Below are 57,671 nucleotides of genomic sequence, written 5' to 3' on the forward strand. Positions count from 1 at the left end.
TCACTCGGATCCCAGCGATAACTAAAGGGTGGGTTAGCCACTACTGCATCGCATTTAAGTTTTTTTGCGGGATTCCTCTCACTGAGTATGTCCCAGTCGTTTAACAAGGTATCACCGTGGTGGATGTCAAACTCGGTATCTTTTACCCCATGCAATAACATATTCATGCGCGCAAGGTTAAAGGTGGTGATGTTTTTTTCTTGGCCGTAAATTTTACCGACACTGCCGCCCGCATCGACAATATGCTTACGCACATTGAGCAATAACGAGCCAGAACCGCAGGCAAAGTCTAATACCTTGTCGAGCTTTTTCTTTTTGCCTGTTTTGGGCTCTTGGCTGTCGAGGGTGACAATTTCGGACAAAATAGTCGAAATAGGCTGTGGGGTATAAAACTCACCGGCTTTTTTACCCGAACCCGCGGCAAATTCACCGATGAGATATTCATAGGCATCGCCCAAAATATCGCTATTGGTAGAAAACTCGGCAATACCTTCGGAGATTTTTTGAATGATAGTGCAGAGCTTTTTATTACGATCAGCGGGGGTTTTGCCTAACTTTTCAGAGTTTAAATTAATTTCAGAAAATAAGCCTTTAAAGCTGCTGTCAAAGCTTTGCTCTTCGATGTATTTAAAGCCCGCCTCTAAGGTTTGCAGTAATTCGTTGCTTTGCATGCGTGCCAGTTCGGCAATGCTGGTCCACAGGTGGCGCGGCTCAATCACATAATGCAGTTTGCGGCGCATCTGTTTTTCAAACTCGGCCACATCCTCACTATTGTCTGTATACCACAGGCTCAATGGCGCGGTTTTATCGTCTTTAGCCAGTGCAGGGTAATCACGGCCGAGTTCTTTTTGTGCGGCCGTTTCGTAGTTGTCTGATAAATAGCGTAAAAATAAAAACGACAACATATAGTCGCGAAAGTCATCGGCGTTCATCGCACCGCGTAGGCTGTCGGCTATATCCCACAGGGTTTTGCCTAAATCTTTGAGTTGTTCTTGGGTCATGTTAATTGATCTCTTCGAGTTGTTCGGCTTGCGCTTGCTGTACAGTTGGTGCTTGGTATATTGAAGGCTTTTGTTGTATTAAAAGCTCAGGAAACAGTGCAGGGTCAAAACGGTAGTTTTTCATAAAATTGCGTAATATGCGGCGAAAATGCCCTTTATTTTCATCGGTCATTTCCATTGGCTCAAATAGCGAATAATTGCCGTGACTTAAAATATTAATCATACGCGCATGTAAAATACCGTCTGAGTCATCTTTTTCCTGTTCAATACAGGCAGAAAAGTTTTTGAAGCCATGAAAGGTAGCCGTTTTTTCTAAAATACTGCGTAAAATATTAAAGTGATAGGTAAATAAATCACCAGATTGGGCCGCTTTATGCAGTTGTTCTAACAGCGCTACATGGTGAAAAAATGGTGTGCTATTGGTGTAGCGCAGCTTATAGAGTTGCGCTTCCTTATCGTAACTTAAAAAATAAGGTTGAAGCTTTTTCTTCTCATTGAGCTCATTCCACATCACATTAAAAAATAAAGTGTGGTGGGTTGAAATTACCGCTTTAATGGAGTTGTTCTTCAGCAACTGTGCAAGGTGGCTTGCTACTGCAATGGCGTTATTATCATCTAGAGATGAAATAGGGTCATCAATATATAGATATTCAACCCAGCTATACGTGACTTGTTTATCTGCTGCTAGTTGTGCAATAGCGAGGAAAAAACACCAAATAAAAATATTTTCTTCACCACGTGATACTTTGATATGCTCGATGTTTTCAGCTTTATCATCAATTAATACTTCGCGGATAAAATTGACATGGCCTTTTTCATAATCAATCAAAAAATTAAAATCACCGTAGCGCTGCACTAGTGGTCTAATTTGATTTTCTAAATCTAAGTCTTCATCTTTGAGCGCATCAAAAAAACTGGAGGTTTTATTGAGTTTCAATACTCGAGTTGCATCGTCTTCAAGGTCGTTATCCCAACTAAATAAATCTTCAGTAAAAGCATTAAAATACAAGGTATCGCGTTTTCCCTCTTTTTTTCCTTGCTCTTTAAATGCCATAGACAAGCGTGTTTTACCTGTGCCGTTATAGGCAAATAATAAGGTTTGCTTAACGGTTTTTGGATTGGTATTTTTCTGTGGTATGCCGTTTTTTAACACATGGCGTAAATGTGCTGCCACTTCATCGAGCGTCGCAAAGGTTGATTCACTCATGCGCCTACCTCAGCTTTGGCATCCATTTTGTCGCCATCAATCGATGGGAATAATTGCTGCATCAACCCTTTTTTGTGTGTTTTAAGCGATTCAATTTTTTGAATTTGTGCGGCAATGAGTGCGTCTACTGGAAAAAATAAATTAGCGATTTTTTGTTGCTCATCTAGTTTAGGCACTAGCATTGTTAGCTTTTTCAAGTCATCAAGGCCAATACGTTTTCTTGTCGAACCAGTAGCTGATCTTTCAATCGAAGAGCGAAACTTTATGTCATTAATTAGAGAATATATAAAGTATTTATTATGCAATTCTTCATTAACAACTAAGCGTATACCATCAGAACACATTACGTACCTATGATGGGTCTCAGGAATAAGGCAGGCTCTACCAACAGGATCACCCATTTTTGAAATGATTATATCTCCCGGATATATATTGTTAGCCAAAAGTTCATCTGCTTTTTCTTTAGAAGTGAAAATTTGATAAGTATCGTTAAATTGTGCATCACCTATATTTTGCAGCTGAATTATGCGTATACCTTTTTCAACATAATCTGATGATTTCAAGTTAGAACCAAATGGCCCACCGATAAAGCTCCATTTTACATTTTTATCAACTAAATCAATTAGTTTAAATTCAACCCATTCACTTTGGTCTCTAAATGCGGGAAATCTGAGTCTGGGGACGGTTTCACCTTCGGCAGGGAAGAGTTGCTGCATTAGGCCTGTTTTATGGGCTTTTAAGGTGTCCAGTTTTTGGTTGTGCGCGCTTAGTAGCTCGTCGAGGGACGAAAGGCAATCAGCAATTTTTTGTTGTTCTTCAACGTTTGGTGGGATCGGGATTGAAAATGAGCGTATTTGAGCGAAATTAAGTCCCTCTCTATTCCCCCCAGCCTGAAAGCTATCAATTTGCTGCTGTCCATTTGGAGATAGAATAAATTGGCAGAGATAAACTGGGTTAAGTTCTTTTAGTTTTGTTCTGATAATACAGACATGCTGATTTACGTTTCCACTGGCAACACGTTGATCCGCAATCGCAGTACGGCCTATTGATGCACCTGTAATATTCAGAAGCACGTCATTTTCTTTAATTACTGTGCCTAAAAAAGATTGATGTACCTCTTCCTCAATAAAAGCAATATTTTCAAGGATCAAATCGCCCCATCCAATATTCTGACTTCGTACAAATGGTACTCCGGCTGATTTATAGTTCTTATCCCCACCCTTGGGTGTGATACCACTACCCACTTTGTTGGTTTTGCTGCCTAGCTCGTTAAAACACCAATAGCCGTCACTTTGAAACTCAGGAAATCTCAATTCTGGCACTAGACCTTTTTCAGCTGACTTATTCATTGCTTTCTCCTTGCCTTGGCGCTGGCTCAGCTATTTGCTCAATATCTAATTCGTTTTGCGCTGGCAGGTGTTGTAATAATTGATGCAGCTTGGCTTGCAGCAGCTGTTTGTCGGGCAGTTGGCATTGGTATTGTGCTACTAGTGTTGGGGACAAGTTACGCGACAGCGCATATTCGACCACTTCGTCGTCTTTGTCGCGGCACAGCAATACACCTATGCTGGGATTTTCGTGGGGCTTTTTCACATCGCGGTCGAGGGCTTCGAGGTAAAAGTCGAGCTGGCCTAGGTGCTGCGGGCTAAATTTACCGATTTTTAGCTCAAAGGCCACTAGTGCGGCGAGGCCACGGTGAAAAAACAGTAAGTCGATGTAAAAGTCTTGGTTACCGACTTGCAGGCGGTATTCCTCACCAATAAAAATAAAGTCTTTACCTAGCTCTAAAATAAAGCTTTTGAGGTTGTTGATAATGGCCTTTTGCAGATCGTTTTCGCTGTGGCTGCTGGGCAGGCCTAAAAACGCTAAGGTGTAGTTGTCTTTAAAGATGCTTGGGCTAGTTGGGTGCGATTGTCTCAGCGCTGCTGAGAGTTTTGGTGGCTCACTCAAGCTGCGCTCAAAATGGGCGGCGTTAATGTGGCGCTCAAGCTCGCGGCGGCTGAGTTTGTCGCTTTGCACTAAGGTTAAATAATATTCGCGCTCAAGGCTGCTTTTACAGCGGGAAAAGATAATGGTGTTGTGAGTCCAAGGTAACACTCTCACCAGTGGTGCGAGTTTTGTATCGTTTTGATAAATATCGTAAAACTGCTTCATGCGCCAGAGGTTTTTATCGCTAAAACCTTTTATGTCTGAGTCTTGGCTAGCAATGTAGGCGGCGAGTTGCTTTACCACGCCTTTGCCCCAAGCTTGTGAGGCGACTTTTTCGCTAATGGTTTGACCTACCGACCAATACAGCTCAATTAACGCGGTATTTACCTGAGCAAACACTTGCTGGCGGGTTTGCTGAATATGCGCGAGCAGATGGGCAAAGGTTTGCTCATTTGGCTGTTCAGTGAGTATTTTTGTGGTATTTAGCGGCTCTTTTGGCTTATTCATAGGCAGCAAGCCCTGATATTTCGCGCCCTTGGGAGAGTTTATGTAAATAGGGGATTAAGTCTTCCATTAGTGCAAGCTCTTTTTGGGTGCGCGCTTTCCAACCTAAGTCTAGCGGGGCAAGTAAGTCACTTAACTGCTCACCATCAAAAATCATGTGCTGCATTATGCCATCAACAAAGTCTTGCAAGCTTTGGGGCGTAAGGCCGTGAGTGAGTGCTAATTGGTTTAATTCGCTGGCGGCTTTAGCCGCTTTAAATTTTTGAAAGCCAATTTTAATTTGCTCAACATTTAACGCGACACCTGTGGGCAGGTTTTCGATGTAGGCGATGATATCGTCGCGGTCTTCCATTAAATTGGCCTGTGAGCTGATTAAATCCATTAGCTCTTGGCGAGTCATTTTATGCTTGCTGGCACCTTGGCCTGCTGCTTGAGTTGATTGGGCGATTAACCCCATGATGTAATCGTAATCAATTAAGGCTGAGGCAAATAAGACAAACTCAAATTCGAGCTGTTCAATGCTTGCGTCTAACTCAGGATTATTTTGGTCTTGCTTGCGTTTTAAGCCTTTGGCGGTTTCGAGGTAAGCGCCTTTAAAGCCTCGCAGGTTGTCGATAGGCATGGCGGCTTCAACGGTTTGCAGCTGTTGATCGTCGAGTTCAGTATATTGCTCTATTTGCGTTTTGAGCTTTTGTACTTCTTTAAAGTGGTTAATAAACTCGGCTTTGGCGGTGTCGCCGTTTAAGTTAGCAACGTCCGACGGCGTGCAATCTAACCCTTTACTTTGCATAAAGGTTTGCAAGTCTGTAATTGCTTGCTGGTATTTTGCAACGACGACGGGGGCTGGCTCTACGAGCCAAATCTCTTTGGCGCGATCTTTATCTGCACCCGAGAATAGTTTAATTGCTTGGTTAACTTGTTTCTCTTGACCGCGAAAGTCAAGAATGTTGCCCCAAGGTTTGCTGTCGTTGAGTACACGGTTGGTACGCGAAAATGCTTGAATTAAACCATGATATTTAAGGTTTTTATCGACATATAAGGTATTGAGGTATTTCGAGTCAAACCCCGTGAGCAGCATATCGACCACGATAACGATGTCGATTTTGTTTTTGTGTAGGTAGTCGGCATTACTGTATTTTTGGTCTTTAATGCGCTGCTGTACGTCTTGGTAGTACAAGTCAAATTCATTAATGTTGTGGTTGGTGCCAAATTGCTGGTTATAGCTTTTTATAATGGCAATCAGCGCAGCCTTTTTTTGCTCAGGCTCTTGTTGGTTGTCGAGCTGCTCTTGCGGTAAGTCTTCTTGCAGTTGTTTTATGTCTTTGACGTTTTTATCTGCGTTGTAGGCTTGAGTTTCATCGCTATTTTTTGAAGGCTGCGCGGGTGGAGAAAACACACAGGCAATATTAAGCGGAATATAGCTTTCATCTTGGGCTTGTTTTTGTGCCTGTTGTATTTTGAATTGCTCAAAATAATGTATTGCGTCATTAATTTTAGCGGTAGCGAGCACGGCGTTAAAACGGCGCTGATTGGTGGCGGCATCATGTTTGGCTAAAATTTCTTTTACCACGGCTTCTGGCGGTGGCGTGACGGTGTCCACTTTACTGTCGCCGTCTGAATTTTTGTTGTTTTTACCAAAATAATCAATGTGAAAACTCAGTACGTTTTTATCTTCAATGGCGTTAGTAATAGTGTATGGATGCAGTTCTTTTTCAAATATGTCTTTGGTGGTTTTAAATGAACCTACCGTACCGTCGATTTGAGTGTAATTAGAGTTTTCATCAAAAATGGGAGTGCCGGTAAAGCCAAATAGCTGTGATTTTGGAAAGAAGTTTTTAATCGCTTTATGGTTATCGCCAAACTGAGAACGATGACATTCGTCAAAAATAAACACGACACGTTTATCGCGCAGTGGCTCTAAACGTTCTTTAAAGGTTTGTTGGCCATCTTTGATTTTACTAAGGTTGCGCTTGCTGTTTTCATCCAGTGCTAGGCCAAGCTTTTGGATGGTGGTGACGATGACTTTGTCGGCGTAGTCTTCTGACAGCATCCGGCGCACTAAGGTTTCGGTATTGGTGTTTTCTTCTACGCAGCCGTCTTGAAATTTGTTAAATTCTTCACGGGTTTGGCGGTCGAGATCTTTACGGTCAACCACAAACAAACACTTATCAACCTCGGGGTTGTCTTTGAGTAAGGTCGAGGCTTTAAAGGAGGTTAAAGTTTTGCCTGAGCCAGTGGTATGCCAAATATAGCCGTTGCCACGATTGTCGTGAATACAATCAACAATCGCTTGCACCGCATAAATTTGGTACGGACGCATCATCAGCAATTTTTGTTCGGATTGCACTAATACCATGTAGCGGCTGATCATTTCTCCTAACGTGCATTTAGCTAAAAAATAGTCAGAGAAGTCGTGAAGATGGGCAATTTTTCTGTTGTTTTCATTGGCTAATTGATAGACCGGCAAAAAGCGTTCATCGGCATTAAAACTGAAATGCTCGTTACGGTTATTGGCAAAGTAATAGGTTTGGTTTTCATTGCTGACAATAAAGAGCTGCATAAAGCACATTAGAGTATTGCCGTAGCCGTTACCTGCATCGTTTTTATAGCTAACGATTTGCTCCATAGCGCGGCGAGTTACAATAGTGTGATTTTTCAGTTCAATTTGCACTACGGGTACACCGTTGATCAGCAAGATCACGTCGAAGCGATGGTGGCTGTCATCATGGTTAATGCGAAGCTGGTTGATCACTTCAAATTCGTTTTTACACCAGTCTTTGATATTAACTAAGGTGTAATGTAAAGGCGTACCATCTTCACGCTGAAAATAGCCCCGTTCACGCAGGGTTTTAGCGGCGCTGAATACATCACTGGTGATAATTTCTTGCAGTAGGCGCTTGAACTCGTTGTCGGTTAAGTTTACCCGGTTTAAGGCTTCGAATTTTTCACGGAAATTTTGTTCAAGTGCGGCCTTATTGCGAATATCTGCACGGTAGCTGTATTTGAGATCTTCAAGCTTGGCGATTAACTCGTTTTCAATTTGTTGTTCTTTTTTCATTTATATCATCCAGTTTGAAATCTTAAACTCACTTCACACAATAACCCAAAATTTCAATGCCTAGACAGGTATGGTTATCTGATGTTTGATAGCGTCTATTATCCACTTTAATACAGTCTTATCGCTACCAATCAATCGCTAATTACCGTGTTTAGTTCGACTTTCCAACATTTTACCCTTTTTAGGCAATGAGTTTTCACTAGGATAGTGATGCCGCTCATCCACAGAATAGTGGCTCAAAGCGAGATTTTGAATGTATGCATTGCTCATGAAAACTATTGATAATAGGTGCTTACATTGCTTTTTGGTTACTCATTGTCGATTGTTTTGATTTTTCAGTCATCACCTGTGAAGTGATATGTGACATGTTTAGTGAATTATTGATTGTGAATTTATTTTTTAAGGGATGCTCATTTATCTCAGCTTCTGTTCCTGTGATTTTTACAAAATATTTTCTGTCATATCGTTAGAGCACTTAGTCAACCAATCGCCAGTTTGGTTTCTGCGTAGCGCAGTTTTTTCACCCTTGGATTCGCGAGGAAATAGGCGAGCATCAGTGGGCCGAGGCGACCCATGAACATCATAAAGATGATGATGGCTTGGCCTAGAGTGGTTAAGTTACCGGTTAATCCGCGCGATAATCCGACAGTGCCCAGTGCGGATATGGCCTCGAAAACGATATCGATTAACGGCGCTTTCTCGCTTAATACCAGTATGAAGATGGCCAGCCAAGATACGACCAGAGAGATGATGGTCAGCGCTAAGGCTTTGCTGACGGTGTCTTTGGGGATCTCGCGCTTAAATACATAGATGGCTTCGTCGCGACGTAAATAACCATAAGTGGCCAAAATCAGTACCATAAAAGTGACGACTTTAATGCCGCTGGCGGTGCTTAATGAGCCGCCGCCGATAAACATCAGCACGAGTATAAGTAAGGTGCTGGCGTCTTCGAGTTGGTCAATCGCTAGGGTATTAAAGCCTGCGGTGCGCGGTGTAACGGCTTGAAACCATGAGGCTAACCATTTACCTAGTTCGCTTAAGGGAGCCAAGGTATTGGGGTTGTTGTACTCAATAAAGTAAAGCGCAATCACGGCGACCGCGTTGATGACAATAGTGCCGGTGATCATCATGCGGCTGTAAACGCTGAGTTTTGACCAACGTTTGTTCCTACGCAGATCTATCCACACCGAAAATCCTAAACCACCGATAATAAGCAAAGCTGTGATCGTTAGATTGATAACGGGATCGGCTACGTAAGGCATCAGGCTGTCGGCACTGAGGGCAAAACCTGCGTTATTAAAGGCACTAATTGTATAGAAAAAACCGTGGAATAAGCTGGTTTTCCAGCCAAGTTCATGGCTCCAATGCGCTGATAAAATCAGCATGCCTATGGCTTCAACCAGCAGCGAAAACACTAATACTGCTTTGGCAGTTGAGACTAATGTTGATGTATCGGTTTGATTAAAAGCCTCTTTTGCGACTGTTTGTTGTAGAAAGCCAATCTTACCGCCAAGGGCGATAAGGGTGACAATGGCAAAGGTCATCAGCCCCAGCCCGCCGCATTGGATTAGCAGTGCAATGACGATTTGACCAAAGGGCGTAAAAACGCTGCCAGTATCGACAACAACCAGCCCTGTTACTGTGACTGCTGAGGTTGCCGTGAACAGGCTTTGTAGCCAAGTAATCGGTGATTCAGTCGCTATCGGCAGTTTGAGTAAACACGTGCCGAGCATGATCAACAGGGCAAAACTGATGCTTAAAATAAACGGCGGCGCACCTAAAAGCTTTTTGCCCGCTTTAGGTTTGTGCTCAATTGCCGTGATTGAGGGATGCCATTGAACCACCTTACACCAACCTTGGTGCGAGGTATTTAAGTTCACTGCGGCTGCCACAAAGTAGCAAAGCGTCGTTGGTTTGTAACACAAAATTGCCATCAAGCTTACTAAATACTGCCAGATCTCGCTTCACCATCACGGCCGTCACTTTGCCCTTAGGATTACGCTCTACATTCGTTTGGCTATCATCGGTACTGTCATCGAGGGTCGTCCCCAGTAACTTGGATAGAACAGTTTGGTCAAGGTGCGCTTTAATATGGATTTCAACCACATAAAGACCATCACCGATCGGCAAGAAATTACTTACCATAGGATAATTGAGCGACTGGGCAACGCGTATACCCATTTCTTCTTCTGGGTGTATGATGCGATCTACGCCGAGTTTAGACACAATTGTATGGTGCGCTTTAGTGCTGGCTTTGACCCAAATGACATTTACGCCCAAATTCTTAAGTGCCAAAGTGCATAGCAAGCTAGATTGCATATCTTTGCCAATGGCGACAAGCACCACGTCACTGCTGGCAAGGTCTAACTCCCGTAGCGCCGTTTCGTCGGAGCAGTCGCAAATAACCGCTTCGGTTAGACTTTCAACGTACTTTTCGACCATCTTGGGGTCACTGTCTACGCCTGTGACTGTGTGACCTAAGTGGATCAACTCATGGCTTGCCGCGACGCCAAATCGCCCTAAGCCAATAACGGTAAAGTGTGCCATACAAACATCCTTTTAAGATTTTTTGAAAGTTTTGATGAAAAAATGTTTATGACTGACTCGTGTCAGTTAAGCGATACCCTAAGCCTGCTTCAGTCTTTATGAGTTGTTGTTCAGTGCTATCGTTGAGTTTTTTACGTAACTGACTGACTAAAATCCGCAGATAGTGGCTGTCTTGTTGATGGGTTTCACCCCAAATATCCCGTAATAATTCGGTTTGTTTAACTAACTGACTCGGGCGGGACATTAAGGTCTCAATCAGCGCAAATTCTTTTTTTGTTAAGGCGATTTCTTGTTCATTGAACCAAAGCTGGTGGGTGCTTTTTTGCAGCTTAAGTGCGCCAAACAGTAGTACATCACTCAGGGGGGATTCATCCACTAAGTCGCGAACTAATACCTTGATGCGTGCGATTAACTCTCTGATCCCAAATGGCTTACTGAGATAATCATTGGCGCCTGCTTCCAATAGGCGGATTTTCTCTTCCTCTTGATCGCGGGCGGTTAAGATAAGCACGGGCACTTTGTTACTCTGACGTAGGGTTTGCAGTAAGGTGATGCCGTCGCCGTCGGGTAAACCAAGGTCTAGTACCAATACGTGTGGCTGCTGCGCTTGATATTGCGCTAAGGCAGAGGCAATCGACGCCGCGCCGAAATATTCAAAGCCTTCCGCTTCTAAAGATATGCGCATAAAAGTGTGGATTTGCGCTTCGTCATCAACAACTAGCACCTTATAAGCCATTTATTGCTCTCTTTTTTTAATCGGTAAAGCGATGCGAATAAGGCTGCCCTTGGAGGCGAGCTCGGCGCTGATCTGGCCGCCATGGGCAGTAATAATGCCTTTAGCGACAGCCAACCCAAGGCCTGCGCCGCCATCAGTTGAAGGATGCTGGCGATAAAACAGTTCAAAAATAGCTTGCGCCTCTGCGGGGGCGATGCCTACGCCCTCATCTTGAATATCTAACTGCAACACACTGCCCTGTTGGTAAGCTGTTACTGTGACGGGTTTATCTAAGGGCGAATAGCGCAGTGCGTTATCCAGTACATTAAAAATGGCCTGTTCAATCAATGAGCTGCTGATCATCAGTGGCGGCAGTTCAGCCGTGCTGTCGATAATGATTCGCGGCTGGGCGGCGGGAAAGCGACCAATTGCTTGGTGTAAGACATTGATAATCGTGTTTTCACTGAGGCTAAATTTAAGCGCACCGTGTTGTAACTTAGTGGCTTGTAACAGGTTTTCGATATATTGATGCAGACGATGGCTTTCACTGGCGGCACTATCAATTAATTCATCCTTTTGCGACGCACTGAGCTTAGGCATGTATTCCTTCAGTGTTGTCAGCGTGCCGATTATGGTTGCCAGTGGTGTACGTAAATCATGTGAAACTGACAATAAAATGCTGTTGCGTAACTGAGCCTGTTCGAGTGCTGCTTGCTGGCGGCGGTAATGTTCAGCCAATTTGCTGGTAGTGAGGGCGACCAGTAAAAACACCGTTAGATTGAGAATGTCCTCAAGATTGAACATCTGTAGCGAATAGCGCGGCGTGGTAAACAGAAAATTAAAACTAGTTGCCTCAAACACTGCCGCAAAATAGGCAAAGTTGGCATTACACTGCAAGGCTATGGCGACCACGGCCAATTGTAAAACGAGCAACACAGCGATGGTAGAAGCCGAAAAATAGTCGATAAACACACTGCTAAAAATCGCAATCACTAACACAATGAAGGTAAATAAAGTGGGGCGGGCACGCCAGTACTGGGTCAAAGCTGCCTTTGTTAACAATGTCATGGAGTTGATAATGGTGTAATAGAAGTTAGTTTTACTCTAACAAAGCTATTTTAAGATAGCGCGTAAAAAAGTCGTAAAATTTTTAGGATGCTGACTTTATAAGTTTGTATTGCGCATCCCTAAACTCAGCCGTTAATAATACAAAAACTCTACCGTCCATTGTTGCGCGGTAAAAGTGCTTAACGAGAGTTATACCCTTGCACAATGTAGCTATCTTCAAATTGAAAACGTTGAACTTTGGGACATGGGTTCCAAAATCTAAGACCTAGTTTGAATTAAATAAGATTTCAGTACAGTATAAGAATCATATAAAAAACATCTTAAGTGTGCTCGCGATAATTAAGCCACTGAGTTAATTATGATGCTAAATATTGATGATCCCCAACAAATTGAACGTATTCCCGCGCTGTGGCGATTAGCCTTTAGACCCTTTTTTTTGGGAGGCGCCATATTAGCCGCACTCTATATTCCGCTGTGGTTATTAACTTGGTTTACTCCGCAATATAGTTTTTTTCCGCCCAATTTCTGGGCCATTATCTTGCCGTTATGGTGGCATCCACACGAGCTGCTATTTGGTTTTGCAATGGCGATTGTGTGTGGTTTTTTACTGACGGCCGTTCAAAGCTGGACTAATCAACTGGCATTAAAAGGCTGGCCACTTGCGCTGACGTTTAGCTGCTGGTTATTGGCTCGATTGTTACTGTTACTTCCAATGCAAGTACCACTGATTTTACCAGCATTGTTTGATTCGTTATTTCTTGGTATGGCAAGTCTTGCCTTGTGGCGCAGTATTTATAAAGTAAAGCAATGGCGTAATATTGGCTTTCCTATCATGTTGTTAGTCGCGTTAGTGATTAACAATGTTAGTTACTACGCTCTATTTGAGCGAGATTTTATCTTTGCCCATCAGATTTGGCAGGCAATGTTGTGGTGGTTTGCGTTACTGATCACCATAGTGGGTGGACGCGTGATCCCCTTTTTTACCGCAATGCGCATTAAGGCGACAAAAGCCGAACCATTACCTTGGGTTGAATATCCGCTGCTTGCGGTGATGGTTTTACTGGTGATCCAAGCACTTTTTGAACCACTTTCGTTGGAAATAGAGCGAAGTTTATTGCTGATCGCAGGGCTATTACAGTTAATCCGATTTGCCCGTTGGCTACCTCATAAAACACTAAATGAACCTATGTTGTGGTCCTTACATGTTGCCTATTTTATGCTTCCCGTCAGTTTATTAGCCATGAGTTGGTATCTCGATAATGAGTATGCTTATCGCAGTTTACTGCACCTATTTGCGATAGGTTGTATGGCTACTTTGTGTCTTTCAATGATTTCTAGGGTGTCACTTGGGCATACGAGCCGAAATATTTATGAGGGCCCCAAAATGATATTGGCCTTTATTTGTTTGCCTTTAGCGGCAGTATTCAGAGCATTAATGCCTATCTGGTTTCCGGCTGACACCCAAGTCTGGTTATGGTTAGCTGCTAGTTGCTGGTTTATCACATTTGCTATGTTTGTATGGCATTACATACCCATACTCACCCGCCCCCGTATTGATGGGCGACCAGGTTAAAATTGAGATTAGGATAAAGGAGATATAGTGGAAATTCATTTTAAAACAGTCACATTGTCAAAAATAAAGATTTATTTTATTGGCTCGCTGGCCATGGCGACATTTACCACTTTGGCCGCATCTGATGCGAGCAATCAACAACAATTTCCTAATCAATATCAATCTTGGCAGGCAACATCCGAGCAGGTTGAGCGCGAGGATATGCTCGCCAATTATCCCGCCAGCATCATACTTTGGGCAGGATCTTCTTTTGCAAAAGAGTATCACAGCCCACGTGGACATCAATTTGCTGTTGCCGATGTAGCACACACCTTACGCACGGGTGTGGCACCAGAACCCGGTGAAAAAGGTTTATCTGCCAGTTGCTGGACCTGTAAAACGCCTGACGCACCTCGACTAATTGAGGAACTGGGTTTTGAAGGATACTCAGCCAAAAATTTTACCGATCTCGGTAAAGAGATCCAAAGCGTTGTTTATTGCAGTGATTGTCATGAGTCTGGTTCTAAAAAATTAGCCTTACCGCGTCCTCATGCCCAAGATGCAATGGCTAAAATTCAGCTACCTTTTGACAAACAAGATACCAACATGCAGGGTGCTCAGGTATGTGGTCAGTGCCATGTGACTTATTATTTCCGTCCAGAAAAAAGTAATGTGGTTAATATTCCGTGGATTTTTGGTAGCACTGCCGATGATATTGAAAAATACTATGATACTCGTCGCTTCTTCGAATGGATCCATCCCATATCAAGAACGCCTATACTTAAAGCGCGTCATCCAGACTTTGAGCACTGGAGCCGTAGTAAACATGCTGAAGTGGGCGTAACTTGTATTACTTGCCACATGCCAACTCAGCAAGATGCCAAAGGCGTTGAGTTTACTAGCCATAAAGTGGATAAAGCCTTACCGCATTTTGATAGTAGTTGCAGCAGCTGCCATAGCAGCAAAACTAAAATTGAAGCTAAGCTTGCGGCTAATAAATTAACCATTGAAACCAAGGCCCGTGAAGTAGAAGGCTTGTTAGTTAAGGCTCATTACGAGGCCAAAGCGGCATGGGATGCTGGCGCTAAATGGGAGCAAATGAATGCGCCTATTATGGCGATACGCCACGGCCAATGGCGATGGGATTTTGCCATGTCTTCACATGGTTTATATGCCCATAATCCCACTGAAGGTAAGCAGTTGTTAGATAAAGCTTTTGAGCAAGCAAGTGATGCGCGTCAGCAACTCGCAGGGATATTAAAAAAATTGAATGTTACTCAAGTGAGTTATCCAGATATCAGTACTAAACAAAAGGCCCAGCAAGCGATAGGCATAGTTGAGGCTGACTTAGTTAAAGAAAAACAAAAGTTTATCGAAGAAAAAATCAATAAAAACTGGCATCCCGTGGCTAAGTTTGGTTATTAGGTCATTAAGGCAGATAGAAGTTTTCTAATGATTTATTATTTGAATCATTACTATAACAACCAGCTCTCACCTTAGTGTCAGCATCTCAAATGATGTCTAGGCACAGATAGTTAAGCCTTAGCAAAACCCGAAGCCACATAGCTTCGGGTTTTTTATTTCGGGTTAAATATTGACCCAGCCATGTTTGCTCGATAGTTTTTATCACTGCAACAATAACTTGTTAGCCTTAAGGCATTATTCAGGGTGTGGTGATGTTTACGGACGCGCTTTTTTGGTTAATCGCGATACCCGCTGTATTAATTACGGGTATTTCTAAATCGGGTTTTGCGGGTGGAGTCGGCGGGTTAACTGTCCCACTATTGGCATTAACGATTAGCCCAACTACAGCGGTCGCTATTATGTTGCCGTTACTAATCTATATGGATTTTTTAAGTGTACGTTCATGGTGGGGACAACATAATCCGCATCATTTACGGATATTATTACCTGCGGCAATTGCGGGTATCATTATCGGTTATTTGCTGTTTGAACGCTTGAATGAAGACTATTTGCGGGCTATTTTGGGTTGCGTGTCACTGGGATTTGGTTTGTATGGTTTGATTCTTGGGGATAAAACTCAAGCAACCCCTTCCTCCTTGGTTGGGCGGCTTTGTGGTTTAATCGCAGGATTTACCAGTTTTGTTGCCCATGCGGGCGGCCCACCACTCAATGCGTATTTACTGCCATTACGCTTAGCTAAATCTGAATTTTTAGCCACAGCGGTGGTGTTTTTTGCAGTAGTGAATGTGGTTAAACTCATTCCCTACAGCTTACTTGGGCAGATAACCCAAGAGAATATTATCGTCTCATTGTTACTCGCGCCACTCGCGTGGTTAGGCGTAAAACTGGGATTATTTATTCAGCATAAAATTTCTGATAGGTTATTTAAGCGCATCATTTTGATTTTAATGGTGCTGGTGGGGGTGCGTTTATTATGGACGGCATTCTAAATTTAAGCTTTAGGTTATCTAAGTCTGCTAAAGTGCTGTGATATTTGAGTGTAGAGTGCTGCGGTATTGGGTTATTTTAGTGTTTGAGCGACTCTTAAGCTGAATTTTCTGATAGAAACTAAATGACTTTACTGTGAAATCTGCCTGCAATGAGTTAATGCTAATGAAACAATTACTGATAGTTATCTTAGCCTTAGGACTTGGTGCTTGTGCTAGCGCGCCAGAGCCTAAGCCTGTAGTAAAGCAAGTTGAACCGGTTTCGGTTTGGAACGATAACAACATCTCTGCACTGCATTCGGAGTGGCGCGGTGTACCTTATCGTATGGGCGGCGGCACTAAAAAGGGCATAGATTGCTCGGCTTTTGTTTCTGTTGCTTATCAAAAGATGCTAGGTCTAACACTGCCACGTACGGTCGAAGAACAGCAAGCCCTTGGTAAACCGATACCACGAAGTCAGTTACGCAAAGGTGATTTAGTATTTTTCAAGACAGGTTGGAGTTCGCACCACGTCGGTATTTACGTCGGCGATGACAGTTTTCTGCATGTGTCTACTAGCCAAGGGGTGAAAATTTCAAGTTTACATAACAGTTATTGGGCGTCTAAGTATTGGAATGCACGGCGTATTTAATTCCACTATAGCCTTACGATAAGTAGAGAAGCATGCCACTAGAGCCTACGTTACCCCAGAGCGAGCCTTTACCCACTTCCGTTTTCCTTGCTATTTTTTCGGCGGTTTTTTTGCCTATGTTTCTGGCAGCGGTCGATCAAACCTTACTCGCCACAGCCACACCTGCGATTGTTGAAGATCTTGGCGGCCTGCGCCAAGCCTCGTGGATCACTATTGGTTATATGCTCGCGATGGCGGCTTCGGTGCCGATTTATGGCTGGTTAGGGGATAACTTTGGCCGCGCAAAAATCTTGATGATCGCCATCGTGGTTTTTGCCTTGGGTTCTATCGTTTCCGCAAGTGCGAGCACGATGGACCATATGATCGCCGGACGCATCTTGCAGGGTATGGGCGGTGGCGGCTTAATGAGTTTGTCTCAGTCATTGATTGGTGAGTTAGTGCCTATTCGTCAACGGGCGCGTTTTCAAGGCTATTTTGCCGCTATGTTTACTCTCGCTAGCGTTGGCGGCCCTGTTATTGGCGGCTTAGTGGTGCACGCTTATTCATGGCACTGGCTATTTTTGGCGAATATTCCACTGTCCATACTGGCAGTATGGCGGCTCAATAGTTTGCATAAACGCAGTGTTAAACCCATACGCCAAGGCCAGTTTGACTTAGTGGGCGTGGTGTTATTTCCGCTCATTATCACAGCACTATTATATTGGTTATCGGTTGCGGGACAGGAGTTTGCGTGGCTTTCAGTGACCAGTTTAGGCTTTGCCGTATTTATCGTTTTAAGCTCTTTAGGATTGATCGTGTGGGAGCGGCGACGGGCGAGCCCATTTTTGCCGTTAGATTTACTCGCCAATAAGGCGGTGTATATGCCGCTGCTGACTGCAGCACTGTTTGCGGCCTGCTTATTTGCGATGATCTTCTTTTTACCGATTTATTTGCAAGTGGGGTTACATATTAATCCCGCCCAAACCGGTTTACTGCTATTGCCTATGACGTTCGGTATTGTAATGGGGTCGACGATGACAGGCCGCTTGTTAAGCAAAGATGTGGCACCTAAATGGTTACCGACTTTTGGTATGGGATTAGCTTGTATTGGATTGTTATTAATCAGTTTTGTACCGCCAAATGCCAATGTGATTGGCGGTTTAGGTGTGTTAGTTGGCATTGGTTTAGGTACAGTAATGCCGAGCGTACAGCTAGTAGTACAGAGCGTGTCTGGCAAAGCGCGGCTCAGCCAGATAACCGCTATGGTGTCACTGTGTCGCTCGATGGGCGCCGCCATTGGTACTGCACTATTTAGTGTGCTGCTTTATAGTTTGTTACCGCTAACGGATGCTGAATTTGGTATCGATGCAATAAGAAAATTGCCAATAGAGACAGTGCATCACGCCTTCCAGTATGGATTTATGGCCGCTGCAGGGGTGGCGCTTTGTGCCGCGATCGTCGGTTTTTTATCACCAGCGACTGCATTAAAAGATCACGATAGCGAAACGGCGCATTAAATGCGAGCAAGCTGAGTTTAAGCGCCAATACGTGACGAATGTCGACTTGCTGCAGCACATTGAACCGCATATTTATGTTATTTTAGCCGCAGAGAATATAGCAGAAGCCGTTGTTATTTATACAATGGGCAAGTCATACATTGACGTTTGGGGAATGGGATTATGAGCAAAGCAAAAATCGGTATTGTGACGGTAAGTGATCGTGCTAGCGCGGGGATTTATGAAGATATCTCAGGCAAGGCGATTATCGACACGCTCAACGACTACCTCACCAGCGAGTGGGAGCCGATTTATCAAGTGATCCCCGATGAGCAGCATGTAATTGAAGCGACGCTGATCAAGATGGCCGATGAGCAAGATTGCTGCTTAATTGTCACCACTGGCGGCACTGGCCCAGCTAAACGCGATGTTACCCCTGAAGCCACTGAAGCGGTATGCGATCGTATGATGCCAGGCTTTGGCGAATTGATGCGCGCTGAGTCATTAAAATTTGTACCGACAGCAATTTTATCGCGCCAAACCGCAGGATTGCGTGGCGATTCTTTAATTGTGAACTTGCCGGGTAAACCTAAGTCGATTCGCGAGTGTTTAGATGCGGTATTCCCCGCTATCCCTTATTGTATCGACTTGATGGAAGGGCCGTATTTAGAGTGTAACGAAGCGGTGATTAAACCCTTTAGACCTAAGGCAAAGTAATGTTAGGTCAATAACAAAAAGCCACTGAATATTCAATGGCTTTTTGTTTTAATTGCTTTTTTTAGTCTCTATCGTTGATATAGCTCCTTTAAAGCCCAAAAATTACCTTTTCACTCTTGAGCGACCTTTCCATGCCCAAGGCGAGTAATACTGCAATGGCTAAGGTGCTGAGGGTCGAAACTAATAACTGCAACATGGGCAAGTCCTTACCTTTAATAAAGTCCATTAATGCCTGTTGCTGGCCCGATACGGGCAACCACTGCAGCATATCTGGCGCTATGTTGTAACTGGCGGCCATCGATAAAGCTAAGGGCACAAACAACACTATCGTTAGGTAGGATTGGGCCTCCTTAAAAGACTTTGCCATAAAAGACACAAATAGTTGTAAGCAAGCTGCCATCAACGCTACAGGGATACCCACCACTAACATCAGTGCCATAAATTCACTGGTGATGTTGACGCTAAAACCTAATTCTTGCCAAGGTACAAAGGTATAGGCAATTTTGGATACCAGCAAAATCAGCACTAATCCCAAGAGGGCAAACAGACTAACGGCGATGATTTTTGATAACACTAACTGGCGTGTCGTGAGCGGATGGCTTAGTAATAGCGCCAAAGAGTTACGCTCACGCTCGCCGGCGCTGGTATCGATAGCGAGGTTCATGCCCGAGATAAATACCGAGTAAATCATAGTGAAAATCGCGATACCTAAGATCATTCCACCCTTAGAGTCTGTCGTCGCTTGGTCGTGGATATTGACCTTAAGTGGCTGCATTACGCGGGGATCGATACCGCGGGCAATCAAGCGTAGGCTGCCCATTTCTGTACTGTAGGCTTGCAGTTGTCTTTCGAGTCTACGAATCGAGTTTTGTAGTTTCTCGTCTGAGTTATCGGCAATAATCGTTATCTCGGCGCCTTTGCCTTGGTTCATTTGCGCGGCATAGTCGGTGCTAATAATCATTTCAATGGCTTTAAGGTCTTGTGTGTCAGCTCCATTTTCCGTCGATGCTTTAGCCGTGCTGTCTTTAACGTTAGCCGCTTTAATATTGCCTTGAGTAATACCTTTATTTGATAAAAAACGCACTAAATCTGGGGCATTATCGGGATTGGTGATGGTAATTTTTAAGTCATCAGGGCTGGTAAGCTGGCCAATCAGCACCATAAATAAGCCGCACATAATCAGCGGCGTGCCGATGGCGTAGTAGAGTCCTGCCATCACCGAGCGCTTATCACGGGCTGCATCAATGAGTTCCTTGCGTACCATTGCGAGTATTTTATTCATGCTGCAATTCCTTCATCGGTACCGATAAGTTGGATAAAGGCTTCTTCGAGTGAATCTTTGCCCGTTTGGATACAAAGCTCGTTTGGGCTACCAATGGCTACCACTCGACCTTGCGCCATCACAATGACTTGGTCACACAGAGCGGCAACTTCTTGCATCACATGGCTAGAGAAAAGTACGCAATGGCCTTGATTTTTAAGGTCGATAAGAATATCGCGCAGCAGACGAGTGCTCATTACGTCGAGCCCACGGGTCGGCTCGTCGAGGATAATATTACTTGGGCGGTGGACAATGGCCTGTGCGAGTGCGGTTTTCATCCTTTGCCCTTGCGAGAAACCTTTGCAGCGGCGATCGCTAATATCTTCAAGGCGCAATTTAGCAATCACTTGGCTGGTGGCCTCTTTAGCGTCTTTAGATGATAAGCCGCTCAGCTCGGCAAAATAGCGGATATATTCCCGTGGTGTTAAGCGCTCATACAAGCCAAAAGGATCGGGAAATAACCCGAGTTGCTGCTTAGCACCGATAGGGTCGATGGCGACGTCGATACCTTCTATTTCAGCTTTGCCGGTATCAGGTTTCAGTAAACCAAAAATAGTGCGTAAACAGGTGGTTTTACCCGCACCATTGGGGCCGAGTAAACCGGTAATTTGGCCATTTTTGGCGACGAAGCTTAAGTCATTGAGCGCCTGCACGTCACCGATGCGCTTGGAAAGATGGGATACTTTGATCATGGCTTACTCCTTGGCCTCAGTGCTGGCGTTATCATCCGTTGTCGTAGTTTTTGCGCTGGTCGCATTAAGTGGCTCTACCGAGCTGGCATTTAAATAAAAGCTGCGGCGCACATCTTTTTGCAAACATTCGCCGTCAAGATCGCTAACGGAACCTGAGCGAACAAGATCGGCGATAAGCGTGTTGGCGCAGGATTGATAAGCGACGCCGTGGGTCGCGTAGGGCGCAATAAAGTGCTTGGCATTACTGAGTTTTTCCATTGCTAACTCGCCCCAACTGGGTGGTGTGGCAGGGTCTATTTCACCAGATAACAACAAGGTTGGGATATTGCTGCTGATAGGTTCGCTAAAGCTGTCAGCGACCGCGGGGACTTTCCATACTGCACAAGTGGCTTCTAAGCCTTCGAGCATAGTCTTACCCATAAAGGATTGCTGGGCCTGCTCGCGCATGGCTGGCGTAATACGGTGCATATCTTCACCACAGACCACCGATGCGTGCATGCCCATCGCCATACCGCCATTTTCTAGGGTAAGGGCGTATAGACCAAGAATGGGTTGGAAATTATGTTTCGCGGCTTGGTGAATCGCATGGGGTACTAAGGCGCGCACGTTAGCCTGATACAGCGCCATGCGAATCGAGCCATAGAATTTACCGCGCGTCATCGTCAGCATGGTTTTTTCACCGCTGACAGGATCGTAAACATTTTCCATCACAGGCGCCTTAGCGAGTGATGCGGCCACTTGGTCGAATTCAGTTTTAAGCTCTGGGAATTGCGTATGACAAGCGGCGGTTTCTTGGCAATCTTTAAACAGTAAATCAAAACCACGATCAATTGCCGCGCCGATTTCTAATACACTTTGCTGCATTGGCACTATGCCGTCTAAGGTGACTGTGGCTAAGTGTTCTGGATACAAACGCATGTAAAGTTGTGCCATACGCGTGCCGTAGGAAATGCCATACACATGCAATTTTTTATAGCCTAAATGTTGGCGCACCACTTCAAAGTCTTTAATCGCATTAAGGCTACCGTATTGGGTTACGTCGGCGTCGAGTTGCTCAAGGCATTTTTGTGCCTCAACTAAGGTATCAACATTGTCATCATCAAATGACAGTGGAGATTGCGCCCCTTCATCACAGGTCAATAGATTCGAACGGCCAGTGCCCCGTTGATCAATCAGTAAAATATCCCGCTGCTGGCGTACTTTACTGAGCATGGCATCAAAACCAGCGGCGTTGTCGATAGCCGATTGCCCCGGGCCGCCAGCAATGGCGAGTAAGGCTTCTTCATGGTTGACGTTTTTTACCGCGGGCAATACTACATAATGCACTTGGATCTGTTTGCCATCGGGTTTGTTAGGATTTTCTGGCACAGTCACAAAGCCGCAATTTAAACGGTCTGATACGCCCTCAACATAACAAGTGTCTGTCTTACTTGTTGTTTTTTTATCTTGGCTGATTACATCACTCGCCCAAGTGGCTGTACTGGCGATAGTCAGCACAAGGACACTTAATATATCGCGAGGCTTTAACCTCATTGGCGCAAGACGCTGAACGGCTTGGTGGGACTTCCTATATGTCGTGCCGCGAATCATAAGCGCTTTCCTTTTTGCTGTTCAGGAGGAACTTTTGTTTAATTATAACTATATCAATGCATTAATATAGTGTGTGAAGCTAATGTTAGCGCTTTTAAATGTCAACGTTAGTCGTGGATAATTTACCTACAAACCATTATACGAACCAAAGCGTACGATTATGGTGAGTGTCTATCTGTGCTGTTTTTGTGGCGTAATGGTTCACTGAATAGTTACTTTATATCGGATAGATTTTTGATGTTAATAGGAAGGATTGTGTTGATTTGGGGCAAGAAAAGGCATTAAAAGGCAGGCGTGATACAAACCTAACTGAATGTTTATAGCGTGATTTAGGTTGCATTTGCACAAGATTAGAGCAAAAACTCTTAGGTTTTATTTAGCCTTCAGGTAGAATGCGAAAAAAGCGGTACACTTGTAAGCTAAAAGGTGAGTCACCTATGTCTCTCGAACAATATCATGTTATTCGACTATTACAGCAGCAGAGTCAGTCTTTAAAGGAGGCGATTGCGCTGGAAGGTTTCGAAATGGCTGCGCCTTGGTATCAGGTAAGCTGGCAAGCATTCGATCACATTAGCAGTAAAATTGCACAAGTGTTGATTCAACTCGGCGTACAAGTGCAAGACCGCTGTATTATTTTGGCACAAAACTGCCCGCAGTGGACCTGTGCCGATATTGGTACACTCAAAAGCCGTGCCGTTGTGGTGCCCATTTATCCCACCAGTACCCTTGAGCAGGCGAGTTTTATCGTTAACGATGCCGCCGCAAAAGTCATCTTTGTGGATGATGCTAAGCAATATGCGATGGCCTGTGAACTACAAAAATTATGTCCCAGTATAGAGCATGTCATTGTATTCGATGCCAGTGTGGCTCTTGCGGCTAATACGGTTGAGCAACACTGGCATTTAGACACTTTACTAGCAGCTAACGATGAGCTGGAGGCTGAACAGAAGGCCGAACTAAATCAACGTCTACAAGCGACTAATCTCGACGATTTACTCACCCTAATTTATACCTCTGGCACGACGGGCGATCCAAAGGGCGTGATGCTGGATTACCGCAACATGGCTTCGACTATACGCCAACACGATCAAAAACTGGCTTTTCAGAGTGGTGATGTATCTTTGGCATTTTTACCTTTGAGTCATGTGTTTGAACGCAGTTGGAGTTTCTACGTTTTGTGCCGCGGCGGTCATAACGTCTATTTGCAAAATACCCAAAGAGTAAAAGAGGCAATTAGCGCAGTACGTCCACATACTTTGTGTGTAGTGCCGCGTTTCCTCGAAAAAGTTTACAGCGCCGTACAAGATAAAGTCACCAAATCACCAATTAGCCGTAAAAAGCTGTTTGCTTGGGCAATGCGTATCGGTCAACGGCAGTTTGAAGTTGCTCAGGGTCGCGCCAAAGGTGGATTGTGGCTATCACTACAAGGGCGTGTGGCGCATAAACTCGTATTTAGCAAGTTGCACACAGTGCTTGGCGGCCGGCTGAAGTTTATGCCCTGCGGCGGTGCGGCCTTAGATATTAATGTGGGTAATTTCTTCCACGCTATCAATATTCCAGTGCTATGTGGTTATGGCATGACAGAAACCAACGCTACAGTGACCTGCAACACTTTAGACAATCGAGTGCCAGGTTCAAATGGCCAACCTTTGCTGGAAACTGAAATCAAACTGGGTAAAGATGACGAGATCCTCGTGCGCGGCGCCGCTGTGATGCGTGGCTATTATAATCGCCCAGAAGATACCGCCGCCGCCTTTGAGGATGGTTGGTTAAAAACCGGTGATGCAGGGCGTTTAGATGCTAACGGTAACCTATTTATTACCGACCGCATTAAAGAGCTGATGAAAACCTCCAACGGTAAATACATTGCGCCACAAAGAATTGAAGGTGCTGTCGGCTGTTGTCCTTTTATCGAACAAGTGGCCATTATTGCCGATGCTCGTAACTATGTGACTGCCTTGATTGTGCCTGCGTTTGAGTCTCTGGAAACGTGGGCAAAAGACAAGGGCCTTAAGTATGAATCACCTTTAGAATTACTACGCCACAGCCACGTAGTCGCGCATTTTGAGCAACGTCTGAAGCAGTTACAGCATGAGTTAGCAGGTTTTGAGCAGATCAAAAAGTTCACTCTATTGCCCGATGCGTTTTCGATGGAAGCAGGGTTAATCACCCCAACACTTAAGTTACGGCGTAAGATGATTTACCATAAATATGCTCACGAAATTAATGCAATGTACAACAACTGATCCTTAAGTTGTTGTTACTAAAGGCCGCTATGCGGCCTTTTTGTTTTTCATTTTAAGCGCTGAGATAGGCCTGTTTTGGGTTTGTTTGGACGTTTGGGTCTGTTAGGCTATGTATAAATATGGCTGTGGCTACTTAGTTAAAGTCGCCAATATTTTTCACGATAGATAACATTGTACCAAACCCTGTTCAGCCATCAGGGGTCACCCGTCAAACTTAAATTACCCTGTAGTTGATTTATAAATAACAATAAAAAAGGAAGTGTGCATGTCAGTTACTGAATACAGCCTCGAAATATCCCCAAGATTTACCGAAACCGATGGACTCGGTCATATCAACAATACGGTCATTCCTGTGTGGTGTGAAGCGGCGCGTCAACCTATCTTTGAGATATTTAATCCTGAGTTGGATTTACAGCATTGGAATCTTATTGTTGCTGGGTTTACTGTCGCGTTTATTGCCCCGACTTATTACGGTAAAGACGTGACGGTGAAAACCTATGTGAGTCGTATCGGTAATAGTAGCTTTGAAGTGACACAAACCTGTTGGCAGGCGGGAAATAAGACGGCAGAGGTCAAGACGACTCTAGTGCATTACGACTACAGCAGCGAAAAAAGTTGTCCTATCTCAGAGGATATCCGCGCAGTACTAGCGGGCTTGCAAGGTGAAATTATTTAATGTTTCGCTAATCTTGGTTAAGCGCAATTGCAATTGCGCTTATTTAACGTTAATTTGGCGCCCGCGAACTGTGATGCAGATCACTCATCTGTAATGCATTGATGATATTCAGCCCGGATTAACATAATGAGATTTTACTTTACCCGCATGCGCTCTAAAGATATTTGCCCACCTAGACAACCACTTAAGAAAATAGTGTGGTCATGGGTTGGCGCATTTTGTGGTATCTACCTAGTTGCTAGCCTTGCTTTCTATATCAGTGTAAACCCGATGGGTACTATGTTTGTGATTGGCTCGTTCGGAGCATCGGCAGTACTGGTGTATGGCGCACCACTGGCAGAGTTTTCACAGCCACGTAATTTAATCGGTGGCAGTGTGTTGTCAGCATTAATCGGGGTTGCGGTTTATCAGCTGTTTACAGATTATATGGTGCTTGCCTGTGCTTTAGCGGTATCACTATCTATCGCGTTAATGTACCTCACACGTACTCTTCATCCACCGGGCGGCGCAACGGCATTGATTGCCGTGATTGGTGGTGAAAACGTGCATCAACTCGGTTTTCTCTACGCGCTAATGCCAGTGTTCCTCGGCTCAGTATTACTTTTATTGGTCGCGCTGGTGGTCAATAACCTCTCCACCGATCCTAAGCGCCATTACCCTGTTTATTGGATTTAGCCACGTTACTGTAAACGGGTTATTTCAAAAATTTCTGCACATACCAGCAGCTGGCTTGGATAGCCAAATCTTGGCTTTTGGCCCATTTAAGTCCGTGGCGAACTAAGCGTTCGGCAAGTCCTTTACCGCGCAATTCGTTAGGGACAAAAGTGCGGCTAAAATCGATATCCTTGCCTGATAATTGGTATTCCAACACGGCTTCATAGCCATCGACAGGAATAATAAAGCGCTGTTTATCTATTTGATGCTCAACGGCTATTTCGATATTTTCGTTATCTGACATATATGCTGCCCTCAAGGTATGGCTTAAAGTGTGATAGATAATTTATCTATGGGCGCAGATAGCTTAGCGCTTAAGCAAGTTCGTGCTGCTTGAGGATCGCCTGCAGTTCTGCGGGTAACTCGGCCTTTTTGCCAGTTTTAAAGTTGAACATCACCGCGACAGAAGTCCCTAGGGTTGTCACAACCTGTTGCTGTTTACTAAAAGCCTGATAATGCATGGTAAATCTATCGCTGTGAATATCGCTAATGCTGACACTCACTAATAGAGTATCGGGGAAGGTCACTGGGCGTTTATAGCGGGCCTGATTTTCGCTGATCACAGGGCCAATACCTGATTTATATAAGCTATCTAACGGAAAGAGGCGATTAAAAAAGTCGATACGCGCCGTCTCAAAATAGCGGAAATAAACCACATTATTCACATGTTGCAGAGCATCCATTTCGCCCCATGCCACGGGGATTTGAGTGACGATGGGATTGATTGCAAGAAACTTTTCCATTGCCTGCTGTTGTGCACCTTTTTGTGGGTGTTCTTGTATCTGTTCCATGATGAAAATCTCTAGTTAAAACGTTCGTTTAAGGCAGCCAGACTAGCAGTATAAAATAGCAACGACAAGGTTTGTCCCGTACCGCAACTACTATTAATAATGGTGAGTTTAATAAATATTAATAATGTTTTTAAATGGTTATGGTAAGTTACCTTTATTGAGAGGTGATGGTGCCAATTTGTTTGGCGATAAAAGAAACCAGGTTACCTATTATTAAGCCTATCTAAATTGCCTTGAATAGCGTCATGAAATAGTCTTGTTTATCGTATTGTGTTTTAGACTAAATGTGAGTCGTTGTTAGCCATTTACTAGAGCCGTTGGGATAACGATCGTCACTGGTCTGGTTTATTACAGTGGCCATTGATGCGCGCCTTAATCGTTAGTGGAGCAAAAAATTAATTATGAATTTGAGTGGTTATGCTGAATCTGTTCGCGAATATTTGCGGCAAGTGACTTTTCCGTCACCGAGTAAGCTCCAATTAGGATTGAGCAAGCTATGGCGTTACATCAGCCAAGGCATTGCTCGGCTATCCTTTGCACAAAAGTTATATCTTATTGCCTTGATATTAGCTTTCAGTGGCGATTTGATGGGCATGGTCGCTGTGATTGCCGTGATAGCGATGGCCGTTGAATTTTGGCCTGTGTTTGAGCGAGTCTGGCACAGCTTGGCGGGCAAAGCGGTGTTACTGCTGTTTTATGCCATTATTGCCAACTTTGCTTTAGGTTGGTCTGGCGCAATCGTGAACGAAGTGGTTGGTGTGTCGGCAAGTGACCTCAACTATACCCATAACTTAGCGATTTTACTTTATATGCCCGCGTGGTTTTTGATGGTGAGTGCGGTTGTGCTGCTGGCATTGCAGTTGATTATTCCAGCCTATTTAGTGATGATTTTTTTGCTCAAGCCTTTGGGAATTAAATCATTACACATCACCTCGCATACTTCATTTCGTAAAACGACTTTTTTGATCCGTATCGTGTTGGCAACGGTGGTGCTATACCATTTGAGCCTATTAATTGATCTTGAAACCCGCATTCAGGCGACGTTGACTGATTTTATTAGTACAGCTCAACAAGTCTCAGAACATAACCCTAGCGATCCAACATTAGAGCTGTTGCCCAATGCGACCGATGTACTCACCGCGCCGATTGCTGAGCTAGCTAAAATAAAGCCTGAGCAAGAGGATGATAAGTTAGACCGTATATCAACGCCGCAAAATACTGAAGTAATTGAAGAAAAACGCGAAGAAGAGGAGCGCAAGCAAACCTATGCGTCACTGCGAGCACAATATCAATATCTGATGCGGCAGTGGCTGGCAACCTTTGCTTTTGCGCTTGAGGCTAATAGTCGCTCACGTTGTGAGAAACCTGCAGAGTCGAATGTGGTCGAATTGAATGATTACGAGATTCTGCAAATCACGCCAGACAAAAATGCAGACTACGGTTATCGTTTTGAGGTAAAAAAGTGTATCTCGGCCGCATTTCCGCGTGAATCGGCGGGTAAATAATTCGCAAGAAAATAAAAGCGACCTTGAGGTCGCTTTTATTTATATGCGTTATGAGCTAAACCCCAGCAGGGCTGAATTAGTCAATGATCAGTTCATCGAAGCTGCTGATTTTGTAGCACTCGCCAGTACGTTGATGGCTATCGCGAACCATTTGGCAGGTCATCATGCCCGCGGCTTCAGCGGCCTTTAATTCTTCAATCACATCAGACACAAACAGCACTTGCTTGGGGCTTAAACTAATGGTGTTGAGGATATTGCAGTATGCCTGTTTGTCTGATTTATGGCCCGTTCGGGTATCAAAATGGCCGTTAAACATCTCGGTTAAATCGCCGCCGTCACTATGGCTGAATAATAGTTTTTGCGCTTCAACAGAGCCGGATGAAAAGCTGTAAATACGCAAATTTTGCGCGCTATAACGTTTTATGGCTTCAATAAAGTCGGGGAAAATATGCCCAGTAAATTCACCATGTGCGTAGCCTTGCTTCCAGATTAACCCTTGCAGGGTTTTGAGCGGTGTAGCCTTACGATCTTCATTAACCCACAGCTGTAAAATCTCAGTGACGCGGGCTAAGTCGGCATTGGGTTCTAATGCGATCTCTCGGGTGTCACAAATACAGTTTTCAACCAATACATTGTGTTGGTTCTGCGCTAAAAAGTCTGGCAAGGCTTTGACAGAATAGGGGAATAGTACATCTTGGATAAAGTTTAGGTCTGTCGTGGTGCCTGCTGTGTCTACGACTATGGCTCTGATACCCATAATGTTTTGATACTCCACAATATGTTGGCTAAAAAAGTGCTACCTCGATCCTAAGCGTTATTGGCAATATTGGCTAGTCTATTTCGCCCAAGTAGATGGGCAAATTGTGGTCGATATCACTAAGCGGTAAAATTGAAATTTGATTAATCTAATAATTTTAAAAGCTTATCTGCTGAACATCTGAGAAAGCCCGCGCTTGATACTGCATTTGATCTGTTTTTTCGCGCCCTATTTTGTGACGAACATAAGACTATGGTCTTAATAGCTAAGGGAAATTTAGGCTGCTATTGTAGTTAGCGCCTCGTTTCTACCTTATGTTGCGTAGACCGTCGTTTTTTTGGGTAATGCGAGGAAATTTTATGGGCAATAAGAGAGAGATTAAATGAAATATTTACCTGCTGTTGGTTTTGGTATTTTATTAGCTTTATTGAGTTTTATCAGCTTCTCATTAGTCGCTAGTGCGGGTTATATGTTAGACATGCTGAGCGGCGCACCTGATATTACCCAAAACAGTGTGGCGTATCTTTTGTTAGCGGCTCATGATGCGGGTTTACTGATATTGCTTGCGGGCCTAGTGCTTTATGCTTACCACAGGATATTTCCTACACTTCCCTTCGATTGGTTTGCCGCTGTGTTTATCCAAATGCCACTTGGTTTAGCCGTGCTGGTACTTGATGGTATTAACTTCAACTTACTGTCATTTAAAGGTTTTGCACTGACGTTGACCACCTTTACTGCCTCTTTTGGGGTGTTAATCATATTTTGGTTATTGCAGCGCAAAGCAAAACGCTTGCAGGTTAGTCATAGTTAATGAGCTTAAAGTTATAAAATATCACCTAGAAACAGTGCGTTTGAGTCACTGGTAACAGTGCTAGATTGTTGTTGGATTTCCATTTTTTCTTGGGTAATTTTATTCATTATTGATAGATGTACTTGTTTAGCGCTTTTATTGTGCACGAGCGATAAGTTGTTTTTCATCGCCTATTTATCGCTAACAGAAATAAACGCGCTGGAGCAAGAATAAGTCTTCTCAAACCTTCAAAACGTGAATATGAGTATCTGGCAGCACGATAAAAAAGGGTCAACCGAGATAGCGGTTGCCCCTTTTTTGTATGCACAGCGTCAATATTGATGCATGCCATTGCGGTGCGATGAGTTATGAGCGGCGTGCTAGGTGTCAGCTAATTACGCTTAGACTGCTTTAACCGAAGCTAGCCACTGATTAATTTTTTGTTCCATCAAATCTAATGGTAAAGCGCCGTTTTCAAGCAGGCGGTCGTGGAACACTTTGATATCAAACTTATCCCCCAAAGCTTGTTTAGCTTTTTCACGTAGCTCGATAATTTTTAGCTCGCCGAGTTTGTAACCCAGTGCTTGAGCAGGCCAAACCACGTAGCGTTCGATTTCAGCCGTAGCCTCGGAAAGATGAATACCTTCAGTTGTTACCATGTAATCAATTGCTTGTTCACGGCTCCAGTCTTTAGCGTGTATACCTGTATCGACCACTAAACGCACCGCGCGATGTAGTTCCGATTGTAAGCGGCCAATATCGTTGATGGGATTGTCAGCGTAAATACCCATTTCGGATGCTAAGCGTTCGGCGTACAAAGCCCAGCCTTCGCCAGCGGCATTAGAGTAAAAAATGCTACTGAGTAGTGGTAACTGGTCTGACAAACCTATGAGTGTTTGCAAATGATGGCCAGGGTTAGTTTCGTGGTAGGTTAAAGTTTGCAGCGAGTAAGAGGGTAATGCGGCCATATCGTACAAGCTTATCCAAAATGTTCCTTTACGTGAGCCATCTTGCGATGGGGCATCGTAAAGTGCACCGCTAGTTGATGCTGCACGACTATCCGGCACGGCTTCTACTGCGACTTCTTGAGCTGGTAAATGGCTAAACCACAGCGGCAGTTTGGCGTTTACCTGTGCAAGATCGGCATGAATATCGGCCAGTAACTGTTGTTTACCTTCAGCCGTATCTGGGTATAAATATTGAGGGTCGTTTAATAGCACCTGCATGCGCTCGCCTACAGTACCTTCGTTATAGCCGACCTTTTTTAGTAAACCGTCCATTTCTGTGCAAATGCGTGCCACTTCAGACAGACCAAGTTGATGAATTTGTTCGGCAGTTTTATCTGAGTTCGCCAGATGCTGAATCATGGTTTGATATAGTTTTTTGCCTTGGGGCAAGTGTCCGATACCAGCATTATGTGATGCCTTCGGGCGTATATTGTTGAGTGCGGAAATCAGTTGGCGCGTAGCAGGATAGTATTTGCTTTCGACCAATTCGGCGGCCGATTGCCCTAGTGCTTCACGGTCTGTTACCTCTGCAGTCAGTAATTTTTCGTTAAAACTGGTGACAAGTGGATGCTCAGCGGCCATGCCATTGAGTTGTTGCTGTAAGCTGGCAATCGTTTTATCGATGACAAAATCAGGTGGGATCACTCCCATTTGTGCATCTAAATTTAATTTATCGATCAACGTGCCCATCGCCGCAGGATACATGCTTAAACGGGTTAAATACGCCTTCGCTTCAGCACTATTGTTTACAGCAAACTTATCTTCCATATAACCAGGAAATTCAATATGCAGCCCTGATAAATGGCTAACTGTATAAGGTAAAAACCATACGCCGTATTCACCTAGTACAGTACCGTAAGCCACGGCCTTGGCAGGTAACAGTGCGCCTTTAATCTCTGACTTTATAGCATTAAGACTGATATTTTCTGAAGTGTTGAGTGTCGCAGTATCAATGGCATTTAGCTCATTTAATATTGCGTTAAGGCCTTTGCGCCGGTGGTTTTCACCAGATGGACTGTAGTCTGTGAGTTTAGACATGATGTTTTTACCCGCATCAATATCAGAGACGCCAAAATAGGTGGCAATTTCTGGTCTGAGGGCAAAATAGTGTTGAGTGATTACGGTTAATTGCTGTTTTAAATTTAGGCTGTGCCCAGCTGTGGTGGTGTTTTCGCCTAGCTTCGTTGCGGGCGTTTCAGTGTTGGTGGCGCTTGGTTCACCACAGGCGGTGACTAATAAACTTATCATTAAGATATTTATTATTTTTTTCATAGGGTTACTCGTGAAATTAGACTCAGCATCAAAGTGATATGAATGTCGCTGTTGAAATCGTATTTTGTGAGTAGAACATAAGATAGCTGTTCTGTCAGATATTAATCATTAACGTTATATAGATTGAATGACAGAGTCTTTATATTGCAGAAGATAGAGGGTAAGGCGTGGTAATAAACTAGGCTTGCGATTAAAGATCTATTATTTGGTAAAAAGGTTTATTTTTTATGATCTTCCCTTCTTGAATTAACTCATTAATAATACGTCGATATGAGCGCGTTGTAATACCGAGTTTTTTAGCGCCTAATGTGGAAGATAATTTAAACTGATCTTCGTTAGCTAAGTTTTTCGCTTCTAATATTTGATTGATAATGCTGGCTTTAGTGGGTTGTGTGAGGTTACTAATAAGTTCGTGCATATTTCTATTGTATCGTTTAGTAATTAAAGAAGTAATATACATAAACATATCTGAATTTTTTTCTACAATTTTTATGAAGCTAGCTTTTGATATTCGATATAAAGAACCTGATTTATTAGATCTTACACTAAATAAAGAACTATTGTTTTCTTGGAAAAACTCCATCTCGCCTAAAAAACCAGTATAGTCATCTTCCACTTTTAGAATAAATTCATTACCACTTGAGTTGATATACGATATTGTTAAACTCGCATTCTCACAAAATAATAGTTCTGACACTTGCTTAGATTGTCTAAGTAAGTAGGTATTCTTACTGTACTTAATCTCTGCAATACCCATAGCCTTAACAATAGTCGTAATGTCTTCCATAAGTATCTGTATTATATTCAATAATGTGTAATTTAACATTTAATTATACGCTTGCGGTATTGAATAGCAATCTATACTTATAGATGTAACATTTTGGCTGTTAGTTGAGCGGTTTGACGTTATTTATATTTAATAAGTGGCTAAAGATATTAGCCACTTATTAATATTCATTTTATATAGCTACATGAAGGTAGTTATATTTTAAGTGCGGTTTCTAATGCGACTTTAACCATTTCGTGCAGATCGGTTCTGCGTTCATCAGCGGTTAAATATTCATGGCGAGTAATATGGTCTGTTACTGTGCACAGTGCGAGCGCGCGGCATTGATGTTCAGCAGCAAGTGTATAAAGCGCATTCACTTCCATCTCAACACCGAGCACGCCATATTTTGCCATTACAGTGTAATCATCTTCATTAGGGCGATAAAAGAGATCCGATGAAAATACATTACCGACTTTAAACGTAACTGAGGTTGTTTTTAATACCTCATAACACGCTTGTAATAGCTCAAAGTTTGCAATAGCGGCAAGGTCATGGTCTAAAAATCGAATTCGATTTGTTTTAGAATCCGTTGAGGCGCCCATAGCCACAATTAAATCTTTTAAGTGGATATTATCTGATATCGCACCGCAACTACCGACTCTAATAAAGTTTTTCACGCCAAAAGTGGTCATGAGTTCATGAAAGTAGATAGAGGCTGAAGGTGCACCCATACCATGGCCCATAACAGAAATAGCTTTAGATTTATATTTGCCTGTAAAGCCTAGCATTCCACGAATATTCGTGACTTCTCTAACGTCTTCTAAATAGGTTTCCGCAATGAGCTTTGCTCGTAGTGGATCGCCTGACATGATAATGGTTTCTGCAAAATCACCTGGATTTGCATTGATATGTGGAGTCGACATGTTTTACCTCAAAATTTATATTAAAGACACTAGGCCGCCAGCAATCGTGCCAGACATTAAATTGGCTAAAATCGCTGCTAACAGAACTTTTGGACCAATTTGAGAGATAATTTCTCTTTTATCTGGACACATAGCAGCGATACCACCGACGACCATGGCAAGGGAGCCAATATTGGCAAATCCACACAGACTGAACACGACAATTGCCTGTGTTTTATCTGAAAGGGTGCTGGAGATTTCTAAAAAGTGGATGTAAGCAACAAACTCATTAATGGCAATCTTTTGGCCAATAATTGAACCCGCTTGTATTGCCTCTGACCAAGGTACACCCATTAAAAATGCCAGTGGTGACAGTAGGTAACCAATGATCATTTCTAGCGTAAGATTATCGATACTGAACAAGTGACCAAAACCGCCAAGGAGTCCGTTTAATAAAGCGATAAGCGCGACAAATGACACTAATAATGCGGTAACAGTGATGACTTGATTCATCCCCATTAATGAACCATCGGTAATGGCTTCGAGTAAACCTTTAGGTTGCTCAGCCGCATCGATTTCGATTTCATCTTTGACTAAATGTTGTTCCGTTTGCGGACACAGTAACTTGGCAAATAACAGACCCGCTGGTGCGGTCATAAAACAAGCGGTGAGAATGTATTTAGGATCAATACCTAAGTTGATGTAACCCACCATAGTGCCACCGGCAACACTGGCTAATCCGCCCGTCATCACGGCAAATAACTCTGAACGAGTCATATTTTTTACCAGTGGACGCACCATCGAAGGCGCTTCAATCGGGCCGACGAAGATATTGGCTGTGGCCGAGAGTGATTCTGCTTTACTGGTGCCTAATACTTTGGCAAGCGCGCCACCAATAATGTTGATGACAAACTGCATCACCTTTAAATAGTACAGAACAGAGATTAATGCAGAGATAAATATCACGACACATAGGACGTTGATTACAAAAACGAACCCCACCTTATAATTGGCTAAGTCGCCAAAAACAAAGCTTAATCCCGCATTTGAGAAAGCGATAACACTGTTGACGCCACTACTCATGGCTTCAATAATGGTGACGCCTACTGGTACAAACATTACAAATGCACCCAGTAAAATTTGCAGTGTTAATGCACCTCCAATCGTTTTAAATTTTACATGGCGTTTATTCTCAGAGAATAAGTAACCAATCAAAATCAGAACAGCAACACCGATACAGCTCATTAGTGTAGACATAGGTCAATCCATCATTTTTGTAGAAGATCATTTTTGTTGTAGATGAATCATTGAGGATTTTTTCTATAAAAAAACGGACATTTTTCCGATTTAATCATAAAAATATGCTTATTTGCTGTACATCACTTAGGGCGTACAAGCTTTGCCTTAAATGTTAAGCGATATGCCATTCTCAACCACTCGAGATAGTTGACTTGGTCAATCAAATGCAATATTGTTGATATAGTCAACTATTTAGAGGGCTTGTTATGCCGTTATTGTCACTTAGCGAAACCTTGCACACCTTAGTCCACGCTTATAAAAAACAACTACGTAGTGATATTGCCGCACAAGAGGTTGATTTACCCGTCACTCATATCCGTGCATTAAAAGGGATTTGTCGTAATCCAGAATCAACGGCTCAGTCTATTGCCCTGCGGATGCAACGGGATAAAGCACAAATCACTCGAGTGCTCAATGAGCTGCAGCACAGTGGCTTAATCACTAAAGTGGATAACCCTAAAGATGGTCGTAGCCAGTTACTGCGCCCAACGGCTGAGGGGGAAAAAATCATGAGGCAGGTCAATATCGCTGAGCGCAAAACAGTCGCGCACATGACACAGGCTCTCAGCCCCGATGAAGTTGCTACTTTTATTCAACTTGCCAATAGAATAAGTAAGAGTGTCGACGAGACATTTAGCGCGAATAGCGTAACGCAAAAAAGATTGTCTACTGAGCGTAAAAGCTCTGTGGAAAAAGTAAGTATTGCATCACAGTTAATGGCAGAACACGCAGCTGTAGAGCCTTCAATTGAGGAGAATCGCAATGAATAAGCCGCCGCCACGTGAGTTACAAGTTATCCGCCGCACTTATATTACTCCGCATATGCTACGCATCAGTTTAGGTGGCGCCGGATTAGCGGGTTTTCCAATCAATCAAGAGAGTGCTTATATTAAGTTGTTATTCCCACAGGCAGATGAGCGTCCATTGATGCGCACCTACACTATTCGTCAGCAACGCGATAATGAAATTGATGTGGATTTTGTACTACACGATACCGACGGACCCGCATCAGGTTGGGCAAAAACAGCGCAAGTGGGCGATATGATTCAAATTGGTGGTCCTGGGCTTAAAAAACTGATCAATCTTGAGGCTGATTGGTTTTTACTCGCCGGTGATATGACTGCGTTGCCGGCCATTAGTGTCAATTTGGCACTTTTACCAACAGATGCCGTCGGTTACGCCGTGATTGAAGTGCTAAATGAAGCCGACATTCAGCCTTTAATACACCCTGAAAATGTTGAGCTGCATTGGGTAATAAACCCAGAAGCTGATCCTGAAGGTCGCCCTTTGGTTGAGAAAATAGCCCAATTACCTTGGCTTGCTGGTGAGCCAGCCGTGTGGATTGCCTGCGAATTTAACAGCATGCGCGCGCTAAGAAGACATTTTAAGCAAGCGCATACATTACCTAAAAGTCATTTTTATACATCAAGCTACTGGAAAATCGGTTGTAATGAGGGTGAGCACAAGTTGGTAAAACAAGAAGATGAGCAGCACGAAAGTGCTATAAATTCTTAATAAAAATAAGGTCACTATATTTGATTTAGCGACCTTATCTTACTTGCGGTTTATCCTGTATTTGTGGCGAGTTCTTTTATGTTACTGATGTACTAACACGCCATTTTTCACTACATCTTTGCAGGGGTTTACGCCGTAGCTGTAGGCTAACTGCGCAGGAGTGGCGATATCCCACAGGCAAAAATCGGCTTGTTTGCCAACCATTAAACTGCCAACTCTATCTTCAATCCCTAGGGCTTTAGCGGCGTTCAAGGTGAGCCCTTTCAAGGCTTCTTCTGGGGTTAAGCGGAATAAGGTGCAGCCCATATTCAGCATCAGCAGGGTTGAGCAAATAGGCGATGAGCCTGGGTTAAAGTCGCTGGCGAGCACCATAGGTACACCGTATTGGCGCAGTAAATCGATAGGTGGTTTTTGCGTTTCGCGTAAAAAGTAAAATGCGCCCGGTAGTAGCACAGCGCAGGTGCCACTTTCACTTAAGGCTTTAACGCCTGCTTCATCTAAATATTCAATATGATCTACAGACTTAGCGCCAAGCCGCGCCGCCAATGCTGAGCCGCCCATATTGGTTAACTGCTCTGCATGGAGTTTAATCTCTAATCCCGCCGCTTTAGCTGCGCTGAGTACACGCTCAGTTTGTTCGAGATTAAAAGCGATGTTTTCGCAGAATACATCTACCGCATCGGCCAGATTCTCGGCGATCACGGCTGGCAGCATCTCGTTGATAATCAAGTCAACATAGCCATCGCTATTGTCTTTATATTCTGGCGGAATAGCATGGGCGCCGAGAAAAGTCGTTTTGACATCCACATGGTGATGTTCACCTAATTCTCGGGCAACGCGGAGGATTTTTAATTCAGTTTCAGTATCTAAGCCATAGCCTGACTTAATTTCAACCGTAGTTACCCCTTCTTTAGCAAGCGCGTTTAAACGCTGGCGGCCGAGCTCAAACAATTCTGCTTCATCGGCTTCACGGCAGGCTTTAACCGTAGAAATAATACCGCCACCGGCGCGGGCTATGTCCTCATAACTGGCGCCCTGTAAGCGTAATTCAAATTCATTGGCGCGATTACCGGCAAAAATTAAGTGGGTGTGGGCGTCAATCAATCCAGGGGTTATCCAGCCACCTTTACCTCGGTAAACGGGGGTTGCCAATACATCAAAGGCGGGCAATTCGCTACGTGGGCCAAGCCAAGCAATTTTGCCCTGTTTGACTGCGATTGCTGCATTGGTAATCGCGCCATAAGGTGCTGATATGGAAGGGTCCATAGTGGCTAAGTTAACGTCAATCCAAACCTGATCCCAAGACATGTGTTCCCCTCGCTGCGTTGACATTTTGCCCTGCGCAGTCGTTATCATTGAAAATTATGTGAGCTAGCTTGTATTTGCTTGTATATACAAGCTAGGATTGTAGCCGCTATTTTTATCGTTTGAAAGCGTCGTTACATTCGCTAGCGTGAGCTTATTCGCTCGCATTTATTATCTCAGTTTAAAGGAAATGTCTTGGCTATTCCTAAGTTTGCCGAAATTAAGCAATACATTATCGGTTGTATCGAGTCGGGCGAGTGGGAAGAAAATGCCCGTGTACCGTCTGAGAATCAACTCGCTGAATTGTTTACCTGTAGCCGGATGACGGCGCGGCGTGCGCTGACTGAACTAACCGATAACGGCGTACTTGAACGCTCGCAAGGGCTGGGCACCTTTGTGGCGGGGCGTAAATCGCAATCGTCCATGCTGGTAATTCGCAATATTGCCGACGAGATCAAAGACCGCGGCCATGGCTACAGCGTGCAGCAACTTTTATTACAGCAAGTGAATGCTTCAGCAGCTATCGCTATAGCGCTCGAAGTTGATTTAGATAGCCTTATTTTTCATTCAATATTAGTGCATTGCGAGCAAGACTTACCGCTGCAAGTTGAAGAACGCTATGTGAATCCCGTGTTAGTGCCGGACTATTTATTGCAAGATTTTAGCCTGCAAACACCACACGAATATTTATCACAGGTAGCGCCGCTCACCGAAGCACACCATACGATTGAGGCGGTTATTGCCAATAGCGAATTACAACAAAGGTTAGCGATTCCAGCGACAGAACCTTGTTTACAGATTTTACGCCGCACTTGGTCACGCCAAGGCGTTGTCAGTTTTGCACGATTAGTTCACCCCGGAAGCCGCTTTAAGCTTGGCGGCCATTTAACCTTTAGTAAGTAGATTTCATATCAATAACACGTTGTACCCTTATTAAAAAATACACAATAAAAACAATACAATTATAAATAGTTCTACCGCGTTAACGGATGAACACCACAGGTTGAAGAGGATATTTATGGACAAGCGACACGACCCTAGCCGCCGTATTATTGCGCCGCATGGAACAACATTAAGCTGCAAAAGCTGGCTAACTGAAGCGCCAATGCGCATGCTAATGAATAACTTACATCCCGATGTCGCCGAGCGGCCTGAGGACTTAGTTGTCTATGGTGGTATCGGCCGTGCTGCCCGCGATTGGGATTGTTACGACAAAATCATCGAGGTCTTACAACGCCTCGAAGATGACGAAACCTTGTTAGTGCAATCGGGTAAACCGGTAGGCGTGTTTCGTACTCATAGCGATGCGCCGCGGGTGTTAATCGCTAACTCAAACCTAGTGCCACATTGGGCGAACTGGGAGCATTTCAACGAGTTAGATAAGCTAGGTTTGGCAATGTACGGCCAGATGACGGCGGGTTCTTGGATTTACATTGGCACTCAAGGCATAGTTCAAGGCACATACGAGACCTTTGTGTCGGTGGCAAAACAGCATTTTGACGGCATAGCGAAAGGCAAATGGATCCTCACTGGCGGGTTAGGTGGCATGGGCGGCGCACAAACTTTAGCGGGCACTATGGCGGGCTTCTCGGTGTTAGCCTGTGAAGTCGACGAAACCCGTATCGATTTTCGCTTACGTACTCGCTATGTCGATAAAAAAGCCACCACACTTGATGAAGCATTAGCCATGATTGATGCGGCCAATGCCGCAGGCAAGCCTGTATCTGTGGGCTTGCTGGCAAACGCCGCCGATGTGTTTGCCGAGCTAGTTAAGCGCGGCGTTACGCCCGATGTTGTGACCGACCAAACCTCTGCCCACGATCCACTCAACGGTTATCTGCCGCAGGGGTGGACTATGGCGCAAGTGTCAGCCATGCGCAAAACCGACGAAGCGGGCGTCGTCAAAGCCGCTAAAGCCTCGATGGCAGTGCAAGTACAAGCGATGCTCGACTTACAAACTGCGGGCGCGGCCACGCTGGATTACGGTAACAATATTCGTCAAATGGCGTTTGAAATGGGCGTTGAAAACGCCTTTGATTTTCCTGGTTTTGTACCCGCTTATATTCGTCCGCTGTTCTGCGAAGGTATTGGCCCATTCCGTTGGGTAGCGCTATCTGGCGATCCTGAAGATATCTACAAGACCGACGCTAAAGTTAAACAGCTCATTCCTGATAACCCACACCTACACAATTGGTTAGACATGGCGCGTGAGCGTATTGCCTTTCAAGGTTTGCCAGCGCGTATTTGTTGGGTGGGCTTAAAAGATCGTGCTCGCTTGGCGTTGGCGTTTAACGAAATGGTCAAAAATGGTGAGTTGTCGGCGCCCATCGTTATTGGCCGTGATCACTTAGATTCTGGCTCTGTTGCCAGCCCTAACCGCGAAACCGAATCTATGCTCGATGGCTCAGATGCAGTGTCCGATTGGCCATTACTCAATGCGCTACTTAACACCGCCAGCGGCGCAACTTGGGTTTCATTGCATCACGGTGGCGGCGTGGGTATGGGCTTTAGCCAACATTCGGGCGTAGTGATTGTGTGTGACGGTACCGATGCGGCGGCAAAACGTGTCGGCCGCGTACTGTGGAATGACCCAGCGACAGGCGTGATGCGCCATGCCGATGCGGGTTATGAGATGGCCAAAAATTGCGCCGTTGATCAGGGCTTAGACTTACCTATGCTCACCGGAAATAATAACTAGAATAAAAACGGGAATACAAAATATGAAATCAGTGAACCACTTAGTGTTAACACCGGGCAGTTTGAGCCTAGCGCAATTACGCGAAATCAGCCGCCATAAGCTGACGCTTGAATTGGCACCAGAGGCCATTACCGACATCAATACCAGCGCGCAAATCGTGCAAAAAGTATTGGATGAAGGCCGTACTGTTTACGGTATCAATACTGGCTTTGGTTTATTAGCCAATACCAAAATTGCACCTGAAGATTTGCAACTATTACAACGCTCTATCGTGTTGTCGCACGCAGCAGGAACGGGGCAATATATGCAAGATGCTACGGTGCGCTTGATGATGGTGTTAAAAATTAACTCATTAAGCCGTGGTTTTTCAGGTATTCGCTTAGAAGTGATTAACTTTTTAATCCGTTTAGTCAACGCACAGGTCTACCCCTGCGTGCCAGAAAAAGGCTCAGTCGGCGCTTCGGGCGACCTAGCGCCACTGGCGCACATGTGTTTGCCTATGCTAGGTGAAGGCGAGATGAGCTATCAGGGCGAGTTAATTTCGGCTGCCGAAGGTTTAGCCATCGCCGGCCTTAAGCCTATCGATTTAGCCGCCAAAGAAGGGCTAGCACTGCTTAACGGCACGCAGGCATCTACCGCACTGGCGCTCGAAGGGTTATTCCATGCCGAAGACTTGTTTGCCGCAAGCAGTGTGATTGGTGCGATGAGCGTTGAAGCCGCTATGGGCAGCCGTAGCCCGTTCGATGCGCGTATTCATGCGGCGCGCGGCCAAAAAGGTCAAATTGATTCAGCTAGGGTATTTCGTCATTTGCTGGGTGAAGCGTCAGAGATCAGCATCAGTCATGCTAACTGCGAAAAGGTGCAAGATCCCTATTCACTTCGCTGCCAACCGCAAGTATTGGGTGCTTGTTTAACACAAATCCGCCACGCGGCCGATGTGTTAGGCACTGAGGCCAATGGTGTCACCGATAATCCATTAGTATTCCAAGACACGGGCGATATTATTTCGGGCGGTAACTTCCACGCCGAACCTGTTGCTATGGCGGCGGATAACTTAGCGATTGCGATTGCTGAACTAGGCTCCATTGCCGAGCGTCGTATCGCACTATTAATCGATTCGAGCCTGTCGAAACTACCACCATTTTTAGTGAAAAATGGTGGGGTGAACTCAGGCTTTATGATTGCCCAAGTGACGGCCGCGGCATTGGCGTCAGAGAATAAAACTTACGCCCATCCCGCGTCGGTAGATAGTTTACCTACCTCGGCCAACCAAGAAGATCATGTGTCTATGGCGACCTTTGCGGCGCGCCGTTTACGTGATATGAGCGAAAATACCCGCGGCGTATTGGCGATTGAATGGTTAGCGGCAGCGCAGGGGTTGGATTTTCGTGCGCCGTTAGCGCCAAGTTCAGCCGTGGCTAAGGCCAAAGCCGAATTACGTGAAGTAGTCGCTTATTACGATAAAGACAGATACTTTGCCCCCGATATCGAGGCGGCTACTGATTTACTTTATTGCGCCAGCTTTAACCTGTATTTGCCAGCAGGAACATTACCCAGTGTTTAAATGGTTCGATACGGGAAATTATTAACCTGTAGCAGCGCATAAAAATACTGAAAGTGTGGGCTCAAGCAATTAGCTTGAGCCTTTTTTTATGCTTTCTGTCCATTTTTAAGGATTTTTAACTTTGTACTTTGAGGGCTTTTAACACCGCGGACAGGTTATTTTTTTCACTTTTCTTTACATTGTCAGTTTTTGATTTTGCTTCTGTACAAAAAACAACCTTTCCAAGTGTTCACATATTCATTATTTGATGGTTACCAATCGTTTTAATAACCAAATGCATCACCAGCGGGACTATTTGTACTCTTGGTGTGTGACAATATGTCTATGTGCTTATTTTGGGTTTTAATCTTGTTTTGTTGGTTTAAATTGGTTTTAAATTCTATTTGTAGTGTGTTTCTGTCTTGTTTTTAGTCTTTAGTTTTGTGGTTAGTGATTTGCGATCTAGATCTCGTGTCATTATTTGTTATCTAATTTCTATTTTAGGATAATCTCAAATTAAGTGTGGTCTTTAACGAGGCTCACTCAGTCGGTTGCAAATTTTACCATTGCAATCACCAGACTCATAACGACAAGAGTGTGAGAGGACGCTATGAACAGACGCCAGTTTTTTAAACTGTGTGCTGCCGGAGCTGCCACTTCAGCAATTTCAGCGTTGGGATTGATGTCCGAAAAGGCCTATGCGGCCGTTCGCGAGTTCAAACTCATTAGCGCGAAAGAAACCCGCAATAACTGCTGTTATTGCTCAGTGGGTTGTGGATTGTTGATGTATAGCAAGGGTAGTAATGGCAAGAATGCCGAGCAAACTATTTTCCATATCGAAGGGGATGCAGATCATCCAGTGAACCGTGGGGCTTTATGTCCTAAGGGTGCTGGTTTGGTGGATTATGTTAATAGTCCGAACCGTCTTAAATACCCAGAATATCGTGCGCCAGGCAGTAATGTATGGACGCGTATTAGTTGGGATGATGCGTTTCAGCGTATTGCTCGCCTGCTAAAAAATGATCGTGATGCGAATTTAATTGAAAAGAACTCCGCTGGGACGACGGTTAACCGTTGGCTAAGCACCGGGATGATGACCTCGTCGGCGATGCCGAACGAAGGTGGCTATATCACCCAAAAATTTGCACGGGCATTGGGCCTAGTTGCAATCGATACTATTGCGCGTAACTGACACTCTCCAACGGTAGCAAGTCTTGCTCCGACATTTGGACGTGGTGCCATGACCAACCACTGGATCGATATTAAAAACTCTAACGTCATTATTATTATGGGCGGTAACGCTGCAGAGGCTCACCCTGTCGGATTCGGCTGGGTAACGGAAGCAATGCAACATAACAACGCCAAATTAATAGTGGTTGATCCACGCTTTACCCGTAGTGCTGCGGTAGCTGATTACTACGCACCTTTACGCTCAGGTACCGATATTGCCTTCTTATTAGGGGTGATCCGTTATCTGATTGAAACTAAACAGGTTAACTACGATTACGTAAAAGCGTATACCAACGCAGGTTACATAGTCCGTGAAGACTTCTCCTTCAATGAAGGTCTGTTCAGTGGTTTTAATGAAGAAACCGATAGCTACGATAAAGAGTCTTGGTATTACGAATTAGACGAAGAAGGTCACGCTAAAATCGATCCTAGCTTTGAAAATCCACGTTGTGTGTGGAATTTAATGAAGCAGCATGTGGATCGTTACGATTTTGAAACAGTAAGCAATATTACCGGTACGCCGATTGCGGATTATGAAGTGGTTTGCCAACAAATTGGTAGCACGCATACCCACGACCGAGCGGCGACGTTTATGTATGCCTTAGGTTGGACTCACCACACTAAAGGCTCACAAAACATTCGCTCTATGGCGATGGTGCAATTACTGCTGGGTAACATTGGTGTGCTGGGTGGTGGTGTTAACGCACTACGTGGTCACTCTAACGTGCAAGGCGCGACAGACATGGGATTACTGTGTCAAAGCTTACCTGGCTACCTTAAGTTACCAAGTGATAAAGACACCGATCTTAAGACTTATCTTAAGCATAATACGCCGATTGCATTGCGTCCCGATCAGACCAACTACTGGCAAAATTATCCTAAATTCTTTATTTCACAAATGAAGAGTTACTGGGGTGATAACGCGACAGCAGCCAATGATTTTGGTTATGACTGGGTACCTAAATGGGATAAACAGTACGACTTTACTAAACACTTAGATATGGCCTATCACGGTGAAGTAAATGGTTACATTATCCAAGGTGTTAACGCCATTAACTCTATGCCAAACCGTAATAAGGTACTCAAAGCATTGAGTAATCTTAAATATATGGTGGTACTTGATGCTCTGGCAACGGAAACCGCAACCTTCTGGCAAAACGCCGATGGTTTCAACGAGGTTAATCCTGCTGAAATCATGACTGAAGTGTTCCGTCTACCGACAACCTGTTTTGCCGAAGAAGAGGGTTCGATTGTGAACTCTGGTCGTTGGATGCAGTGGCATTGGAAAGGGGCTAACCCACCGGGTGAAGCTAAACCAGATGCGGAAATCCTCTCTGGTGTGTTGATGGAAATGCGCAAGCTGTACAAGCAAGAAGGCGGTAAATTGCCTGAACCATTAAATGCCATTAGCTGGGATTACCATAACCCATTGTCACCACATGCTGAAGAAGTGGCCCGTGAGCTTAACGGTAAAGATCTGCTGACTAACCGTCAAATTAGTAGTTTTGCAGAGCTTAAAGATGATGGCAGCACGGCAAGTGCTTGTTGGATTTATGCGGGTTCTTGGACCGAAGAAGGCAACTTAATGGCCCGACGCGATAACCATGATCCGTCAGGTAAAGGGGTAACACCGGGTTGGGCATTTGCATGGCCAGCTAACCGCCGCGTGCTGTACAACCGTGCATCATGTGACCTCAACGGTAAACCTTGGGATCCTAAACGCACAATCGTTGAATGGGTTGATGGCAAGTGGCACGGCATTGATGTGGGCGACTTCAATATGAAGTTAACGCCACAGCAATCGGCGGGTCCTTTCATCATGCAGCCGGAAGGTGTGGGTCGATTCTTTGCCCTCAAACTGTTGGCCGAAGGTCCGTTCCCTGAGCACTACGAGCCGATGGAGTCACCTATTGGGGTGAACCCTCTGCACAAAGTGACCAGTAACCCAGCGGTGCGTATGTTACCGGGCGTAAAAGAAACCTTAGGTTCACATAAAGACTTCCCCTATGTGGCGACGACTTATTGTGTGACTGAGCACTTTAACTTCTGGTCAACCCATGCTCGTTTAGCGGCGATTTCTATGCCTGAAACCTTTGTCGAAATGGACGAAGTGTTAGCGGCCGAGAAAGGGATTGCTAACGGTGATTGGGTCACTGTCAGCTCTAAGCGCGGCAGTATACAAACCAAAGCGTTAGTGACTAAACGTCTGCAACCGTTAAAGGTGAATGGCCAGTTAGTTCATACAGTCGGGTTACCCCGTCACGGCAGCCATAATGCGTTAACTCGTAAAAGTTACTCCTGTAACGTGCTTACCACAGAAGTCGGTGATGCAAATACACAGGTGCCTGAGTTCAAAGCATTTTTGGTTAACATCACTAAAGCTGAGGGGATCTGATTATGGCATCACAAGACATTATCCGCCGCTCTGGAACTTCAGGGATGACGCCAGCAGCGAAAGGTCGTAACTCGTCGGAGCAGGTCGCCAAGCTGTTTGACGCCACTAAGTGTAATGGCTGTAAAGCCTGCCAAGTCTCGTGTTCAGAGTGGAATGATCTACGGGAAGAAGTGGGTACGTTCCAGGGTAGTTACCAAAACCCCATGTCACTATCAGGCCAGTGTTGGACCCTGATGGAGTTTCATGAGGTGATGGAAAGTAACAAGCTACGCTGGCAATTTACCCACTCAGCTTGTATGCACTGTGCTGATCCGGCTTGTTTAAAAGCCTGTTCGACTTCAGGAGCGATTATTCAACATGCCAATGGCGTGGTGGACTTTGATTCAGACAAATGTATTGGTTGCGGTTATTGCGCCAGTGCGTGTCCCTTCGATGTGCCAAAAATCGACCCTAAGGACAACAAAGCTTACAAGTGCACTATGTGTTCTGACCGTTTAGCGGTCGGATTAGAACCTTCCTGTGTGAAGTCATGCACCACCGGAGCCCTGCGTTTTGGCTCCCGTGAGGACATGTTGTTCTATTCCGAGAAGCGCGTGGCTGAACTGAAAGAAAAAGGCTTTCCAAAAGCCGGACTCTACAACCCAGAAGGCGTGGGCGGCACGGCGATGATGATGATATTACATGATATCACTCAGCCTGATAGCTATAACATGCCTGTTGATCCACAGATCCCATTGTCTGTCACCTTGTGGCAAGACTGGGTGAAACCGCTCGGTGCAGCGGGCCTAATTGCAACGGCTGCCGTGGCTTGTTTACACAAGATCACTGTGGGTCGAAACATAGTGGAAGAGGATCAGCCGGGTTATCAGCCTCCAGAGGAAGAGGTGAAGGACAAAGAGGAGGATGACCAATGAGCAAGCATGATAAGCAAGAAATGATAGTGCGTCATAAGCTGTTTGATCGCATTTGTCATTGGTTCATTGTTGCCGTGGGCTTAGTGACCTTTCTCACTGGCTTCTCTATCTTTTTTCCTTCCTTTCAATGGATGGGAGCGATAGCAGGAACACCCCAATTGGCGCGCTTCATTCACCCCATTGCCGGTTTGATGATGTGTTTACCCTTAATGTTGCTGTTGGCGCGTTATTACCATCACAACAAATGGGAAAAGAACGATCTCAAATGGATGTTGGCGATTAAGGATGTGATGTTCGAGAACGAGGAGGGTATCCCGCCTATCGGCCATTACAACCCGGGTCAAAAGGTATTATTTCGTACCTTTGTGGTGACCTCAATCGTCTTAACCGTGACTGGGATCATGATGTGGCAGCCTTACTTTGCACCGTATTTTTCGGGCGTAGTAGTGGGCTGGGCCATTCTGTTACATGCGATTTGTGCCTTGATCATGATGATATTCGTGATAGTGCACTTTTGGATGGCAACGTGGGTGGAAGGTTCGGTCGCGGGCATGCTTTACGGCAAAGTTTCTAAAGCTTGGTGTCGTAAGCATCACCCTTTGATGTTAGATGAACATTCAGACGTGGAGAAAAAACACTAATGAGTCAAACAGCCGAGATACCTATGGTCCCCGGCAGCGAATCGCCGCTGGAACTGAAACATATTAAAGCGGTGGATCCCCATGCTGTGTATCACAGAAGGGCCCAACGTTTGCTGACGCTGGCCAAGGACTCGCCGCTGGCTGACTACTTTGAGCTATGCCGCCGTGTGGTGTCTATACAAGCCAGACTGGCAAAGGAGGCTGATTTCGGTCAGCTACTCTCTTGGGGGAAAGAAGGGGCCATTCCGCTTTCTCATTTGGGCTCAGAGGTGGATAGCTACTGGCAAGGACTACTACAGCAACTGTTAAGCGATCTGCTACCGCAGGTGGATGAATCCGTTGCACGGGTAGTGCGTTTGCTGATGCAGCAATCTCCTGAGCAGTTAAGTACGTGGGGACGCGCATTACGCGAAGGGCGCATGAGTGATGCTCCCGCGCGTTTTAGCCTGTTCCTGTGGGCGGCGATGGGGCTTTATTGGTCCCATTGGGCACCCATGGTGATCAAGCGTATGGATCAACGCAAGCTGAAACAACAAAGCTTGTGTCCCATTTGCGGCAGTCATCCGGTGGCGAGCGTTATTGTCGATGAGCCTCGAGCAGGCTTACGTTATCTACATTGCAGTTTGTGTGAGAGCGAATGGCATTACATTCGCGCCCATTGCACGAGTTGTGGCCAAGATAAAGAAATGACAATTTGGTCGCTCGACGATGCACAAGCGCAAGTGCGGATTGAAAGCTGCGATGAATGTCATGGCTATACCAAAATGATGTTTATCGAAAAGTCACCCTTAATGGATGTGGCGGCTGACGATCTGGCAACCTTGATACTGGATAAAGAGCTTAATGCCAAAGGGTTTGGGGCGACAACCGTCAATCCACTCCTACTGGCCCATGAAACCGAGTAGTTCAAGTGAATGTGGGAGGGGCTTGTGATAATGCAAGTCCTTCCTTTTTTAGCACACTAAAGATGACACAGATGATGACCCAAGCACCCGACACGCCACAAGCCCTGTATCGCGCTTTACCTTCAATGGACAGCCTATTGGCAAAGCCGAGCTTTGCACAATTGCAGCAGACCTACGGTAAGGCGGCGGTAAAGGCGGCGTTGGATGGGCATTTACATGCTGCGCGCACGTTAATTAGTCAGGAACACCGCTTACCAAATTGGTGTTCTGACCCCGCGCAATTGCACGGATGCTTGGTTGATCAACTGTCAAGAGACTATTGCCACAGCCTAAAACCGGTGTGGAACCTTACGGGTACGATTTTGCATACCAATCTTGGCCGTGCCCAGCAGTCGGAAGCCGCCATTAAAGCGGTCAGCTCGGTAATGCGTTACCCAACACCGCTAGAATTTGAATTAGCCGCAGGAGAACGTGGCCATCGCGATAATGCCATTAGTGGTTTGATCCATCGCCTTACTGGAGCAGAGGCCTGTTGTGTGGTTAACAATAATGCTGCCGCTGTATTGTTGATGTTATCTGCGGTAACGGCGGGGAAAGAAGTCATCGTTTCTCGCGGTGAGCTGGTGGAAATTGGCGGAGCATTTCGTATCCCCGACATCATGCGTCAAGCAGGTTGTACCTTAGTGGAAGTAGGCAGTACCAACCGCACTCATCTTAAAGATTACGAGCAAGCCATTACTGAAAATACCGCCGCCATCATGAAGGTTCATACCAGTAACTATCACATCAGTGGTTTTACCGCGGCGGTAGAAGAGGCCAAGCTGGGTGAGTTATGTCGCGAGCGCGGTATTGCATTAATCTCAGATCTGGGCAGTGGCTCACTCACCGATTTACGCCGTTTTGGTCTTAAACAAGAACCTACCCCGCAGGCCATGCTACTGGACGGGGTTGATTTAGTGAGTTTTTCGGGTGACAAATTATTAGGTGGGCCTCAGTCAGGCTTAATTGTCGGCAAACAGTCGTTGATTAATCAATTGCAAAGTCATCCTCTTAAACGCGCATTACGCTGCGACAAGCTGATTTTAGCGGCGCTAGAAGCCACCTTAATCCATTACCTCACGCCAGAAACCTTAGATACTGAATTGCCGATTATGGCGAAATTTGCCCGTAGCCAAGATACGCTCAGGCAAATAGGCCAGCGATTACAGCAGGCACTGATACCACTGTTTCAGCCTGCTTATGGCATTGAATTACAAGACTGCCAAACTCAGGTGGGTAGTGGCTCGCAACCCGATACCTTTTTGCCATCCGTCGCCTTGTGTTTTACCGCCTTAAAGGGCGGCAGTTTAAGCTTGTTAGAACAGCATTTTAAGCAAGCCGAACGACCCGTGATTGGCCGCATGAGTAACGATCAACTCAGATTAGATTTACGTGGAATCGACAATGAGGCGGAGCTGCTTGCTGAGCTAAGTACTCTAGGGGTGCAGTTATGATTATTGTCACGGCAGGCCATGTTGATCACGGTAAAAGTACACTCATTCAAGCATTAACAGGCATGGGCACCGACCGCTTACCAGAAGAAAAACGCCGCGGTATGACTATTGATTTGGGTTATGCCTTTATGCCATTGAATGATGGCTCACGCCTCGCTTTTATTGATGTCCCTGGCCATGAAAAATTTATCAACAATATGCTGGTGGGCGTCAGTCATGCTCGCCACGCATTATTGGTATTAGCCTGTGATGATGGTGTGATGCCGCAAACCCGCGAACATTTACAGATTCTGGCCCTTTTACCTCTAACTAGCTTGACCTTAGTGTTAACCAAGCGAGATTTAGTCGATAGCGAAAGAGCTGCGCAAGTTGCCGCGCAAGGTCAGGCTCTGTTGGCAGACTATGCGATGAATGCCAGTCGCATTTTTGAGGTTGCGGCCAGTCAATTTGATGAGCAGCAGACTAACGGTATCGCAGCACTGCGCGCTCATATCCTTGATATTGCAGCACAAGAGTCATTACGCAGCGAAGATGTAAGCAGTTTTAGAATGACACTCGATCGCGCCTTTAATGTTAAAGGTGCTGGCTGCGTGGTGACTGGCACCGTCATTAGCGGCAGAGTGTGCATCGGCGATAGTCTCTACAGCTCAGCACAAAAAGGCAAACTCAGGGTGCGTGGCATTCATTGCCAAGGACAAGAAGCGCAAAGCGCAGTGACGGGTACGCGCGTCGCACTTAATTTAGCCGGAGTCGATAGCCATCGCGCGCCAGAACGCGGTGATTGGCTGAGCAGCTTACTCCAAGCTGAGCCCTGTGCTCGTCCCGTGGTGCATATCCGCACGTTTGATTGTTCAGGTATCGATGGTCTAGTACATTGGCAAAATGTCAGTTGTCATCACGGCGGCGATCATACCTTAGGCCGCGTCTCGCTACTCAATGAAGTGGATGAACAAGGGTTTTGTCTGGCGGAGCTCGTGCTTGAAAAACCGTTATTGCTCTGTCAAGATGACCGTATTGTGCTGCGTCATATAGGCGGTAAACAAACCTTAGGTGCAGGACGAGTGCTGTCACTCAAGGTGCCTAATCGTAAAAAGCGCACGCCTGAACGAGTCAATGCGCTGCAGCAACTAGCCAACATGAATCAGGCTGTCTCGGCTTTGGCATTATTAGGCCAAAGCCAAGCATTGCCCGAAGCTGAACTCGCTTGGCGTTGGCAACTGACCGATGAAGGCCTTGCCACGTTACTGGCTCAAGCAGGCCTAGTGCGACTTGGCGGTTATGCTATTGCCGTAAGTTTACTCGAACAAGAAAAACAGCAATTTCTGCATTTACTGGGCGAATACCATCAACAACATCCTGATCAACTTGGGTTAGGCCGTAGTCGTCTACAGCGGATGATCCACAGTGTTTTACCGCCAGAATTAGCCAATAAAGTGCTCGACACGCTATGCCAAGAAGGCCGAATGGTGCTGCGCGGCGCTTTGTTGCAGCTTGCTGAACACAAAATAGTACTAGATGCCGATGCGCAGCAATGTTGGCAAAGGTTAGCACCTTGGTTAGCGCAACAAACTACACCGATATGGGTGACCGAAATGGGCGAATACCTCGAGCTTGACCCAGCTAAGTTGCGCTTATTGTGTTTTCAATTAGTGCAGCAGGGTTTTATTACCGCTGTCGTGAAAGACCGATATTTGCTCAGCGAGCAGCTTTGTCAGTATGCCAATTTAGTGCGTCAGCATGTAGCTGCAGAGGGCAAAATTGAAACGAGTGAATTTAAGGACATGATTGGACTTGGACGTAAGGCGAGCATTCAATTACTGGAGTTTTTTGACCGCAGTGGCTTTACCCGCAGAAAGTATCGCAGTAATAGCCGGGAAATTAGGGATGCAGAGCTGTTTTTCTCTCACGAGGATTGGCGGAAGAACATAGGAGTCGAACCTACCCAGGACTGCTGGCAGCCCTACCCGGATTTGAAATCCGGACGCCTCACCGGAGACGACGTTCTTCCAATGAAGACCTAGGGATAATAGAAAAAGCTTCGAGATGATTCAACTCGATTTTTATTTAGTTAATCACTTTGTGATGTAAGTCTTAAATTATCATCAAACTAATTGTTTTTACTTGTTTTTAACAGGTTAAGAGGGGCGCTATGGAATACCATTCACATGCTGTGGTTACTGAAAAAAAAGTGACCCTTTTAGAGCACGGACAAGCGTCAGAATTAACTGACTATTTAGCGAATGAAGTACGGGTTGCACTGGTTTATAACGGCATTTCACATACTGTTATGTTGGCCAGCCCGGAAAACCTAGAGGAGTTCGCCGTCGGTTTTACGCTGTCTGAGCGCATCGTTTCGCATATTAATGAGATTAAGGGCGTTGAATTAGAGTTCACGCCTGAAGGCATACTCATTCAAGTTGAGATTACGCAGCGCTGTTTCATGGAGCTAAAGCAACAAAGACGCAATATGGCGGGTCGTACGGGCTGCGGTTTATGTGGCGTAGCGCAACTTGAAGAAGCGGTAAAACCCGTTATGCGCGTCGACTCCGATATTCGGTTTGATATTCAACATCTGCAGAACGCACTTGAACACATTAAAAGTAATCAACATCACTTCAAGCTCACCGGAGCAACTCATGCTGCGATGGGACTAAACCTTGAAGGACAAGTTACTGCGGCTTATGAAGATATTGGCCGCCATATCGCACTTGATAAATTAATTGGTGCTTTTTCGCTGCGCCAAGCTGAACGGCCTGTCGCCGTACTGCTGACGAGCCGAGCCAGTTTTGAAATGGTTCAGAAAGCGGCAAGCGCCAATATCCAAATTCTGTTTGCTATGTCCGCCGTGACCTCACTGGCGTTGGAATTAGCAGAGAAAAGCAACATCACGCTCATCGGTTTTTGTCGCAATGGCAGGGCAACGCTTTATACCCACGGTTATCGACTGCTGGGACAAAATACTGCCCGTTTAGCCAAAGCCATTTAAGCGTGAAGCGACTGTCACACTGAAATATCAATCGTGTATTGGGTTTGAGTGCAGCAGTGGCATAACGGTTATAAGCGCATTGCGCTTATTTTTTTACAGTCTCGTTCATTAGGATAATGACATGACATGGCAACAATTTAAGCAAGCCTATTTAATACGATTTTGGGCACCAATGCCTGCGGTGATCGCTGCGGGTATCCTTTCTACTTACTATTTTGGTTTAACAGGTACCTTCTGGGCCGTAACGGGGGAGTTCACTCGTTGGGGTGGGCATTTGCTGCAGTTTTTAGGCGCAAACCCTGAATCTTGGGGGTATTTTAAAGTGATCGGTTTAGAGGGTTCTCCCTTAGATCGCGTCGATGGCATGATGATTATTGGTATGTTTGGTGGTTGTATTGCCGCTGCGCTTTGGGCTAATAACGTCAAACTGCGTATGCCGCAGAGTCGTATTCGGATTGCACAGGCGCTGATTGGCGGCATTATTGCCGGTTTTGGTGCTCGCTTGGCGATGGGATGTAACTTAGCTGCTTTTTTCACCGGTATTCCTCAGTTCTCTTTGCATGCTTGGTTTTTTGCCTTAGCAACGGCAGCGGGCTCTTATTTCGGTGCAAGATTTACTTTACTGCCGATGTTTCGTATTCCGGTTACATTAAAAAAAGTCAGTAAAGCCACCTCAATCAAGCAGGACGAAAATCAGGCTAAACGGCGTTTTCGTATCGGAATGTTGGTGTTTATTGGTATTGTCGGCTGGGGTTTATTGACTATGTTCGATGCGCCAAAATTGGGTATAGCGATGCTATTTGGTGTAGGTTTTGGGCTACTTATCGAACGAGCTCAAATCTGTTTTACCTCGGCCTTTCGCGATATGTGGATCACGGGCCGAACCCATATGGCGAAGGCGATTATTTTAGGTATGGCCGTGAGTGCTATTGGTATTTACAGCTATGTGCAATTAGGTGTGTCGCCAAAAATCATGTGGGCGGGCCCTAATGCGGTGATCGGTGGCTTACTATTTGGTTTTGGTATTGTGCTGGCGGGCGGCTGTGAAACGGGTTGGATGTACCGCGCGGTTGAGGGGCAAGTGCATTTTTGGTGGGTCGGTTTAGGTAACGTATTAGGTTCGACTTTGCTGGCTTATTACTGGGATGATATCGCTCAACCATTAGCAACTAACTGGAACAAAGTGAATCTACTCACTAGCTTAGGTAATGAGGGCGGTTTATTAGTGACTTATGCGCTGCTCGCGCTGTCTTTTGGTTCAATGTTACTGTGGGAAAAACGTTTCTTTGCCCGTAAAGCGAAGCGTGATGAACAACTGCTTGCGGAGGCCGTGTAATGACACAATATATTCCAGATTATCAACTTGATATGGTCGGCGAACCTTGTCCATATCCGGCAGTCGCGACCTTAGAGGCAATGCCTAAATTAAAAAAAGGTGAAATTTTAGAGGTCATTAGTGATTGTCCACAATCGATTAATAATATTCCTCTTGATGCCAAAAATCATGGTTATACCGTGCTAGGAATTGAGCAAAATGGCCCAACGATTCGCTACTTGATTCAGCGTTGAGGATAGGACAATGTTGACTATTATCAGTGGCTTAGGTATTGGCTTAGCGATGGGGTTTGTGATGCAAAGGGGCAGGTTTTGTATGGCGGGCGGGATCCGCGATACCTACCTGCAACGGGATTTTACCATGGTGATCGCTATTTTGATTGTCATCAGCATCCAAAGTATTGGCTTATTTTTATTTTATGATTTGGGTTGGGTTAAATTGCCTGTAGGCCATTTCCCATGGCTAGCAACGTTAGTTGGTGGCGTGATATTTGGTTTAGGAATGGCTGCTGCTGGAAGTTGCTCTACTGGGGCTTATTACCGTGCAGCCGAAGGACTCGCTGCAAGTGTTATGGCTGTTTTTGGCTTTATTGCCGGTAGTAAATTGGTGCGGATTGATGAGGTCAAAGGTTTGCTAAAACCATTGACACAACAGCAGTTTGAAGACCAAACCGTGTATGAAACACTGGGGGTTTCTCCTTGGGCAGTGGTGGCCGCACTTTCTCTGCTGACTTTTTGGCTAGCGATGAATTATCTCAAGGGACGCAGACGACCTGTGGCATTAATGTCACCAAGAAAGTCGGGGTTGACTCATTGGTTGTTCGAAAGTCGTTGGCACCCTTTCATGAGTGCCTTGTTCATTGGCATTCTGGCATTGTTAGCATGGCCTGCTAGTTTGGAAAGCGGTCGTGTGGGTGGTGTTGGGATAAGTGGTCCGAGTGCACAGCTATGGGATTTTGTGACAACGGGTAATACTAAGTTTTTTAGTTGGCCAGGTTATTTCCTTATCGGTTTGTTTACTGGGGCATTTATCGCGGCACGCGGAAGTGCAGAACAACGTTGGCGTTACCCCGGTCACAAAGTGGTGTTATGGGGTTTAGTCGGTGGCTTACTGATGGGGTTTGGCAGCGGGATTGCTGGAGGTTGTATGTTAGGCAACGCTGTCGTCGGGACGGCTGTTCTATCATGGCAGGGGTGGTTATTCATTCCAGCGATTTTATTGGGCAGCTGGTTCTTTAATTATTTTGCACTGGTTAGGCCAATCCGGCTTGCCAAAATTTAATGTCTATAAAGCTATGAAGGAGCTTTACATGGAACATTTTCTCGACACAACAGGTAAGCTTTGCCCGTTTCCATTAATTGAATTACAAAAGCTTATTATTAACATTACTTCTGGCGACAAAGTGATATTGGATTATGACTGTGCGCAAGCCACTGAAAATATTCCTCGTTGGGCTGCAGAGGCTGGCCATGACGTTGTTCATTTTGCGCAAAAGGGTGATGCAGCATGGACAATGACGATACAAAAAGGTTAAGTCATTGAAATTTATTGCGCTGTTACGGCAGCGCTTTTTTATGAGTTAGCTTTGGCATACGAGGACGTGCTACTCGAGAATGAGGCTACAGCATACCCAAATGATATTATTTTTCTCGTCAGCTGGAGGTAACCGATACCGCTTTATCACTTTGCTCATTGCCAAGTACTTCATCCGCTACCAAACAGAGTATGTCATCGATGTACAAATAAAATGTATTCTCTGCACATCCGTCAGCACTAAATATCCAACTCGATTTGTTATACAGGGTTAATGTAATAGTAGCTCAACCCTATACTGGCTATTGTCATTATCGCGTAATGTAAAAAATGAATCATTCTGTGATTAATACCAGTCACATTAACTATCTAATCAGTTCAGAGCCTCACAGGTATTTCAATCCGAGGCGTATTGATGCAGAAATGGTTATTCCCTTTTAAGTCAATGCAACACAGGAGTGGGATGCCTGTGAGGCTCCGAAAGGGCGGCTGATTTAACTGTATAGTAACGCGCTTTAGACTGCGTTTAAGGCTTTCGACAGAGCACCACTAAGCCTTCAAGCCTTTGCCTTGTCTAAAGCGCGTTGAACTCCCGCTGAATGAACAGTAGTTAATACGAGTGGTATAAGTACAATCCGTATTATACAAAACAAGTTGATGGAACTACTAAGCACCCAAAATGGGCGGTAAACTGCAGCCCAATCTTTGTCGAGTAGGGGGTCAGAATGAAACAAGCACTGGTGCATATTGCGTTAGTCGTAAAAGATTACGATGAGGCAATTGATTTTTATGTGAATAAGTTAAAATTTGAATTAGTGGAGGATAGCTATCAAGCCGAGCAAGATAAGCGCTGGGTTGTGGTTGCACCGCCGGGTTCTAAGGGCGCAGCTATTTTGTTAGCACAGGCTTCTAAGCCAGAGCAGTTCGATTTTATTGGTAATCAGGCCGGTGGTCGGGTGTTCTTATTTTTAAATACCGATGATTTTTGGCGTGATTATCACCGTATGGTCGCCGATGGTGTCGAGTTTGCGCGCGAGCCGCAAGAACAAGACTACGGCACAGTCGCGGTGTTTAAAGATCTCTACGGCAATTTATGGGATTTACTGCAATTGAATGATGAGCATCCTATGGCGCACAGGTTAGCGTATCGGGAATGATGGTTAGAAACTCACTCCCAATCCTAAGGTGTAGCTAGAGTCTCTCGTATTACCTTCGACGGTTTTAGTGTCGTTAAAGTCATATTTAAATGATAAATAAATCCGCTGAGTGAGCAGATACTTAAGCCCTACGGTCGAGTTTGAGATGTAATCAATCGCTGGCATATCTGGGAAGGCAATTTGCAGATCGGCGTAGGACTCTAAAATGCCATCAAACCAATATTGTTTATAGTTAAGCGATGCTGCCCAAGCGTTAAGTTCTAGCTTAAAAGACTCTTGTCTAAGCCAAAAATGGTTGTAGGTCACGACGAAATCGAGTTTGTCGCGGCCCGCCCCCAAAAACGATAGCCTGGACCGAGTGCGGCATAGTAGCTATGGGTATCTGTGCCGAGTTTGTCTTCTTGATAAAAATCTTCCTGCCGTAACAGCCAATGCTCATTGAGTAGATAGTCTAGGGAGTAGTATCCTTCGAGGGTATTGCGCTTAGTTAAATCATCTTCGGTTTCGTAGCGTACTTCAGTCTTGATATTATGCCGCCATTGCAAGGTTTCGGCTGTGATATCACCTTTGATATGCAGTTTCTGGTTATTTTTCTTGTTTTTAGTTACATCGAGTGAGGTTTCTACGCTGCCGCTATAATCCCAATCTGAGTCCGCATAATGCTGGGAAAATCTAAGCTCATCCACTGGGGTTTGTTGGTGATTAATCAATACCATGCCATGTTGTTCAGAAGCCTGAATACTTATGTCCTGTATTGAGCGGCCGACACTCCAAGGTTTAGGCGTTGAGACTTCAAAACTGAGAATAGCACTGCGTTCAATGGCAATCTTAGGTGCATAGCTGGTTTTGATGATTAGATCTTGCTCGTTGAATT

At 45.0% G+C, this 57,671-nt stretch carries 49 protein-coding genes, 1 tRNA gene and 1 pseudogene (2 of these 51 running past the window's edge); 28 read left to right on the forward strand and 23 right to left on the reverse strand.

Going from position 1 to position 57,671, the window contains the following annotated elements; genetic code table 11:
- The 9 genes from C9I43_RS16435 to C9I43_RS16475 form a co-directional block, all read right to left on the reverse strand.
- Positions 1-1,001, reverse strand: partial view of a type I restriction-modification system subunit M gene (locus C9I43_RS16435; RefSeq protein WP_107884558.1) — the 5' portion only. Its footprint begins 649 nt before the window's first position; only the first 1,001 of its 1,650 coding nucleotides appear in the window; it begins with the start codon at positions 999-1,001; the stop codon falls past the left edge of the window.
- A gap of 1 nt (position 1,002) precedes the next feature.
- Positions 1,003-2,208: an AAA family ATPase gene (locus C9I43_RS16440; RefSeq protein WP_107884560.1), complete on the reverse strand. Its 1,206-nt coding sequence runs from the start codon at positions 2,206-2,208 to the stop codon at positions 1,003-1,005.
- Positions 2,205-3,557 (reverse strand): restriction endonuclease subunit S, encoded by a 1,353-nt coding sequence (locus tag C9I43_RS16445; RefSeq protein ID WP_107884562.1) that lies wholly within the window; start codon positions 3,555-3,557, stop codon positions 2,205-2,207. Before C9I43_RS16445 ends, C9I43_RS16440 begins: the two co-directional genes overlap by 4 nt.
- A complete protein-coding gene (locus C9I43_RS16450) occupies positions 3,550-4,644 on the reverse strand; it encodes a PDDEXK nuclease domain-containing protein (protein ID WP_107884564.1) in 1,095 nt (364 codons plus the stop codon). Before C9I43_RS16450 ends, C9I43_RS16445 begins: the two co-directional genes overlap by 8 nt.
- Positions 4,637-7,699: a type I restriction endonuclease subunit R gene (locus C9I43_RS16455; RefSeq protein WP_107884566.1), complete on the reverse strand. Its 3,063-nt coding sequence runs from the start codon at positions 7,697-7,699 to the stop codon at positions 4,637-4,639. Before C9I43_RS16455 ends, C9I43_RS16450 begins: the two co-directional genes overlap by 8 nt.
- 479 nt (positions 7,700-8,178) lie before the next feature.
- Positions 8,179-9,543: a TrkH family potassium uptake protein gene (locus C9I43_RS16460; RefSeq protein WP_107884568.1), complete on the reverse strand. Its 1,365-nt coding sequence runs from the start codon at positions 9,541-9,543 to the stop codon at positions 8,179-8,181.
- A gap of 1 nt (position 9,544) precedes the next feature.
- Positions 9,545-10,246 carry a potassium channel family protein gene (locus tag C9I43_RS16465; protein ID WP_076497470.1) on the reverse strand — a complete coding sequence of 234 codons (702 nt, stop codon included), beginning with the start codon at positions 10,244-10,246 and terminating at the stop codon, positions 9,545-9,547.
- Positions 10,247-10,292: 46 nt separating this feature from the next.
- The gene (locus C9I43_RS16470; protein WP_107884570.1) at positions 10,293-10,982 is read right to left on the reverse strand and encodes a response regulator transcription factor; all 690 of its coding nucleotides are present in this window, start codon (positions 10,980-10,982) and stop codon (positions 10,293-10,295) included.
- Entirely contained in the window at positions 10,983-12,029 is a 1,047-nt protein-coding gene (locus tag C9I43_RS16475) for a sensor histidine kinase (protein WP_107884572.1), read from the reverse strand. It abuts the gene before it with no gap.
- Positions 12,030-12,390: 361 nt separating this feature from the next.
- Here C9I43_RS16475 and C9I43_RS16480 point away from each other — a divergent pair, with 361 nt between their 5' ends.
- From C9I43_RS16480 to mog, 6 genes are all read left to right on the forward strand, one after another.
- Complete coding sequence (locus C9I43_RS16480) at positions 12,391-13,602, forward strand: NnrS family protein (protein WP_107885185.1); 1,212 nt, start codon at positions 12,391-12,393, stop codon at positions 13,600-13,602.
- 93 nt (positions 13,603-13,695) lie between these two features.
- Complete coding sequence (locus C9I43_RS16485) at positions 13,696-15,006, forward strand: ammonia-forming cytochrome c nitrite reductase subunit c552 (protein ID WP_107885183.1); 1,311 nt, start codon at positions 13,696-13,698, stop codon at positions 15,004-15,006.
- A 251-nt stretch (positions 15,007-15,257) separates the two neighbouring features.
- Complete coding sequence (locus C9I43_RS16490; RefSeq protein WP_107884574.1) at positions 15,258-15,995, forward strand: sulfite exporter TauE/SafE family protein; 738 nt, start codon at positions 15,258-15,260, stop codon at positions 15,993-15,995.
- 163 nt (positions 15,996-16,158) lie between these two features.
- A complete protein-coding gene (locus C9I43_RS16495) occupies positions 16,159-16,623 on the forward strand; it encodes an NlpC/P60 family protein (protein WP_107884576.1) in 465 nt (154 codons plus the stop codon).
- Between the two features lie 32 nt (positions 16,624-16,655).
- Positions 16,656-18,119: an MFS transporter gene (locus C9I43_RS16500; RefSeq protein ID WP_107884578.1), complete on the forward strand. Its 1,464-nt coding sequence runs from the start codon at positions 16,656-16,658 to the stop codon at positions 18,117-18,119.
- Between the two features lie 162 nt (positions 18,120-18,281).
- The gene (gene mog, locus C9I43_RS16505) at positions 18,282-18,815 is read left to right on the forward strand and encodes a molybdopterin adenylyltransferase (protein WP_076497459.1); all 534 of its coding nucleotides are present in this window, start codon (positions 18,282-18,284) and stop codon (positions 18,813-18,815) included.
- 88 nt (positions 18,816-18,903) lie between these two features.
- Here the strand turns inward: mog and C9I43_RS16510 are convergent, their stop codons facing one another.
- Genes C9I43_RS16510 through C9I43_RS16520 form a run of 3 tightly spaced genes read right to left on the reverse strand, consistent with a single transcriptional unit; the run spans position 18,904 to position 22,418 of the window.
- Positions 18,904-20,097, reverse strand: a complete 1,194-nt coding sequence (locus C9I43_RS16510; RefSeq protein WP_107884579.1) for an ABC transporter permease — start codon at positions 20,095-20,097, stop codon at positions 18,904-18,906.
- Positions 20,094-20,828 carry an ABC transporter ATP-binding protein gene (locus C9I43_RS16515; protein WP_107884581.1) on the reverse strand — a complete coding sequence of 245 codons (735 nt, stop codon included), beginning with the start codon at positions 20,826-20,828 and terminating at the stop codon, positions 20,094-20,096. Before C9I43_RS16515 ends, C9I43_RS16510 begins: the two co-directional genes overlap by 4 nt.
- 3 nt (positions 20,829-20,831) lie before the next feature.
- Positions 20,832-22,418 (reverse strand): alpha/beta hydrolase, encoded by a 1,587-nt coding sequence (locus tag C9I43_RS16520; protein ID WP_107884583.1) that lies wholly within the window; start codon positions 22,416-22,418, stop codon positions 20,832-20,834.
- A gap of 437 nt (positions 22,419-22,855) precedes the next feature.
- Here C9I43_RS16520 and C9I43_RS16525 point away from each other — a divergent pair, with 437 nt between their 5' ends.
- The 3 genes from C9I43_RS16525 to C9I43_RS16535 all read left to right on the forward strand — a co-directional run bounded on the left by C9I43_RS16525 (position 22,856) and on the right by C9I43_RS16535 (position 26,015).
- Positions 22,856-24,664, forward strand: a complete 1,809-nt coding sequence (locus tag C9I43_RS16525; RefSeq protein WP_107884585.1) for an AMP-dependent synthetase/ligase — start codon at positions 22,856-22,858, stop codon at positions 24,662-24,664.
- Positions 24,665-24,929: 265 nt separating this feature from the next.
- A complete protein-coding gene (locus tag C9I43_RS16530) occupies positions 24,930-25,340 on the forward strand; it encodes an acyl-CoA thioesterase (RefSeq protein ID WP_107884587.1) in 411 nt (136 codons plus the stop codon).
- Positions 25,341-25,466: 126 nt separating this feature from the next.
- Complete coding sequence (locus tag C9I43_RS16535; RefSeq protein WP_076497446.1) at positions 25,467-26,015, forward strand: HPP family protein; 549 nt, start codon at positions 25,467-25,469, stop codon at positions 26,013-26,015.
- A gap of 19 nt (positions 26,016-26,034) precedes the next feature.
- On the opposite strand, the gene C9I43_RS16540 is transcribed toward C9I43_RS16535, so the two are convergent.
- Both C9I43_RS16540 and C9I43_RS16545 read right to left on the reverse strand, forming a co-directional pair.
- Entirely contained in the window at positions 26,035-26,298 is a 264-nt protein-coding gene (locus C9I43_RS16540) for a GNAT family N-acetyltransferase (RefSeq protein ID WP_107884589.1), read from the reverse strand.
- Between the two features lie 70 nt (positions 26,299-26,368).
- Positions 26,369-26,797, reverse strand: coding sequence for an acyl-CoA thioesterase (locus tag C9I43_RS16545; protein WP_107885187.1), 429 nt, complete (start codon positions 26,795-26,797; stop codon positions 26,369-26,371).
- Positions 26,798-27,246: 449 nt separating this feature from the next.
- On the opposite strand from C9I43_RS16545, the gene C9I43_RS16550 reads away from it, so the two are divergent.
- Positions 27,247-28,350: a hypothetical protein gene (locus C9I43_RS16550; RefSeq protein ID WP_107884591.1), complete on the forward strand. Its 1,104-nt coding sequence runs from the start codon at positions 27,247-27,249 to the stop codon at positions 28,348-28,350.
- Positions 28,351-28,426: 76 nt separating this feature from the next.
- Here the strand turns inward: C9I43_RS16550 and mtnC are convergent, their stop codons facing one another.
- Positions 28,427-29,107, reverse strand: a complete 681-nt coding sequence (gene mtnC / locus C9I43_RS16555; RefSeq protein WP_107884593.1) for an acireductone synthase — start codon at positions 29,105-29,107, stop codon at positions 28,427-28,429.
- A 382-nt stretch (positions 29,108-29,489) separates the two neighbouring features.
- Between mtnC and C9I43_RS16560 the strand changes: the two genes are divergently transcribed.
- Entirely contained in the window at positions 29,490-29,918 is a 429-nt protein-coding gene (locus C9I43_RS16560) for a hypothetical protein (protein ID WP_107884594.1), read from the forward strand.
- 380 nt (positions 29,919-30,298) lie between these two features.
- Here C9I43_RS16560 and C9I43_RS16565 read toward each other — a convergent pair whose 3' ends face one another.
- The 4 genes from C9I43_RS16565 to C9I43_RS16580 all read right to left on the reverse strand — a co-directional run bounded on the left by C9I43_RS16565 (position 30,299) and on the right by C9I43_RS16580 (position 35,104).
- A complete protein-coding gene (locus C9I43_RS16565; RefSeq protein WP_107884596.1) occupies positions 30,299-32,176 on the reverse strand; it encodes a DUF885 domain-containing protein in 1,878 nt (625 codons plus the stop codon).
- Positions 32,177-32,366: 190 nt separating this feature from the next.
- Positions 32,367-32,963: a Crp/Fnr family transcriptional regulator gene (locus C9I43_RS16570; RefSeq protein ID WP_107884598.1), complete on the reverse strand. Its 597-nt coding sequence runs from the start codon at positions 32,961-32,963 to the stop codon at positions 32,367-32,369.
- 194 nt (positions 32,964-33,157) lie between these two features.
- On the reverse strand, positions 33,158-33,868 hold the full coding sequence (gene deoD, locus C9I43_RS16575; protein WP_076497432.1) for a purine-nucleoside phosphorylase: 711 nt from the start codon (positions 33,866-33,868) through the stop codon (positions 33,158-33,160).
- Positions 33,869-33,883: 15 nt separating this feature from the next.
- The gene (locus C9I43_RS16580) at positions 33,884-35,104 is read right to left on the reverse strand and encodes a NupC/NupG family nucleoside CNT transporter (RefSeq protein WP_076497430.1); all 1,221 of its coding nucleotides are present in this window, start codon (positions 35,102-35,104) and stop codon (positions 33,884-33,886) included.
- A gap of 248 nt (positions 35,105-35,352) precedes the next feature.
- Here C9I43_RS16580 and C9I43_RS16585 point away from each other — a divergent pair, with 248 nt between their 5' ends.
- Together C9I43_RS16585 and C9I43_RS16590 are read left to right on the forward strand one after the other, a co-directional pair.
- Entirely contained in the window at positions 35,353-35,916 is a 564-nt protein-coding gene (locus C9I43_RS16585; protein WP_107884600.1) for a MarR family winged helix-turn-helix transcriptional regulator, read from the forward strand.
- Entirely contained in the window at positions 35,909-36,661 is a 753-nt protein-coding gene (locus tag C9I43_RS16590; RefSeq protein ID WP_107884602.1) for a siderophore-interacting protein, read from the forward strand. Before C9I43_RS16585 ends, C9I43_RS16590 begins: the two co-directional genes overlap by 8 nt.
- A gap of 81 nt (positions 36,662-36,742) precedes the next feature.
- Here the strand turns inward: C9I43_RS16590 and hutI are convergent, their stop codons facing one another.
- Entirely contained in the window at positions 36,743-37,969 is a 1,227-nt protein-coding gene (hutI, locus tag C9I43_RS16595) for an imidazolonepropionase (RefSeq protein WP_107884604.1), read from the reverse strand.
- Between the two features lie 192 nt (positions 37,970-38,161).
- On the opposite strand from hutI, the gene hutC reads away from it, so the two are divergent.
- The 9 genes and pseudogenes from hutC to selB form a co-directional block, all read left to right on the forward strand.
- On the forward strand, positions 38,162-38,869 hold the full coding sequence (hutC, locus tag C9I43_RS16600; protein WP_107884606.1) for a histidine utilization transcriptional repressor HutC: 708 nt from the start codon (positions 38,162-38,164) through the stop codon (positions 38,867-38,869).
- A gap of 115 nt (positions 38,870-38,984) precedes the next feature.
- Positions 38,985-40,664 (forward strand): urocanate hydratase, encoded by a 1,680-nt coding sequence (hutU, locus tag C9I43_RS16605; RefSeq protein WP_107884609.1) that lies wholly within the window; start codon positions 38,985-38,987, stop codon positions 40,662-40,664.
- A gap of 22 nt (positions 40,665-40,686) precedes the next feature.
- A complete protein-coding gene (gene hutH, locus C9I43_RS16610; RefSeq protein WP_107884611.1) occupies positions 40,687-42,228 on the forward strand; it encodes a histidine ammonia-lyase in 1,542 nt (513 codons plus the stop codon).
- A 589-nt stretch (positions 42,229-42,817) separates the two neighbouring features.
- Positions 42,818-45,832 (forward strand): formate dehydrogenase-N subunit alpha, encoded by a 3,015-nt coding sequence (gene fdnG, locus C9I43_RS16620; RefSeq protein ID WP_146157142.1) that lies wholly within the window; start codon positions 42,818-42,820, stop codon positions 45,830-45,832.
- 2 nt (positions 45,833-45,834) lie between these two features.
- Entirely contained in the window at positions 45,835-46,746 is a 912-nt protein-coding gene (gene fdxH, locus C9I43_RS16625) for a formate dehydrogenase subunit beta (RefSeq protein ID WP_076497410.1), read from the forward strand.
- Positions 46,743-47,387: a formate dehydrogenase subunit gamma gene (locus C9I43_RS16630; protein ID WP_076497408.1), complete on the forward strand. Its 645-nt coding sequence runs from the start codon at positions 46,743-46,745 to the stop codon at positions 47,385-47,387. The genes fdxH and C9I43_RS16630 overlap by 4 nt, the downstream gene beginning before the upstream one ends.
- Entirely contained in the window at positions 47,387-48,292 is a 906-nt protein-coding gene (gene fdhE, locus C9I43_RS16635; protein ID WP_076497406.1) for a formate dehydrogenase accessory protein FdhE, read from the forward strand. Before C9I43_RS16630 ends, fdhE begins: the two co-directional genes overlap by 1 nt.
- 71 nt (positions 48,293-48,363) lie before the next feature.
- The gene (selA, locus tag C9I43_RS16640) at positions 48,364-49,785 is read left to right on the forward strand and encodes an L-seryl-tRNA(Sec) selenium transferase (RefSeq protein ID WP_107884615.1); all 1,422 of its coding nucleotides are present in this window, start codon (positions 48,364-48,366) and stop codon (positions 49,783-49,785) included.
- A pseudogene (gene selB / locus C9I43_RS19255) lies at positions 49,782-51,605 on the forward strand (selenocysteine-specific translation elongation factor); the annotation flags it as partial. The gene selA and the pseudogene selB, both read left to right, overlap by 4 nt.
- Before the next feature lie 93 nt (positions 51,606-51,698).
- Here selB and C9I43_RS18940 read toward each other — a convergent pair.
- Positions 51,699-51,793, reverse strand: a tRNA-Sec gene (locus C9I43_RS18940).
- 141 nt (positions 51,794-51,934) lie between these two features.
- On the opposite strand from C9I43_RS18940, the gene fdhD reads away from it, so the two are divergent.
- From fdhD to C9I43_RS16675, 6 genes are all read left to right on the forward strand, one after another.
- Positions 51,935-52,771 carry a formate dehydrogenase accessory sulfurtransferase FdhD gene (gene fdhD, locus C9I43_RS16650; protein WP_076497402.1) on the forward strand — a complete coding sequence of 279 codons (837 nt, stop codon included), beginning with the start codon at positions 51,935-51,937 and terminating at the stop codon, positions 52,769-52,771.
- A 121-nt stretch (positions 52,772-52,892) separates the two neighbouring features.
- Entirely contained in the window at positions 52,893-54,107 is a 1,215-nt protein-coding gene (yedE, locus tag C9I43_RS16655) for a selenium metabolism membrane protein YedE/FdhT (RefSeq protein ID WP_107884617.1), read from the forward strand.
- Entirely contained in the window at positions 54,107-54,340 is a 234-nt protein-coding gene (gene yedF, locus C9I43_RS16660) for a sulfurtransferase-like selenium metabolism protein YedF (protein ID WP_107884619.1), read from the forward strand. The genes yedE and yedF overlap by 1 nt, the downstream gene beginning before the upstream one ends.
- Positions 54,341-54,350: 10 nt before the next feature.
- Entirely contained in the window at positions 54,351-55,388 is a 1,038-nt protein-coding gene (locus C9I43_RS16665) for a YeeE/YedE family protein (RefSeq protein WP_219907246.1), read from the forward strand.
- Between the two features lie 28 nt (positions 55,389-55,416).
- Positions 55,417-55,641, forward strand: coding sequence for a sulfurtransferase TusA family protein (locus tag C9I43_RS16670; protein WP_107884621.1), 225 nt, complete (start codon positions 55,417-55,419; stop codon positions 55,639-55,641).
- 724 nt (positions 55,642-56,365) lie between these two features.
- Positions 56,366-56,797: a VOC family protein gene (locus C9I43_RS16675; protein WP_107884623.1), complete on the forward strand. Its 432-nt coding sequence runs from the start codon at positions 56,366-56,368 to the stop codon at positions 56,795-56,797.
- A gap of 3 nt (positions 56,798-56,800) precedes the next feature.
- Here C9I43_RS16675 and C9I43_RS19120 read toward each other — a convergent pair whose 3' ends face one another.
- Both C9I43_RS19120 and C9I43_RS16680 read right to left on the reverse strand, forming a co-directional pair.
- Positions 56,801-57,103: a hypothetical protein gene (locus tag C9I43_RS19120; protein ID WP_258192018.1), complete on the reverse strand. Its 303-nt coding sequence runs from the start codon at positions 57,101-57,103 to the stop codon at positions 56,801-56,803.
- On the reverse strand, positions 57,100-57,671 hold the 3' portion of the coding sequence (locus C9I43_RS16680; RefSeq protein ID WP_258192019.1) for a DUF481 domain-containing protein. It continues 124 nt past the right edge of the window; 572 of the gene's 696 nt are visible here — the last part of the coding sequence; the start codon falls outside the window, past its right edge; its stop codon occupies positions 57,100-57,102. Before C9I43_RS16680 ends, C9I43_RS19120 begins: the two co-directional genes overlap by 4 nt.

The sequence above is a fragment of the Shewanella morhuae genome (assembly GCF_003028295.1).
GTDB lineage: Bacteria > Pseudomonadota > Gammaproteobacteria > Enterobacterales > Shewanellaceae > Shewanella > Shewanella morhuae.

Excerpts from the sequence above, each read along its gene's own strand:
- fdxH (WP_076497410.1), top strand. The coding sequence starts at position 45,835 with ATGGCATCACAAGACATTATCCGCCGCTCTGGAACTTCAGGGATGACG.
- selA (WP_107884615.1), top strand. The coding sequence starts at position 48,364 with ATGATGACCCAAGCACCCGACACGCCACAAGCCCTGTATCGCGCTTTA.
- C9I43_RS16630 (WP_076497408.1), top strand. The coding sequence starts at position 46,743 with ATGAGCAAGCATGATAAGCAAGAAATGATAGTGCGTCATAAGCTGTTT.
- hutU (WP_107884609.1), top strand. The coding sequence starts at position 38,985 with ATGGACAAGCGACACGACCCTAGCCGCCGTATTATTGCGCCGCATGGA.
- C9I43_RS16475 (WP_107884572.1), bottom strand. The coding sequence starts at position 12,029 with ATGACATTGTTAACAAAGGCAGCTTTGACCCAGTACTGGCGTGCCCGC.
- C9I43_RS16490 (WP_107884574.1), top strand. The coding sequence starts at position 15,258 with ATGTTTACGGACGCGCTTTTTTGGTTAATCGCGATACCCGCTGTATTA.
- deoD (WP_076497432.1), bottom strand. The coding sequence starts at position 33,868 with ATGTCGACTCCACATATCAATGCAAATCCAGGTGATTTTGCAGAAACC.
- C9I43_RS16440 (WP_107884560.1), bottom strand. The coding sequence starts at position 2,208 with ATGAGTGAATCAACCTTTGCGACGCTCGATGAAGTGGCAGCACATTTA.
- C9I43_RS16480 (WP_107885185.1), top strand. The coding sequence starts at position 12,391 with ATGCTAAATATTGATGATCCCCAACAAATTGAACGTATTCCCGCGCTG.
- C9I43_RS16455 (WP_107884566.1), bottom strand. The coding sequence starts at position 7,699 with ATGAAAAAAGAACAACAAATTGAAAACGAGTTAATCGCCAAGCTTGAA.
- C9I43_RS16500 (WP_107884578.1), top strand. The coding sequence starts at position 16,656 with ATGCCACTAGAGCCTACGTTACCCCAGAGCGAGCCTTTACCCACTTCC.
- C9I43_RS16465 (WP_076497470.1), bottom strand. The coding sequence starts at position 10,246 with ATGGCACACTTTACCGTTATTGGCTTAGGGCGATTTGGCGTCGCGGCA.
- C9I43_RS16470 (WP_107884570.1), bottom strand. The coding sequence starts at position 10,982 with ATGGCTTATAAGGTGCTAGTTGTTGATGACGAAGCGCAAATCCACACT.
- hutH (WP_107884611.1), top strand. The coding sequence starts at position 40,687 with ATGAAATCAGTGAACCACTTAGTGTTAACACCGGGCAGTTTGAGCCTA.
- C9I43_RS16570 (WP_107884598.1), bottom strand. The coding sequence starts at position 32,963 with ATGGAAGACATTACGACTATTGTTAAGGCTATGGGTATTGCAGAGATT.
- C9I43_RS16450 (WP_107884564.1), bottom strand. The coding sequence starts at position 4,644 with ATGAATAAGCCAAAAGAGCCGCTAAATACCACAAAAATACTCACTGAA.
- C9I43_RS16545 (WP_107885187.1), bottom strand. The coding sequence starts at position 26,797 with ATGGAAAAGTTTCTTGCAATCAATCCCATCGTCACTCAAATCCCCGTG.
- mog (WP_076497459.1), top strand. The coding sequence starts at position 18,282 with ATGAGCAAAGCAAAAATCGGTATTGTGACGGTAAGTGATCGTGCTAGC.
- mtnC (WP_107884593.1), bottom strand. The coding sequence starts at position 29,107 with ATGGGTATCAGAGCCATAGTCGTAGACACAGCAGGCACCACGACAGAC.
- C9I43_RS16565 (WP_107884596.1), bottom strand. The coding sequence starts at position 32,176 with ATGAAAAAAATAATAAATATCTTAATGATAAGTTTATTAGTCACCGCC.
- C9I43_RS16495 (WP_107884576.1), top strand. The coding sequence starts at position 16,159 with ATGAAACAATTACTGATAGTTATCTTAGCCTTAGGACTTGGTGCTTGT.
- hutI (WP_107884604.1), bottom strand. The coding sequence starts at position 37,969 with ATGTCTTGGGATCAGGTTTGGATTGACGTTAACTTAGCCACTATGGAC.
- C9I43_RS16515 (WP_107884581.1), bottom strand. The coding sequence starts at position 20,828 with ATGATCAAAGTATCCCATCTTTCCAAGCGCATCGGTGACGTGCAGGCG.
- C9I43_RS16675 (WP_107884623.1), top strand. The coding sequence starts at position 56,366 with ATGAAACAAGCACTGGTGCATATTGCGTTAGTCGTAAAAGATTACGAT.
- C9I43_RS16520 (WP_107884583.1), bottom strand. The coding sequence starts at position 22,418 with ATGATTCGCGGCACGACATATAGGAAGTCCCACCAAGCCGTTCAGCGT.
- C9I43_RS16510 (WP_107884579.1), bottom strand. The coding sequence starts at position 20,097 with ATGAATAAAATACTCGCAATGGTACGCAAGGAACTCATTGATGCAGCC.
- C9I43_RS16530 (WP_107884587.1), top strand. The coding sequence starts at position 24,930 with ATGTCAGTTACTGAATACAGCCTCGAAATATCCCCAAGATTTACCGAA.
- C9I43_RS16525 (WP_107884585.1), top strand. The coding sequence starts at position 22,856 with ATGTCTCTCGAACAATATCATGTTATTCGACTATTACAGCAGCAGAGT.
- C9I43_RS16445 (WP_107884562.1), bottom strand. The coding sequence starts at position 3,557 with ATGAATAAGTCAGCTGAAAAAGGTCTAGTGCCAGAATTGAGATTTCCT.
- fdhD (WP_076497402.1), top strand. The coding sequence starts at position 51,935 with ATGGAATACCATTCACATGCTGTGGTTACTGAAAAAAAAGTGACCCTT.
- C9I43_RS16540 (WP_107884589.1), bottom strand. The coding sequence starts at position 26,298 with ATGTCAGATAACGAAAATATCGAAATAGCCGTTGAGCATCAAATAGAT.
- C9I43_RS16550 (WP_107884591.1), top strand. The coding sequence starts at position 27,247 with ATGAATTTGAGTGGTTATGCTGAATCTGTTCGCGAATATTTGCGGCAA.
- C9I43_RS16585 (WP_107884600.1), top strand. The coding sequence starts at position 35,353 with ATGCCGTTATTGTCACTTAGCGAAACCTTGCACACCTTAGTCCACGCT.
- fdhE (WP_076497406.1), top strand. The coding sequence starts at position 47,387 with ATGAGTCAAACAGCCGAGATACCTATGGTCCCCGGCAGCGAATCGCCG.
- C9I43_RS16580 (WP_076497430.1), bottom strand. The coding sequence starts at position 35,104 with ATGTCTACACTAATGAGCTGTATCGGTGTTGCTGTTCTGATTTTGATT.
- C9I43_RS16590 (WP_107884602.1), top strand. The coding sequence starts at position 35,909 with ATGAATAAGCCGCCGCCACGTGAGTTACAAGTTATCCGCCGCACTTAT.
- C9I43_RS16535 (WP_076497446.1), top strand. The coding sequence starts at position 25,467 with ATGAGATTTTACTTTACCCGCATGCGCTCTAAAGATATTTGCCCACCT.
- yedE (WP_107884617.1), top strand. The coding sequence starts at position 52,893 with ATGACATGGCAACAATTTAAGCAAGCCTATTTAATACGATTTTGGGCA.
- yedF (WP_107884619.1), top strand. The coding sequence starts at position 54,107 with ATGACACAATATATTCCAGATTATCAACTTGATATGGTCGGCGAACCT.
- C9I43_RS16670 (WP_107884621.1), top strand. The coding sequence starts at position 55,417 with ATGGAACATTTTCTCGACACAACAGGTAAGCTTTGCCCGTTTCCATTA.
- C9I43_RS16665 (WP_219907246.1), top strand. The coding sequence starts at position 54,351 with ATGTTGACTATTATCAGTGGCTTAGGTATTGGCTTAGCGATGGGGTTT.
- C9I43_RS16560 (WP_107884594.1), top strand. The coding sequence starts at position 29,490 with ATGAAATATTTACCTGCTGTTGGTTTTGGTATTTTATTAGCTTTATTG.
- C9I43_RS16485 (WP_107885183.1), top strand. The coding sequence starts at position 13,696 with ATGGCGACATTTACCACTTTGGCCGCATCTGATGCGAGCAATCAACAA.